Origin of the sequence: Glycomyces lechevalierae (assembly GCF_027622945.1) — a bacterium.
In the GTDB taxonomy this organism is placed as follows: Bacteria; Actinomycetota; Actinomycetes; order Mycobacteriales; family Micromonosporaceae; genus Glycomyces; species Glycomyces rutgersensis.
Genome location: NZ_JAPZVQ010000009.1, coordinates 160,149 through 215,285 on the forward strand (window position 1 = coordinate 160,149; position 55,137 = coordinate 215,285).

Here is a 55,137-nt window from a genome sequence, read left to right on the forward strand (position 1 = left end):
TGAAGCACCTCGCCGAACGGCTCGGCAGCGGCGTCATGTCCCTCTACCGCCACGTGCCCGGGAAGGACGAGCTCGTGGTCCTCATGTACGACTCCCTCATGGCCGGGCCCATGCCCCTCCCCGAGGCCGGCGATTGGCGGGAGATCCTGCGCCGCTGGGGACTCGGCGTGCGCGACCTCTTCAACGCCCACCCGTGGGCGCTGACCGTGGCGACCTCCGAGCGGCCGATGGGTCCGGGCGAGGCCGGGTGGGTCGACGACGTGATCGGGAGGCTCACCGCCGTCGGCATGCCCGCCGAACTGGGCCTCATCGCCGTGCTCACCGTCGACTGCTTCGCGCTCGGCGCCGTGCGGCCCGAGATCAACAGCGGCTCAGGGGAGACCGACTTCTTCCAGTTCCTCGCCGACCCGGTCATCAGCGCCCGCTACCCCAACCTCGCGCGCCTCGCCGAGCCCGGGACCGCCGACGCCGACATGGGCGGCTACTTCGAGTTCGGGCTCGAACGGGTCCTCGACGGGCTCGAACGCCACATCGAGACGCACCGCTGACCGCACTGTGCGCGACGGCACCACCCGCCACAGTGCACCCGGGGCATGCCGCGTGATGAACTTGGGCGGCATGACCGTTCAACGCGCCCTGGTCGTCATCGACGTCCAGAACGAGTACTTCACCGGGAACCTCCCGATCGCCTACCCGCCCCGGGACGCGAGCCTCGCCAACATCAACGCCGCCATCGCCGCGGCCCGCGCCGCCGGGATCCCGGTGATCGCCGTGCAGCACTCCTCGCCCGAGACCTCGCCGCTCTTCGCGCGCGGCACGCACGCCTGGGAGCTCCACCCCGAGCTCGGCGCGCACGACCACCTCGTGGAGAAGGCCAAGGCCTCGTCCTTCCACGGCACCAACCTGAACGACCTGCTCGCCGGCGTCGACACCGTGGCGATCGCCGGGTACATGACCCAGAACTGCGACGAATCCACCGCGCGAGACGCCTTCCACCTCGGCTACGCCGTCGAATTCCTCGCCGACGCCACCGGGACCGTGCCGCTCGCCAACGCCGCCGGAGCCATGAGCGCCGAGGACGTGCACCACGGGGTCCTCACCGTCATGCAGTCGAACTTCGCCCAGGTGGTTTCAACCTCCGACTGGATCGAAGCCGTCGAGAAGGGCGAGCGGTTCGACCGCCCGAGCATCTGGGCCAGCACCGCCGTCGCCCGCGAGTCCCAGGTGTGATGCCCGGGGACGTTGTTCTCGTGGGTTAGGCGCTTGGCCTGACCGGCGAAGGCCTCCGGTTGTGAAGTGGAACTGCGACGGCGAGGTGGGAGACTGCCTGGGCTTGGGTCCGCATGGTCGGGGTCCGTATCGGGTGGGGCTTCAACCGGGCAACGATGGCGCGGTGAGTGCCCCTCCCAGGGTGCGCGGCTGGAGCCGACCCGGAGTCGCGCGAGGTTCGGGCGGGCGGCAAGGGCGCGGCGGGGATGGCCCCCACCGTGCGCGGCTGGAGCCGGGCCCGAGCGGGCTCGGGCCGGGTCCGCGGGGTCGGTGCCGCGATCGAGCGGGCAACGCCAAAGGTTCGCAGGTGCGGCTTGCACAGCCCATGGTCGAGCGTCGTCATGTCCTGCCGCCTCCTTCCTCAGCGTCGCTCTCGATCTCGCATCGGGCGCCTGGCGCCTTGCCCGGGAAGCCTTGCCGCTTCCCGGCCTGCACTCGCACCAGCCCGGGCACACTGCCGTCCCGTGTCTGCCGCTGCGGCAACCGATCCAGTCCTCCTGGCGCGCCGCATCAGCCCCCGGGCACACTCCTGCCCCTGCTGTGCGATTGCCGTCTTGAAGGCCTTCGCCTCCCGAGCGCACGGTGACGCCCAGACGGTGTACTGCTCCCCGCACGCACCAAGTCGATGCGAGTGCGCGGAGGTGCTGCATTGCCTGGCATGGCAGCGATGGGGAGACCAGGTCCTCTATTGCCTGGTCGGCATCACCGTTCATGCTGGCGGTCTTACTCGCTGTGCCTCGTTCCGGACACTGCCTCCGGTCGAGGTGATCCCGACCGGCGATCTCCCACCCAGCACCACCCCGTGAAAGGAGCGGTGGACCGCTGTGGATCCCGATAGCACCGGGGACTGAAACCACTGCTTCGTCAAGGCAGTGGTCTCGGAAACTCGTCCGGTTTGGGTTTCGGCCAGAGGCTTGGCGTAGTCTGCTTGCACCTAATAGCCACCTGTACGTTTTCCGTATCCCTGTGCGTACATCAATCATCCCTCGCACCACCCCGCACCGTCATCACCCACAGGGGTACAAGACCCTCACATTCGCCCCAACCCCGCTGCACCCCAAGCCAACAGACCAGCCCCGGCCGCACCCCACCATCGCCGCCTGACTGAACCCCTATCGCCACCACGCCCGCCACTCGAAATGGGACCCCGATCCCACCCCTCCGTCGCTGCCAGGGTTAGCCGCAACCCACCACAACCACCAACCCGCAATCCGACCCAGCCGCTGCCGCCCAGCCGATGCGTCAACCCCGTATGCCGCTTCCCAGTCCCCTTGGTGCGCACCGCGCCGTCCGACCCGCGCGATGAAACGGGGGCCGGTCCGATACGGACCGGCCCCCGGTATTTCAGGAGAGAGGATAAAGCCTTAAGCGGGCTGCAGCGCGGGCTCGCCCTTGCGCTGCGGCGCTTCCGAACCGTTGAATGCCGACTCGACGTCCAGCGGCACCGGCTTCGCGTCGTACACCTCGCGGTCGAGGATCTTCTCCGACTTCGCCACGATCACCGGCACCACCATCTGCCCGGTCACGTTCGTGGCCGTGCGGATCATGTCCATGATCGGGTCGATCGCCAGCAGCAGACCCACGCCCTCCAGGGGCAGGCCCAGGGTCGAGAGCGTCAGCGTCAGCATCACGGTCGCGCCGGTCAGGCCCGCCGTCGCCGCCGAGCCGATCACCGAGACGAACGCGATGAGCAGGTAGTCCTGGATGCCCAGCGGCACCCCGTACACCTGCGCCACGAAGATCGCGGCGATGGCCGGGTAGATCGCGGCGCAGCCGTCCATCTTCGTCGTCGCCCCGAACGGCGACGCGAACGACGCGTAGTTCCGGTCCACACCCAGCCGCTCGGTCACGATCCGCTGCGCAAGCGGCAGGGTGCCGACCGACGAGCGCGAGACGAACGCGAACTGGATCGCCGGCCACGCCTTGCGGAAGAACTGCACCGGCGAGACCTTCGCGACCAGGCGCAGCAGCACCGGGTAGACCACGAGCATCACGATCAGCGCGCCGACGTAGATGTCGACGCTGAACACCGCGAGCGGCTCGAGCAGGTCCCAGCCGTACGAGAACACGGAGTTCCCGATGAGCGCCGCGGTGCCGATGGGCGCCAAGCGGATCACCCACCACAGGGCCTTCTGGATCAACGCCAGCGCCGACTCGTTGAACTTCAGGAACGGCTCGGCCTTGGCGCCGAGCTTCGTGGCGGCAGCGCCGACGACGATCGCGACGAACACGATCTGCAGCACGTTCACGTTCAGGAAGGCGTCCACGACGTTCGTCGGGATGATGCCGGTGAGGAAGTCCGTCCACGAACCGGTCGTCTCCGGCGCGGCGGCTGGACTCGTCAGCGTCACGCCCTCGCCGGGGTCCGTGGCGAGGCCGATCCCCAGGCCGATCGCGACCGCGATCGCCGAGGTGAGCGCGAACCAGCCGAGGGTCTTGGCGACCAGTCGGCCCGCGTTCGCGAGGTTGCGCAGGTTGGCGATCGAGGCGACGATCGCGGTGAACACCAGGAACGGGACGATCAGGAACAGGAGCTGCACGAACAGCGTCCCGATCGTCTCGAGGGTCGTGCCGAGCCAGGCCACGGACCATTCGCGGGCCACGTAGCCCAGGACGAGGCCGAGCGCGAGGCCGATCAGGAGCTGCCAGGCGAACGGGATCTTGAAGCGCTTGCGCGGCTTCACATCGGTTGCTTCCGCGGTTGCGGACATGGTGAACCTCTTCGATGCAATGGGCGGACAGCACGCGGCAGGGCGGCACGCGGCTGCGGGAGTTTCAGGGAGACGCCGGCGTGGGCTCAAGGCCGGCGGAAGGAAGGGTCATCGGCGAGCCCGCCGGTGAAGAGGTGCGTGCTAACGACAGAGCACGGTCGACACGCGGCAGAAGTCGAGGTGACGCCTGCGTGTCAGGTGCTGGTTCGTGATCGTGTAGCGCATAGCGAGTCAACGTTAGCGGTTCTCGCATAACGGGCGCAAGCCCCAGTGAGGGACCGCATACGGCGCGGCGCGGGGGAATAACCGGCGGGTACTAGATTCGGGACGTGCCCGAATCCCAGCGCCCGCCCCTGCGCCGCATGCTGCGCGCCGTCTCCGTGCCGTCCCTCGTCGCAGTGGCCGCGGGCGGCGCGATCGGCGCCCTCGCCCGGTACGGCCTCACCGTCGCGTTCCCGGCCGCGCCCGGCGAGTTCGACCTGGCCACGTTCATCGCCAACACCGTCGGCGGCCTGCTCATCGGCGTCCTCATGATCACCGTCACCGAGGTCGCGCCGGGCCTCAGCGGCATCCGGCCCTTCGTCGGGGTCGGCATTCTCGGCGGCTTCACCACGTTCTCGACGTACATCGTCGACATCGGCCGGGCCGCGAACGTCGGCGCGACCGCGCTCGCCGTCGTGTACGCGTTCGCGACGATGGCCGCGGCCCTCCTCGCCGCCGCCGTCGGCATGTACGGCACTCGCCGCCTCCTGGTGCGGGGCCGCTCATGACGCTCCTCCTCATCGCCGCCGGAGCCGCGGTCGGCGCGCCCGCCCGCTTCCTCACGGACCTCGTCGTCGCCCATTACGCGGGCCGGTTCCTCCCCTGGGGCACGTTGGTGGTCAACGTCTTCGGCTCCGGCCTGGCCGTGTTCCTCGCGGTCGCCGTCGCCGACCCGGGCTGGTCGGCGCTGCTCGTCACGGGCTTCTGCGGCGCGCTGACCACGTACTCGACGCTCTCGTACGAGACGCTGCGGCTGGTCGAGGACGGGCGCTGGCACCACGCGCTGTGGAACGTGGCCGCGAACCTCGCGGGCGGCCTCGGCGCGGGCCTGGCCGGGTTCGGCCTCGCGCACCTGATCACCGGCTGACCGGCGCCGCGAAGGCCCGATGTCAGACCCACCGGGCACCCTTGAGACTGGGGGCCCAGGGGTGCCCGTTTTGCAGGGCGGCGCCCGACTCGTCCCTCCGATCCCGACACGCGCCACCGTCAAATGCGCGGTTCCGGCACCTCCATACCCGACGATCGAGGTCCTGCCAAAGCTGCCGGTCGGGGGCCCGGACTTCGGTCCCCCGACCGGCACGACTCGAAGGGGACCCCTGATGCCGGGAGGCTTCCGCGCGCTCGCGCGCCAACGATCCGCACCGCACCGCTTCCCGACCCGACCCGCCGCGTTCCTCGCGGCCGCCGTCGCCCTGCCGCTCCTGGCCGCCTCGGCCCCTGCGGCGCAGGCGAACCCGGACGAAGGGCCCGCGCAGGTCTGGCTGGTCGAACTCGCCCCGGGCGCGGGCGAATCGGCGCTCGACGCCGCTGCCCGCGGGCTCGACTACACGGTCCGGCACGACTTCTCGCGTGTGTGGAACGGCGTCTCGGTCGAGACCGACCCAGCCACCGCGCGCCGCCTCGAGCGCCTCGACATGGTCGAGCAGGTCTGGTCCGACGTGCGCTTCCGCGGCCCGTCCCGCGTCGACATGGCGGGCCCCGAGGAATCGGCGCAACCCGAACTGGCGCAGGCGATCCAGACGACCCGCGCGGCGGACGCGCACACGCGGGGCATCACCGGCGAGGGCGTCAAGGTCGGCATCATCGACACCGGCATCGACTACACCCACCCCGACCTGGGCGGCTGCTTCGGCTCGGACTGCCGGGTCGCGTACGGCACCGACTTCGTGGGCGACGAGTTCGACTCCGACGACCCCGAGCACGCCGACCCCGCCCCCGACGACGACCCTGCCGACTGCGCCGGCCACGGCACGCACGTCGCGGGCATCGTGGGCGCGAACGGCCGCGTCACCGGCGTCGCCCCGGACGTCGAGTTCGGGGCCTACAAGGTGTTCGGCTGCAGCGGTTCCACCAGCTCCGAGGTCATCATGCAGGCGCTCGAAGCGGCGCTCGACGACGGCATGGACGTCGTGAACCTCTCGCTCGGCCAGTCGTTCCAGTGGCCGGGCTACCCGACGGCGGTCGCCGCGGACAAGCTCACCGAGGAGGGCGTCACGGTCGTCGCCTCGATGGGCAACGACGGCGACGCCGGCGTTTACTCCGGCTCCGCGCCGGGCGTCGGCTCCGAGGTGATCGGCGTGGCCTCCACTGACAATCCCAAGCAGCGCATGGACGCCGTGTACGTCGAGGCACTGGACCGCAAGGTCGGCTACCGGCTCATCGACGACACCCCCGAGCCCGAACCGGGCGCGCTCACCGACCCGCTGGTGTGGCTCGGCCGCGCGTGCCCCGACGACGCCTCCGAAGGCGACGTCGCGGGCAAGGCCGCGCTGATCGTGCGCGGCTCCTGCACGTTCAAGGTGAAGTACGAACGGGCCGTCGCCGAGGGCGCGACGAGCGTCGTCATCTACAACGACCGCTCAGGTCCCTTCGGCGGCAGCGGCATCGCGGACGGCCCCGTCCCGGCGATCGGCATCACCGACACCGACGGCAAGGACCTGCACGACCTCGCCGCGATCGGCAAGGCTCCCGTTCTCGAGTTCACCGGCAAGACCGTCCTGGTCGACATGCCGCGAGGCGGCCTCGCCTCCTCCTTCACCGCTTATGGTCCCGGCCCGGACCTCTCCTTCAAACCCGACGTGTCCGCCCCCGGCGGCGGCATCTGGTCCACCGTCCCCGTCGCCGACGGCTCCTACAAGTCCCTTTCCGGCACATCGATGTCCTCCCCGCACGTCGCCGGCGCGGCCGCGCTCCTCCTCCAGGACGACCCGCGGCTCGAACCCCGCGACGTGCGCACCCGCCTCGCCAACTCCGCCAAGCCCGTCCCGTGGGGCGACAACCCGGACCTCGGCGAACTCGAAGCGGCCCACCGCCAAGGCACCGGCGTCATCGACGTGATCGACGCCCTCGACGCCGAGGCCTGCCTCTACCCGACGGGCGTCAACACCGGCGACGGCACGGGCCCGCGCACCTTCGAGCTCCAACTGACGTCACGCGACAGCGAAACCCGCACGTACAAGCTCACCCACCAATCCACCATCGCCACAACAGGAGACGAACGAGACCCCGGCTTCAACGCCGCCGAACCCAAAGTGACCTTCGAACCGAAGACCCTGGACCTCCACCCAGGCCAAACCGCGACCATCGAGGTCACCGTCGAACCGAGCCCGGACCTCCCCTTGGGAAGCGTCTTCGGAGGCCGCATCACCGCCCGCCCCGACAACGGCGAGTCCCTGACCGCCGCCTACTCGGGCTACCAAGGCGACTACCTGTCGATCCCCGTCCTCGAACACCCGGACTTCCCGAAGCTCGCGGCCGTCGTCGGCCAAGACCCGGAAACTCACGAGTTCGACTACCGCGACATCGAAGACGGCGAAACCTTCAGCCTCACCGAAGGCCCCGACCTCGCCGCACTCGTCTTCCTCGGCCACCAAGTCGCCGAACTGACGATCACCGCCGAGAACGCCGACACCGGCGAACGCATCGAATGGGAGCCGGAGCAATACCTCCAACGCTCCCCCGGTCCCGACGACGCCATGGGCATCCACCTCCAAGACCTCACCGCCGAACAACCCGACGCCCTCCAACCGGGCCGCTGGACCCTCGAAGTCAAGGTCCTCAAAGCCCTCGGCGACGAATCCAACCCAGCCCACTGGGAAGCCTGGCAATCACCAACCTTCACCCTCACCAAATAACCCAACAACCAACGCGCCCCACCGGCCAACCGGTGGGGCGCGTCGCTGTCCAGCCCCACACCCCCTGGCGCACAGCCCAACCCGTGAGCACCCGCTCACGCGCGTACCCCACGCACGACACGTCTGGGATATAACTGACCGCGACTCCCAAAATCGACATGAGAGACGATCCCCCATGTACGCACCGCCCGCTCCTCTCAGTCCCACCGCAATCGGAGCGCTGCCATGGCAGTAAGCCGCGCGGGAGGGTCCAGCCGCGGCCCCAGTCAGCACTTCAACGAGGTTCTCACCGCGCTCGACGGATTCCACCAGGCCCTGGCCGACCGTTATATGCGCAAGGCTTGCGAGGCCCTGAACAGGTCGACGACCACGTCCCTCCCCGGTCCTGCCAACACCGGCGGCGACGGCGGGCCAGTACTAGAGCTCACCGAAGCCGATCAGGCACACGTCGCGTACTGCGAGATCCAGCGGTGGTTCGCGGAGAACGAAGTCGGAACCCGCTTCGACTCCATCACCTGCTCGGGCTATGTGCCACAGCAATACCTCACCGACGGCTCCAGCACCCAGGGCTTCACCTGCAAAGCCCCGGAGCTGTTGACCTTGGCCGCCGAATGGGCGACACAAGACCGCGAATGGATCCAGGAGCGCATCCCAAAGTTCTCGATGCAGCAGATTCCCGCGCTGCGAGCGGCACGGGACGCCTTCGTCAACGCCGCACAGGCATTCGGGGCGAGTCCGGAAGCAGGGAGCGACGGCTGGGACACCAACGGAACCTTCACCCTCGACGGAGTCGGAAGCAGCTTGCCCGAAACCATCGACGATATCGCCTACTCCGAACTGAGCCCCCCGCCTGCTTGGCTGGCCGGTTGGACGGGCGCGGCCGCTGAAGGCGCCGCTCTGGGGTTCTTTCACACCATCACTGCGACGCTGCACAATCACGCCCTCATAGCGAACGCTCTCGGATACCTGATCAATCTCAGAGCCACGATCATCGACGAGAATCGGCGCAACACCCTCGACCTCATCGGCTCCGCCACTGAAGCACTAGGCGCGACGGCTACGACTGATGTCGACCTCACCAAGCGTTGGGCGGTCGTCGAGGGCATCGGGGCGGCCATCTCCCTGGTTCCAGCAGGGGCCACGGTCGGCGCTCCGATCGTTTTCGTGGGATGGCTTGGTGCACAACTGAAACCAACGAAGAAGGAGACGAACTTCGCCTCCGATCCACTTGAAGTGGCGACGCGGCTTTCCGATGCTATCGACGAAATGAAACGTGACATCGAGTACAGCGAGGCTGACTACCGATCGGAGTCAGGGCAGGTTGAGAGCGCTATCGGATCGGCCAGACTCGAAGTTCTGGAGCTGTACGACATCACGCAGAACAATCCTGAAGGAACCGCGGGCAGCGACGCCGGGTTCAGCGCCGACATCGACGAGATGACCGGCCTTGCTTCGACTTGTTACGGGATCGCCGAAGCCTACGAGCAGATTCGCTCGCAACTCGGGGACGTCTATGACGGTGACGCGCACCTGAAGGACCAAGATGGCGACGCGACTGAGGCCGACACTCGTGTGCTCGCCATGCGGGAAGACTTCTTGAACTTCATCTCTACTGCGATAGGGCGATATTGCCTCGCCGGCGAACAGATCGAAGAGGCCGCTCGCACGTACGCGGAGTCCGACGACCAGGCCGCAACGAGCTTCGAAGCGTGGGAAGACGAGACTGGGGACATTCAAAGCGATCCTCCAGTCGCCCACGATGAATCCGAGGGCCTCGCAGCGGCTACCGATCGCACCAGCGAACCTGGGGCTCAGGACGAGACCCCCGATGACGATGCAGAAATCGCCTACGACCCCGAAGGTTGGGACCATCCAACACCAGAACCGCAGCAAGGACCGGCATGATGAACAGGTCGCGAACCTCATTCGCCCATCTCTCACGGATTGCCACGACCACCGGTGCCGCTGCATCGATGATGCTTCTCGTTTCGCTCTTGACCGCTTGCACCGACCCCGAGCAGGGATCGCTCGAAAGCCCTTCCGAGACTGAAGCAAGCCAGAAATCGCCAGATGACGACCCTAAGTTCGTCATGGAGATTGACCCGGATGCCTGTCCACCCGCAGGTGCACTGCCCGGTGAGTATGCAGCGCCGGAAGATATCGGATACCAGGAAGATTTCTCCACGCCAAACTCCTATGAGACGCTGTCATGTTCATACAGAGGCGGCGTTGAAATTTTGGACGGACTCGACTCCATCGTCCTGGCATCCGGTGGCACGGACGTGATCATCACGGACGGATCGCCCTTGATCCCACTATTTCAAGGAACCGCGGTCGACTTCAACCAGGCGTCCGGAGCAGAATACTTCCAAGAATGGGATCAAGTCGTCCAGGATGTCGAGACTGACAGCAGCTACTTCATGGAAGAAAGCTCAGCGATAGTCTTCAATTTCTTCGCAAACCTCGACAATCTTTACGTGACAGCCAGCTTCGTGTTCGTGGTACCAGATGAGCTCGTCCTGAATAGTGGAAACGAGGTCGCCAAGGCAGAGGTCAAGACTGCTGCCTACGAGATTCTCGGTGCGCTAGTGCCTCCTGTTGTGGATGGGCTGGAGCGAGAGTAAACGGAGAAAGGTGCCGCCAGGTGAAGCCCGGCGGCACCCCGTAACCTTCACGCATTCAGAGACCTGGATCGGACAAGATCGTCGGATTTGCCCCTGGTTACTGCACCTCGGAGATAAACGTGGAGCAGGCGCTACGCGGTCGACAGCAACCTGAGGGTAAGGATCATGGTGACCGGAGGAGGCAGTGACGGCAGGGCGTGGGTGTGATTGCTTCCTGGCGGTTATGTCGTGACCCCCTACCAGGTGCGACCGGTTCTCGATCGCCCAATGTCGGCGGACGCGGTTTGCCTTGGCGCTCATGGGAATTCGACACTCACATGATCGCTTGGGCCGTGTCCGCGTTGCTATTGCGACCCAACCGATCCCACACCAGCCGGGCTACGAAACACCCGATACGCGCACGAGCCCTTGTCATTCATCGGAATCACGACATAGCCGTCAGAGAGCAATCACGCCCAACGGCCAATAGGCAACCTGCGGGAATAGCGGTGCTACAGGCGGCGACAGGTGCAGGCACGCGTCCCCACAGCAATTCCGAGAAGCGCTAACATTTATCCTCAGTCGCTCGAACATGCACACGAGATGCGATTCGAGCCTCCCCTTGACTTCAGAACAATGAGGACATTCTGGTGCTTAAGAAGACGCTTATGGTCGTCGGCCTGGCCGTCGCCACCCTTGTTGCCACCGCGACCCCGGCCTCCGCCACGGAGTACTCGTCGGCCCTCAAAATCCAAGGAGTCCAGTACAACGCGCCCGGCCGCGACGACAACCGCTGCGTGGGAGGGAACACCTCCCAGGAGTACCTGACCATCAAGAACTACTCCAAGACTGCGACGGTCAACCTCCGGGGCTACCTGGTGAAGGACGCTGCCGGCAACAGCTTCAAGTTCACCGCCGACCACTACCTCCAGCCCGGCGACTACGTCCGGCTTCGCGGGGGCAACGGCAACGATTCGGACGGGAACAACGTCGTCTACCGGGACAACTGCAACTTCATCTGGAACAACACCGGCGACTCCATCTATCTCTACAAGCCGACGGGCGCGGGCGCGGACTCCCACTCCTACACCCCGGCGCGCGATGACGCCGACGGCAACGGCTACGTAACCTTCCACTGAGCTCCCCATCGCGCAGCGCTCAGGCGCACTGCATGATCGGGTGGCTGCGGGACTGGCCCGGTGACGCGCGACCTCGGCGATGCGGACGCCGCTACCATGGAATTCATTGATGCGGTTATCGCATCAATGAATTCCATGGATCACTGAGTCACGCGGGGGAACCCTCGACGGGTCCAGGGCGCGGGCGAGTTTACCCAGGTGAGGGGTTTGCCGATCCGGTGGTCTGAGAGGGCCGGCCGAGCCGGGTGTACCGCCCCGACCTCACACCAGCGAAAGGCGATCTGGTCTTGTGGGAGGAGATCTTCGGGCAACGGCACCCCTACCGGGGCCAAATCGAGGGCATTCCGGCGCAGGGCCTGGACTGACCAAGGTGCGGGCGGCGAATGCCGCCCGCACCTTTTGTCGGTTCGGCTAGCGGTCGCAGATCTTGGTATTGGCCCGCCAAACTCCTGCCGCGCATGCTGTGAGGGCCGGTTCGTTGGCCAAGGCCCATTCGGTGTGGAAGGGCTCGGCTATGACGAGTCTTGGGTTGGGTGTTTCAAGGTTGATGATGTGGCCGATGGGGGGTGGGTGGATCTCCTTGAAGGTCAGGCGGAAGCGGGTTTGGCCGAGGACTAGGGAGTACTGGACTTGACGGTCGTCGATGGTTTCGGTGGCGAGGATGGGGAGTCCTGCCAGGTCGATCGGGAGGACTTGGTCCGGTGGGTCGGTGTGGCGGACTGGGAGTGGGATTGCCTGCAGGGCTTTGATGTAGCGGGCTCGGATGCGGCGGGTGGTGTAGCGGTCGGGGATCATGCGGCGGCTCCGGACGCGCTGCCGGTGGTGAGGATGAAGGTGGCGCTGGAGTCGAAGGCGTGTTCCCAGCCGGCCATGTAGGAACCAGTGCGCGGTCTGGGCGAGGGGCGTGGACGGGTCTGGCGGGGCTGGGTCCGCCAGTGGGTGGCCGCGCTGGGCCTGGTCGCGCTGGTTCGGTTCGCACTATCGCGCACGGCAGCAGCGAGGTCGGTGCTGGTGCGGGTACTTCGGTCGGTGATCAGTTTTCGGGCGGCGCGGGCGCCTTCGACGGCAGCGGCGAGCGCGGCACCCGGGAGTTGGGCGGGAGCCGACTCGGCCGGCCGCGTCCGTTCGCTCCCTTGATCGTTGGGACCTGGTTGGGCCGGGATGGGATGCGGCGCAAGCGGTTGGGGTTGGCGGTGGTGTCGGTTGAGCGGCGCGGGCATGGGCGCGAGTCCGATGGCGAGGACCCACAGCAGCCGTCGCAGGACCCACAATGCGCGTTCGCGCAGGTAGGGCTTTTCGGGTTGGAAGTGGGCAGCCCGCAGTTGGGCGGAGTTGGCCATGAAGCGGTCGAAGGCGTCTTCTCGGAGTTTGGAGAACCGGTACTCGCCGGTGGAATCAGAGCCGGACCGGACGTCGTTTTCGCGTTCGCCGTTGTCCTGTTCGTCGCTGTGGTCGCTCTGGTTGCGGCTGTAGCCGCTGATCCAGCCTGCGTCGCCGGGGCCGCCGCGGTCCCAGGAGCGCCGCGCAGGGCGATCGGCGTCCGGGGACGGGCTCGGCCGTTCAGTCCGCGCGCCCCAAGGTCGTTGCGACTCTTCGGGTTCGCCGGGTTCGGAGGGCACGGGTCGGCCGCGCGAACCCCACGGCGGCGGTCGATCTGAGCCGCCGCGGCCCTGGGAGTCGCCTCGTTGGTCGTCGTCGCGGCGAGGCTGACCGAATCGGGTAGGCACTTCGGTCGCCTCATCCTGCGGCGGTTCGGGTTCAGGCCAGTTGGCGGTTCCTGGGAACCAGGCGCCCTTGGGTGGCACCCAGCCTTCGGCGGGGAGCGGGTCGGGGGTTTCGTCTCGGCGGTGGCGACCGGTCCGTTCGTCCTTGTACCAGCCCGGGGAGCCGAACGGGCCCGGGTCGTAGGGGTCGTACGGGCGGTTCGAGTCGATGATCCAGGTGTCGCCTGGCTTGTGGCGCAGGTGCATCGGCTCGTAGCGAGGGCTGCGTGGGTCGGAGTCGGGGGCTTCGAGGTCGCAGCACGCCGGGTTGTGCTGGTAGCGGTACGCGCCGGGGCACATCGGGTCCGGCTCACCGTCGGCCAGGAACAGGCGACGGCCCGCCCAGTCGTAGTAGCCGTCGCCCTCACCCTGACCGGAGATCTTGCGCAGCGGCGCACCAGGGCCGAGGTGATCGTGTTGGTAGAACGGCTCCTGGACCAGGACGCGCATCCGCGCCTGGTTCACCGTCGTCGCGTTTTGATGAGTTGCGCCACGCCTGTTTTCGCGTAGGGTGGACTCTGCCATGGGAGGCTCGCCTTCCTTGGTTGGAAGGTGGGCCGCCGATCTGATTTTGCGGTCGAGAGGCGGCCCACCGGTCATATTCAATTGGTTCTTCGACGTGCGATTCGCACGTGAGTTCAGGCTGACACAGCTTTTCGCGCATCTGCAAGCGCGACACACCCTCGTGTGCAAAAGCGTCTAGAAGCCCCCGCCCACCCCACCCTCACCAGCCGTGTTCGTGTACCCCGCGACAGGTAGTACTCCGCTACCCTGGGTTGCGCCCGTAGAAGATTCCTGGCATTTCCCTCGGAGGACCCCATCCGAACCTCAACACGCCCGCGCCCCCGCGCGCCTCAAAGCACCCCGTCCGTCCGGCCGATTCCTTCTGGATCTCAAGGAGACAGCCGCATGACGCCCCTCCATGTCGACTTCGATGCAGCCGGAGGGTCCCGGTGAAAGAGACCGTGTCGATTGACCCTGACAAGGTCGATCAAGCATCGAACGACCTCCTCGAGCTCATGGAGGAGTTCGGAACTCGCACCACCTCGCACAGCAGCGAGGTTGCGAACGCCATGGCAGGCATCGATATCCAGGAGTTCGCATTCCGCGCTGCTCACTCCGCCGTCTCCGCGTTCTGGGCCACCCGCGCCCAGGGGACCCGTGAGCGCCTGGAGGAGGCCGCCTGCTTCCTGGCCACTCACGCAGCCACCGCAAGAGCAAACGACGAGGACGCGGAAAGCGATCTCGTGACGCTCGAAGCCGACCTCTGCGTCAGCCTCGACGAGTACACGAAGGCTGACTACTACGCGGCCACGGGGACGACTCCGCCCGCCCCGCCAAGTGAGGAAGCCGTTTCCGTGCACGGGGAGAGCGTGGCGGTATGAGCAAGCTGACCTGGCAGACCCTTCGCGATACCGACTTCTCTGGCATGAGTGACACGGTGGCCCTGTGGCAAAGCTACATTGAATACGCGACGACCACGATCGTCGACCTACCCGAGGAGATCAAGCTCCTGTCCGAAGCAGGGGAAGAAGACTTCTCCGGCCCGGTCGCCGAAGCTTCACGCGGATACGTTGCCGAAGTGGTCGATGTCTTCGAGGAGGACTTGGCCGAGCGCGCCACCCGTATCCAGACCCTCCTCGACGAAGCCAAAGGCGCCTTCGAAACCCAACAGTCCGCCTTGAACGACCTCTTCTCCGAGGCCGGTGGCGACCTGCTTCCCGAAGGCGGCATTGGCGAGGAGCGGTTCAAAGTCCTGCGTTCATTCGCCTCGGATCACCACCAGGCCGAGGTCACCGACGAGCAGCAGACGCTCTACGACCGCGCTGAGGCGTTGTCGACCGAGTTCAAGACGATCATGACCGATACACGCCGGATCGACGATGATCTGGCCGCGGAGCTCGACAAGCTCGACGACTCGGCCCCAGCGATGCCACCGGTGGTAGGTGAGCCCGGGTTCGCCGAACGCAACGGCGAATACCTTCGAGAAAAGCATCAGGACTTCCTCGAAAAGATCGACGACGGTGAGGCCGGCCCAGCTGAGGTGACTGAATGGTGGGACTCAATGTCCGAGGAGGAACGAGCGCTCTTCGTCGCCACCGCACCCGATCTCGTCGGCCCGCTCGACGGCATCCCCACCGAGGACCGCGACACCGCCAATCGCGACCTGCTGGATGAGGAGATCACCGACCTCGACGCCCAGATCGCGCGAATGGAGTCCGAACTGGAGAACACCCCGCGAGACGGGCGGTACATCGACCTCGAAGAGGAAATCGAAGCGCTCCGAGAACAACGCGACAGCCTGGACAACCTCAACAACCAGATCGCCGAACCATTCACATCAGAGGACGGGAGCGTGAGCGCTTCCTACTACTTGCTGGGGTATTCCTCAGAAGCCGACGGGCAGGCTATCGTCTCGGTTGGGAATCCCGACACGGCGGACAATGTGAACGTGTATGTCCCCGGTACTGGCGGGAATCTTGCGGACGTCAACGGCCTTCTCAGCCGAACCGAGTCGACCTACGCCGATGCATATCAGTTCGGACCGGCGGGCAGCACCACTGCTTCAGTATTGTGGCTCGGCTATGACGCGCCCGACAATGTCGCGCTCGCAACCGACCCCAGTTATGCGGAGAACGCGGCCTCTTCTTTGAGCTCGTTCACCGAGGGCCTGCGTTCCACCGACCAGGGGGCGGAGTCGAACCTGACCATGACCGGCCACTCGTACGGATCAACTACGGTCGGCGTCGCCGCCCGCGATGAAGGACTGGACGTTGACAACATGATCTTCGTCGGCTCTCCAGGTGTCGGCGTCGACACCGCAGCCGATCTCGGCATCGACCCCGACAATGTCTGGGCGAGCAGAAATGAGGAGGACGTAATCGGTCAGGCCACTGACACCAACACGCACACCTTGGCTGGGGCCGCCGCCGGATCCTGGGCAGGTCCCGGAGGTGCGGTTGTCGGCGGTGCCATCGGGTATCTCACCGCAGACAAGGATGAAATGATCCACGGTACCGATCCCACAGCTGATTCCTTCGGCGGCAATACCTTCGCCAGCGATGCAACCCGAGACAACACCGGCGAATGGTACGAGCCCGGGGCTGATGCGGTCTCCAACCACAGTGCGTACTGGGATGAAGGCAATGCAGCGCGCGAGAATATGGCGTACATCATCACCGGGCAAAGGGACGAGGTGAGCAATGAGTAGTCAAGATCCGAGTCGCACCATGCAACGAAGACTCACCTCCATTCTGATCTTCGCCTCGATGATCGTGACAACAACCGGCTGCACTGGAGGCAATATGGATCGCGAACCACCGGAAACTGTCTATACCGAGGCCGAGGCCTTTGCGCCAATGGAGGCCGAGGCCGCCGAGATCGCTGCGAGTCTCCCCGACTTCCCCGGCTTCTACACCCGTTCTTGGAACGAGATGCCCTGTTCACATGACGGCATCGACGACGAGGATTACGTCAACATCGAGATCAGATACGGCTTCGACGACGCAGACTCCGCAACCAGCAACGTCCGCGATACCTATGTCTCCAAACTCCGTGAACGCTGGACTGACCTCGGGTACGACATCCACCGCGACGAGCCGAGCCCAACCGGAAAGAACTACTCCCTAGAAGCCCGCCGAGACGACGGCATCAACCTCTGGTACTCCGTTGCGACGAAGGTGACTCTATACGTCCAGTCAGGTTGCGTGACAAGAAGCGACCCCAGCGAGATTGCATACATCGCTCCGACGGGCGGCGTTGACGCAGGTAGCCAGCGGGACAACATCCGTATCGACGGATTCGAGGGCATGCCCGAAGCACCATCGGAAACTGCGACCGCGCCTTTCCAGGAATCCGAATCACCATCTCCTACGGGGATGGTCCCCTGGGCCCGCGAGCCTGATCCGAGCGAGACGGGCCCCAGTCCCTATGAAGGCCTGCTCTGAAGTGTTGGAGTCAAGTCCCGGGCGAGTCTCGCCGTGCACGATCAGCCCACCGCCAGTCCAGGTCAGCACCTGATCCTCCCGATCCCCTCACTGAAAGGCCCCTCGTGTATCAGCAGTCGAATACTCGACCGCCCTTCGAGCACCCACCGCAGCAACCTCCCGGGCCTGCGCCCGGGCCGTATCAGGTGCAAGGCGCGCCGCCTCATCAGCCGTATCCGTATGGCGGACAAGGGTTTCCGCCAGTGCCGCCGCCTGCGACTCGGAAACGCCGGGGCGGGGTGGTCGCGCTGGTCGTCGTGCTCTTGTTGCTGGTCGTCGGTGGCGGGGCAGGCGCTTGGTGGTTCATGGCCCGGCCCGGTGGAGACGGGCGATCGCCGCTCTCCGATGAACTCATCATCGAGGACTCCGAATCCGGGATCTCCTACACGATGCCCGAGGCATGGGAGGAGATGGATTCGGACAACCTGATCGAGGCCTTCACCTCCAGTGCGAGCGTCGCCGGAGATGCGGAGGGCACCGGGGCCTCGGTGGTCGCGTTCTCAGGGGAGGCGATGACCGATGAGGAGATGTCGATGTCGACCTCCACGATCGCCGGGGAGAACTCCGAGTACTTCTACCCGTTCCCTGAAGAGAAGCAGATCCTCATCTCCGAAGCCGCCGAGGTCGACGGCCAGGAGGCATACCGGTTCACGTGGGAGGTCTCCACGACCGGGGAGCCGCCGATGTACGGGCACATCATCCACATCATCGACGGCGATCGCTCGGTCTTCCTCATGGGCATGGTTTACGGCGACGACCCCGCGATGAGAAGCGAGGTCGACGCCGTCGTCTCCAGTGTGAGTCTGCTTTAGAGCCGAGCTCCCAAGCAGGTGCCTAAGAGCGGCGGTGGACCTGCTGGGCTCCGGTTTGGTCTCGGGGCATGATCGTGATTTGGTCGACGTTGACGTGGCTGGGGCGGGTGGCGACCCAGGCGATCGTTTCGGCGATGTCGTCGGCGGTCAAGGGGGTCATGCCGGCGTAGACGGCGTCGGCGCGGTCCTGGTCGCCTTCGAAGCGGACGAGGCTGAACTCGGTCTCGACCATGCCGGGGTCGATCTCGCAGACGCGCACGGGCTGGCCGATGAGTTCGAGGCGGAGGACGCGGGTGACGGCCGCTTCGGCGTGCTTGGCGGCGTTGTAGCCGCCGCCGCCCGGGTAGGACTGGCGGGCGGCGATGGAGCCGATGACGACGACCTGGCCGTCGCCGGAGTCGATGAGTTTCGGCAAGAGCGCCTTGGTGACCCGGATGGTGCCGAGGACGTTGACGTCGTACATCTTCTGCCACAGGTCGAGGTCGGCCGTGGCGATCGAGTCGAGGCCGAGGGCGCCGCCCGCGTTGTTGATCAAGAGGTCGCAGCGTTCGACCTGCTCGACGAAGGCGGCCACGGAGGCTTCGTCGGTGACGTCGAGCGCGATGGCGCGGCCGCCGCATTCGGCCGCGACCTCGGCGAGGCGGTCGGCGCGGCGGGCGCCGAGGACGACGTCGAAGCCGGCCTTGGCGAGGGCTTTCGCGGCGGCGGCTCCGATCCCGCTGCTCGCTCCCGTGACTACTGCTACAGGCTTGGTGCTCATGGGGCACGAGCCTACCCATGCCGACGGGGAACTGCGATGTCCTCGGTCCGAGACTCCCACTGGGCGAACCTGTCGGTCCCACCTTCCGTCCCACAGTGCGGCCTCGTCCGGGGCGCGGGGCCGGGTGCGGCCGTACCATCGGTTCCGACGCTGGTTCCGGCGCGGTGCACTTGCCGCCCCGGCTAAGAGGGAATCTGGTGCGAATCCAGGACTGCCCCGCAGCGGTGAGAGGGAACGAAACCCGCCATGAGCACTGGGCCCGGAACCTGGGAAGCGGCGGGGACTAGGAATACCAAGCGCCCTCGAGTCCGAATACCTGCCCGCGTACCGCGCGCGACCGCGCGCGGTCCCGTTGTCGCACGTTCGAGGGAACTGACACATGAACACGACTACCAGCGTGCCCGCGAAACGACCGCAGGCCACCGCACTCGGCTATCCCCGCATCGGCCCGAACCGCGAGCTCAAGCGCGCGCTCGAAGCCCACTGGTCCGGCCGGCTCGACGCCGCCGGCCTGGAGGACGCCGCCGCGGCCGTCCGGTCCGGGATGCTCGACGACCTCTCGATGCTCGACACGGTCCCCACCGGGATCTTTTCGCTCTACGACCACGTGCTCGACACGATCTGCGCCGTCGACGCGCTTGCGCCGCGGCACCGGCGTGACAGCGAGCTCGCCTCATACTTCGCCGCCGCCCGCGGCGACGAGGCGGCCGTGCCGCTCGAGATGACCAAGTGGTTCGACACGAACTACCACTACCTGGTGCCCGAGATCGGGCCCGAGACGGCGTTCGCGGCCAAGCCCGCCAAGGCCGTCGCCGAGTTCCTGGAGGCGAAGGAGCGGGGTCTCGACGCCCGGCCGGTGCTGCTCGGACCCGTCTCGTTCCTCTTGCTGGCCAAGGCGAGCGAGGAAGCCCCGGCCGGATTCGCTCCGCTCGACCGGCTCGACGATCTCGTCGTGGTGTACACCGAGCTGCTTGCGGCCCTGCGGGACGCGGGGGCCGGGCTGGTCCAGCTCGACGAGCCCGCGCTCTGCGCCGACCGCACCGAGGCCGAGCTGGAGGCTGTGGCCGCGGTCTACCGGCGGCTCGCCGCCGACACGCAGATCCTCATCGCCGGCGGCTACGGGCCGTTCGGCGAGGCCCTTCCGGTGCTGCTCGAAGCCGGTGTGGAGGGCGTCGCGCTCGATCTGGTGCGCGGCCGCAGTGACCTCGAAGCACTTGAGGCACTGAATGTTTCACGTGAAACAATTTTCCTCGCGGGCGTGGTCGACGGCCGCAACATCTGGCGCGCGGACCTCGCGAAGGGCGCGGCCGATCTCGAACGGCTGCAGCGCATCAGCGACCGCGTCGGGGTCTCCTCGTCGTCCTCGCTGCTGCACGTCCCGGTCGATCTCGCGCCCGAGCAGGACCTCCCGGAGGCGCTGTTCGAGCGGCTCTCGTTCGCGAGGCAGAAGCTCCAAGAGATCAACCAGATCGCGGACCCGGAGGGCTCGCGCGAGGCGCGTCCGGCGACGCCCGAGGCATGGCGCGACGCTTCCGTGCGCGAGCGGCTCGCGGCGCTCGGCGCGGACGCCGACCGGCGGGTGCCGTACGCGAACCGCCAAGCGGCCCAAGCCGAACGGGTGCCGCTCCCGCCGCTGCCGACCACCACGATCGGCTCGTTCCCGCAGACCGCGGAACTCCGCAACGCCCGGGCGGCGCACCGGCGCGGCCTCATGATCGACACCGATTACAAGGCGCGCATGAAGGCCGAGGTCGCGGCCGTCATCGCGGAGCAGGAGAAGCTGGGCCTGGACGTGCTGGTGCACGGCGAGCCCGAGCGCAACGACATGGTGCAGTACTTCGCCGAGCAGTTGACGGGCTTCGCGACCACGGCCGCGGGCTGGGTGCAGTCCTACGGTTCGCGGTGCGTGCGCCCGCCGATCCTGTTCGCGGACGTCGCGCGGCAGGCGCCGATGACCGTCGAGTGGACCTCGTACGCGCAGTCGCTCACCGAGAAGCCGGTGAAGGGCATGCTCACGGGGCCGGTGACGATCCTGGCGTGGTCGTTCGTGCGCGACGACCAGCCGCTGGCGGACACGGCCGACCAGGTCGCGCTGGCCCTGCGCGACGAGGTCGGCGACCTCGAGGCGGCCGGGACGGCGATCATCCAGGTCGACGAGCCGGCGCTGCGCGAGCTGCTGCCGGTGCGCGCGGCTTCGCGTGCGGCGTACCGGGACTGGGCCACGCGCTCGTTCCGCATCGCGACCGCGGGCGTGCGGCCGGAGACGGCGATCCACACGCACCTCTGTTACTCCGAGTTCGGCGAAGTCATCGACGCGATCGCGGCCCTGGACGCGGACGTGACGTCGATCGAGGCCTCGCGTTCGAAGATGGAGGTCCTGGCCGACCTCGACCGCGCGAACTACCGCAGCGCGGTGGGCCCGGGCGTGTGGGACATCCACTCGCCGCGCGTGCCGGCCGCCGAGGACATGGCGGAGGCGCTGCGCCTCGCCGTCGCGGCGCTCGGCCCGGAGCGGGTGTGGGCGAACCCGGACTGCGGTCTGAAGACCCGCAGGTACGAGGAGGTCCGGCCGTCACTGGAAGGGCTGGTCGCGGCCGCGCGGACCGTGCGCGAGCAGCTCGCCTGACCTCGGTTTCCGGGTCGCGGACCGTGCCGTGCGCGCGGTCCGCGACCCGGGGCGGGGCGGCCGCGTCGGCCTGCCAGGGGCGGGCGCGGCGGGCACGTACCCTTGCATATGTGGCGATCGACAACTACCGCGTCCTGACCGAGCCCGAGTTCGGCACCATGTCAGGCCTGGCCAAGGCCAGCGCCGACTGGCGCCGCCTCGCGCACAACGTGGAGACCCTGGCCGCGGTGGCGGGGGTCCCGTTGCTGGCGATGGTGAAGGCCGACGCGTACGGGCACGGCATGGTCCCGGCCGGGCGGGTCGCGGTCGAGGCCGGCGCGGCGAGCCTCGGGGTCGTGACACTGCGGGAGGCATGGCGGCTCAAGCGGCTGCCGGACCTCGCGGACACGACCGTGATGGCGTTCTTCTTCTCCCCTGACCAGCCGGGCCTGGCCGAGGTCGTGGATGCGGGGGTCGAGCTCGGGGTGTCGTCGCTGGCGCAGCTCGACGCGGTCGCCGCGGCGGCCGACAAGGCCGGGCGTCCGGCGCGGATCCACCTCAAGGGCGACACGGGGATGGCGCGCGGCGGGGTGGCCGCGCACGAATGGGAGTTCGCGGCCGAGGCGGCGGCGAAGCATCAGGCGGCCGGTTCGCTGGTCGTCGTGGGCGCGTGGAGCCACATGGCCTGCGCGGACGAGATCGGGCACCCGGCGAACGCGGAGCAGAAGGCGGCCTTCGGGCGGTTCCTCGAGGCCGTGGCGGCGTCGGGTCTGGAGCCCGAGGTGCGGCACCTGGCGAACTCGGCGGCGCTCATCTCGGACCCGGAGACCCGGTACGACATGGTGCGCCCGGGGATCGCCTTGTACGGGTACAACCCGGTGCCGGAGTTCGCGATCGACCTGCGGCCGGTGATCGAGGTGCGGTCGGTCGTGATGTCGGTGAAGCGGGTCCCGGCGGGGTCGGGGATCTCGTACGGGCACACCGTGCACCTGGAGCGGGACACGAACGTGGCGCTGGTGCCGCTGGGCTACGCGGACGGGGTGCCGCGCGCGGCCTCCGGCAGGGCCGAGGTGTACCTGGCGGGGAAGCGCCGGCGGGTGCTGGGCCGGATCTGCATGGACCAGTTCATGGTCGACTGCGGGGACGACGTGGTGAAGCCGGGCGAGCCGGTCGTGCTCATCGGCGCGGGCGAGCAGCATCCGGACGCGGACGACTGGTCGGCGTGGGCGGGGACGATCCCGAACGACGTGCTGACGGCGATCGGTTCGCGGGTGCCGCGGTTGTGGAACCGGGGCCTGGAGCCGCGCGACAGCTCACATCACGACGGTGCCTGATAACGACGGTGCCTGATAACGACGGCGCCTGAGTACTGAACGACGCGTCTACCGCACTGCGGAGGTTCCGGGCATGATGGCAGGGCTTGGTGTTCGGGGGCTGAGTGTTCGGGGGCTTGGGGTTCGAGAGCATTGCGAGGCCGCATGAGTGAGAAGCAGTCCCGTCGGCGGCGCGGTCTGGCGATCGCTGGCGGGGTCACCGGTGGCGTGGCCGTGGGCGCCGCGATCGCGTGGGGGGTGCCGCGGTACCTGGCGCGGCGCACGAGGGCGGCGTCGGCGGATCCGTACGCGCACGAGCCGTTCGAGCTGCCGCCGCAGCGGTCGGTGTTCACCGTCGAATCGAGCGACGGGGTGCCGATCCACGTGGAGACGGCGGGCCCGGACGACGCGGACCTGACCGTGGTGTTCGTGCACGGCTACATGCAGGACATGGCCACGTTCTACTTCCAGCGCAAGGCGATCGCCGAGGCCGAGCGGTCGGGCGTGTCGATGCGCGCGGTGCTGTACGACCAGCCCGGGCACGGCAAGTCGGGGCCGCTGCCGCGCACCGAGTACGGGATCGAGGACCTGGCCGGGGTGCTGCACGACGTGCTGGCGGCGGTGGCGCCGCGCGGGCCGCTCGTGCTGGTCGGGCATTCCATGGGCGGCATGACGATCCAGGTGTTCGCGCGCCTCTACGAGCCGGAGTTCCGGGAGCGCGTGAAGGGCGTGGCGTTCTTCTCGAGCAGTGCCGCCGGGCTCGACACGGTCGAGACGCGGCCGATGCGGGCGCTGCGGCGGTTGCGGCGCACGGTGCTGCCGATGCTGCAGCAGGTGGCGGGGTGGACGCCGGATCTCATCGACCGGTCGCGGCTGCTCGCGGGCGACCTGGGGTGGCTGCTGACGCGCAAGGCCGCGTTCGGGCACATCGATCCGCCCGCGTCGCTGGTCACGCTGGTGGAGCGGATGAACCGGCGCACGTCGATGCAGAGCATCGTCGGCTACGCGCGCGCTATCCTCGATCACGACGAGACGGCGACGTTGCCGCTGTTCACGGGCTTGCCGGCGCTGGTGGTGGTCGGTGACGAGGATCTGCTGACGCCGCCGGAGCACTCGCGGCGGCTGGCGGCGGCGCTCGGGGGGTCGCGATTCGCGCTCATAGCCGAGGCGGCTCACTCACCGCAACTGGAGTACCCTGGTGAGATCTCACAACTGTTGTTGGAGATGATCGACAAAGTCGTGGCTGAGATCGGCAGGGGCTCCGCCGTGTCCGCCGCCCCGGCGGCGACGCGGGCCGACCCTCGTCCCCACCCTGGTCCGGAACGGACGCGCAGGTGGTCGCCGTTCTCGCGCCACCACGGGCATCGTCTCGAACCGTAGGGCACCGCGCCGCCGGCGCGGCCCATCGAAACGCACTTGGAGGAGTGAAACGTGAAGCTCCAGCTCCAGACGGCCGGAGACACCCACGAGTTCGGGCGGCGGCTGGCCGCCGTCCTTCGCGCGGGTGACCTCGTGATCCTCACCGGCCCGCTGGGGGCCGGCAAGACGGCTCTCACGCAGGGCATCGGCGCCGGGCTCGGCGTCGAGGGGCGGATCACCAGCCCCACGTTCGTGATCGCCCGCTCGCACCGCGCGGGCACGGCCGGGGTGCCGCTCGTGCACGTCGACGCCTACCGCCTGGAGACCCTCGACGAGCTCGACGACCTCGACCTCGACACGGATGTGGACGCGGCCGTCACGGTGGTCGAATGGGGCGCCGGCCTGGCCGAGCGCCTCGCCGAGTCGCACCTGGAGATCGCGATCGAGCGCCGTGCGGACGAGGTCCGCGAGGTCGAGCTGCACGGCCGCGGCGGCGACTGGGCCGCGCGCCTCGCTTCCCTCGAGTCCCCGGTGGGTGCGGCCGCATGAGGGTCCTCGCTCTCGACACGTCCACGGCCGCAGTGCAGGCCGCGCTGGTCGACCTGGACGACGACGAACTGTTCCTGACCGCGTTCCGCCGCGAGGTGGACGCGCGCGGGCACGTGGAGAAGCTGGCGCCGTTCATCGAGGGCTGCCTCGCCGACGCCGGCCGCACGGTCAAGGACGTCGACGCGGTCGTCTCAGGGATAGGCCCGGGCCCGTTCACGGGCCTGCGCGTGGGCATGGTCACGGCCGCGGCGTTCGCCGACGGCGCGGGCATTCCCGTCTACGGCGTCTGCTCGCTCGACGGCATCGGCGGCAACACGCGCGGCCGGGCCCTCGCGGCGACGGACGCGCGCCGCAAGGAGATCTACTGGGCCGTCTACGAAGACGGTGTGCGCGAAGGCGAACCGCAGGTGTGCAAGCCGAGCGAGCTGCCCGACACCCGCGCCGACTACGCGATCGGCGAGGGCGCGAGCAAGTACGCGGACGAGCTGCCGATGGAGGCCGAGGCCACCGCGATCTACCCTGACCTGGTGAAACTCGTCGAACTCGCGGGGCCTCGCCTCCTCGCGGGCGCCCCGACCGAGAAGCTGACCCCGCTGTACCTGCGCCGTCCCGACGCGCAGCCCTCCGGAGCCGCGCCGTCGGCCTGACGGCCGCGTGGTACAGCTTGATGCGATGAACGACTTGCGGATCGACCGGCTGCGCTGGTGGCACCTGCCCGCCGTCGCCGAGATGGAGACCGCGATCTTCGGGCCCGAGGCCTGGAGCGAGGGCCTGCTGTGGACCGAGCTCTCGGCCGGGAACGACTATCGCGCGGTCTTCGACGGCGACCGCATCCTCGGCTACGCGGGCACCGCGCTGAACGGCGATGAGCTGTGGCTCAACAACATCGCCGTCGCCGCGGACGCCCGACGCCGGGGGGTGGCGCGGATGCTCATGGACGACCTGATCGAACGCGCCCGGGCGCACGAGGTGAAGAGCGTGTACCTGGAGGTCGCGGTGGACAACGTCCCGGCCCAGCGGCTGTACGACGGGTACGGTTTCTACGGCATCGGGGTGCGCAAGAACTACTACCAGCACACCGGCACCGATGCGGCAGTGATGAGGATGGACCTGTGAAGAACAACCCTGTGGTGATGGGCATCGAGACCTCGTGCGACGAGACCGGTGTCGGGATCGTGCGCGGCCACGAGCTGCTGGCGGACGCCGTGGCCTCGTCGGTCGACGAGCACGCGCGCTTCGGCGGCGTCGTGCCCGAGGTCGCCAGCCGCGCGCACCTCGAAGCGATGGTGCCCACGGTGCAGCGCGCCCTCGACGACGCGGGACTCACCCTCGCCGACCTCGACGGCATCGCCGTCACCGCCGGCCCGGGCCTCGCCGGGGCCCTCATGGTCGGTGTGGGCGCGGCGAAGGCGTACTCGCTCGCCACGGGCGTGCCGCTGTACGGCGTCAACCACTTGAGCGCCCACATCGCGGTCGACACGCTCGAGAACGGCCCGATCCCGGAGCCCGCGATCGGCCTGCTCGTCTCCGGCGGCCACTCCTCGATCATGATGGTCGAAGACCTGGCCGGGAAGGTGACGCAGCTCGGCGCGAGCATCGACGACGCCGCCGGAGAGGCGTTCGACAAGGTCGCGCGTCTGCTCGGCCTGCCGTTCCCCGGCGGGCCGTACATCGACAAGGCCGCCAAGGAGGGCGACCGGGCGTTCGTGCGGTTCCCGCGCGGCCTCACCGCCGCGAAGGACATGGAGAAGCACCGCTACGACTTCTCGTTCTCCGGCCTCAAGACCGCCGTGGCCCGCTGGATCGAAGCGCAACGCGCCGAAGGGAACAACGTGCCCGTCAACGACGTGGCCGCGGCGTTCCAGGAGGCGGTCTGCGACGTGCTCACCCAGAAGGCGATCCTCGCCGCCAAGGAGCACGGCGTCGACACGATCCTCCTCGGCGGCGGCGTCGCCGCGAACTCGCGCCTGCGGACCCTCGCGGTCGAACGCGCCGAGGACGCCGGGATCACGCTGCGCTACCCGCGCCCGAAGCTGTGCACCGACAACGGCGCCATGGTCGCCGCGCTCGGCTCGCACCTCGTCTCGGCCGGCATCGCGCCGTCCGTGATCGACTTCCCGGCGAACTCGTCGATGGACGTCGAGATCGTGAGCCTCGCGAACCGGCTCTGACGTCAGGACCGGGCGGCCCTCCGAGCGCCGGCGAGGAGGAGCGCGGCGCCGACGGTGACCGCGATCCAGGGGGCGGGCTCGAAGATCAGGCCCGCCGCCACCGACCAGCCGCCGAGGGTCCAGGCGATGAAGGCCGGGGGCGTGATGCCGTTGCGGTGCAGCCAGAGCACGGTCTGGCCGAGCAGGAGCAGCGGGATGCCGAAACTGCCCAGGGTCATCCAGAAGCCGCCCGTTTCGGGGGTCATCTGCGCGATGGTGCCTTCGGGCATCCAGAGTTCGCCGCCGAGCCAGGCGGTCGCGTGCGTTCCGGCGGTGAGGGCGAAGGCGAGGAGCAGGTGTCCGGCTCCGAGGAGGGTGAAGATCCATCCGGCCGACTTGATCATGGGGCGACTCCGCTGCAATTATGGAACCAATAGTTTCGGTACTACTGGTTCTGTATCCTAGGGCCATGCCTGAACCGAAGCAAGCCGTGGGGCGCCCCCGGGACAGTCGCGTGGACCACGCCATCGCCGGCGCGACAAGGGAACTGCTGGCGGAGCGCGGGTACGCCAAGCTCACCGTGGACGCGGTCGCGTCGCGGGCGGGGATCGGGAAGGCGGCGATCTACCGGCGGTTCGCCACGAAGCAGGAGATGATCTTCGCGGCCACGGTGCACGACATGGAGGAGCAGCCGCCGCCGGATTCGGGTTCGCTGCGGGGTGATCTGGAGGCGGTCTGCGAGGTCATCGCCAAGCAGCTCTCGACCGCGCCTCCCGATGTGCTGCACGGACTCCTGGCCGACATCCACGGCGACAAGGCGCTCGGGGCGCGGTTCTCGGGGACGTTCATCGAACGGGAGCGGTTCGTGATCGACACGGTGCTCGAGCGGGCCCTGGAGCGCGGAGAGCTGGCGGCGAAACCCGATGCCGCCATCGTTCACGCACAGCTGCTCGGGCCGATCTTCTATTGGATCCTCATCCTCATCGGCGACCACGGCAGGCTCGCGGACCTGGGCAGGTCCGTCGCCGCCATGGTCGCCGACTCGTTGACCGCTAGCGGGTGAGTGCCGTTGCGGCGCTCGCGAACACGCGGCGTCCCGGCACCGCGAGGAGCAGCGCCGCCGCGACGAGCGCGGCCGCGGCCCAGAGCGGGCCCGCCGGTCCTGCCGCCAGCGTGAACGCGGCGAGGATCGGGCCGGCCGCCGCGCCCACGTTCAATGCGGCGGTGGCGTAGGAGCCGGCCATCGTCGGCGCGTCCGCGGCTTCGTAGAGGACGCGGGCGATGAGGGTGCTGCCGACCGCGAACGCCAACGCGCCCTGGGCGAACGCGAGCGGCAGCAGCACCGCGGGGTGGATGGCCCAGAGGCCGAGGACGCACCAGCCGAGGAGCAGGAGCGGGCCTGCGACGGCGATGACCTGGCCGGGGCGGCGGTCCGAGAGGCGCCCGGCGGCCGTGACCCCGGCGAACGAGCCCGCGCCGAAGAGCACCAGGACGACCGGGATCCAGAGTTCGCCGAGCCCGGCGGTCTCGGTGACGACGGGCGCGATATAGGTGAACGCGCCGAACGTTCCGGCGTTCACCAACGCGCCCAAGCCCATCACCAGGAGCAACCGGGGTCGCCGCAGGACGGCGAGCTCGGTCCGCAGATGCGGGCCGTGCGTTCCCCGCGTGTCGGGGAGGCCGCGGAGGACGCCGAGCGCGGCGGGCACGCACAGCAGCGCGACCGCCCAGAACGTGGCGCGCCAGCCGAGGAGCGCGCCGAGCAGCGCCCCGCCGGGGACACCCGCGATCGTCGCGATCGTGGTGCCGCCCAGCAGGACCGCGAGCGCGCGGCCCTTCTGGTCCGGCGCGACCAGGGCGGCCGCGGCGGTGAGCGCGATCGCGAGGAACCCGGCGTTCGCGAACGCGGCGACGACGCGGGTGGCGAACAGGACCGCGAAGCTCTCGGTGACCGCGCCGACGACGTGCGCGGCGAGGAACAGGGCGAGGAACGCGAGCAGGCTCGAGCGCGGCGGCCAGCGGCGGGCGAGGGCCGCGATGAGCGGGGCGCCGACGACCATGCCGACGGCGAAAGCGGAGGTGAGCAGGCCGGCGGTGGCGACGGGGACGCCGAGGTCGGCGGCGAGGTCCGGCAGGAGGCCGGCGAGCATGAACTCGGACGTGCCCATGGCGAAGACCGCCAGGGCGAGCAGGTAGACGGGCAGTGGCATCGGGTGACTCCGTGGTGTCGAGCGTTCGGATGGGACGTCTCGTCACCGCGGCCAGCGGCCCCGGGTCATGCCTGACGGATCAGGGGGCTGGCGGGTGACCGGCAGCCCCTGCCGTGTCCGATTCCGGATTCACCATGCCCCGGACCCTATGCGGGCGGGCCGCGCGGGCGCAACGCATTTCACGCGGGTTGTCGGTGGCGGCGGTTACGGTGGCGGCATGAGTGAGAACGACTACTGGTGGGAGCCGCCGCTGGCGGGGACCGACGAGGCGCACCTGGTCGGGGCCCTCGACCGGCTGCGGGTGACCTTCCGGTGGAAGGCCGACGACCTCGACTCGAAGGGGTTGAACACGCGGATCGGCGCTTCGGCGCTGACGCTCGGCGGGCTGCTGAAGCACCTTGCGCGCGTTGAGGACGTGACGTTCAACTGGAAGATCCGGGGCCGCGCCCCGGGCCCGGACTGGGACGAGAGCCTGCTCGACGACAGCGACCGCTGGGAGTTCTCGTCGGCCGCCGACGACTCGCCGGAGTTCCTGTACGACCTGTGGGACGCGGCGGTCGCGCGCTCGCGCGAGCGGCTGGCCGCGATCCTGGAGGAGGGCGGGCTCGACCAGCCCGCGCATCTCGAATGGCCGGGCAGAGGGCATCTGAGTGTGCGGCGGATCGTGTTCGACCTGGTGGAGGAGTACGGCCGCCACACCGGGCACGCGGACCTGCTCAGGGAAGCGGTCGACGGCAGGGTCGGGGAGGACCCGCCGGCGGGCTGGCGTCCGGTGAGCGGTTCGGGCGCTTAACCGCTTGCTCCGGAAGTCCCCTCACTGAATGCTGACCAGATGACCGGCAACCCGAACTGGCCGAACGGCGAACTGCGGCTCAACCTGCCCGTGTTCTTGGCGCGCTTCGGACTCGAAGCCCGCGGCGGCGCGGAGCCGCTGCTCGGCGGCGAGGACAACATCAACGCCCGCGTCGGCACCGACCGCGGCGACGTGGTCGTGCGCGAATACGTGCACTCGACGCGTGCCAAGGTCGCGGCCGAACTCGTGTTCGTCGCGCACCTCGCGCGGGAGGGCTTCCCGACACCCATGCCGTACACCGCCGACAACGGCGACCCGTTCGCGCTGGTCGCGGGGAGGCCGATCGCGGTGTTCCCCTTCGCCTCCGGCGAAGTGCCGCCCGCGATGACACTGGACCTCGCCGAGCAGTCCGGGGCACTGTTGGCCCGGATGCACACGGCCGCAATGGATTGGGCCGACGACCGCATCCCCGTGATCGACCGCCTCGACGTCCTCGGGTCCGCGGCCGACAGCGACGTCGAACTCGCCGGGGGAGACGAGTGGCGCGAGGAGAACCGCCGCTTCCTCGACCACCACGCGGAAGCGCTCGCGCTCCTCGCCGAACAGCCGGCGGGCCCGCTCCACCACGACCTCCACCGCCGGAACCTGTTGGCCGAGGACGGCCGGGTGACCGCCGTGCTCGACTTCGACGAACTCAACCACGGCCCGCTGATCCTCGACCTCGCCCGGCTCCTCCAGTACGCGGCCTTGGAGCGGCCGGACCTTCGTCTCCCCGCCGCCGTCGCGGAGGCCGCGCTCGCCGGCTACCAGAAGGTCCGGCTCCTCACCGCGACCGAGCTCGAACTCCTCCCGGTCGCCTTCGACCTCGCGGGGCTCGTGGACGCGGCCGGATTCATCAGGTGGACCGCCCCCTACCTGGGCCTCGACCGCATCGCGGACTGCCGCAGTTGGCGCTGCTACCTCAGCAATAAGGATGAGTAGCGGGCCGGGACCCCTAACTTTCGTCAGGGGTGGTTTCGGAAATTCGACCGAAGGCAGCGGCCCCGAAAATCCATAGCCTTCAAACATGCACCCGAAACGACCACAACACCCCGCACGGACCCGGCTCGCCAAAGGCCTCGCCGCCACCGCGATCGCCCTCACCGCCTTGACGCTCACCGCCCCCGCAGCCTCCGCCGCGCCCGCGACCGAGCCGACCGCCGAGGCGATCGACGACTACATGACCGACTTCTACGAGACCTCCGGCGCCCCCGGCATCTCCGTCGTCGTGACCAAAGGCGACGAGGTCGTCCACGCCGCCGGGTACGGCCACGACTCCAACGGCGACAAGGTCACCGCGGACACCCCGTTCCGCGTCGCCTCGGTCTCCAAGTCGTTCACGGCGATGGCCGTCATGATCCTCGCGGAGGAGGGCGCGATCGCCCTCGACGAACCCGTCGCGGACCAGCTCCCCGGCTTCACGATGGCCGACGAGAGAGCCGACGAGATCACCGTCCGCCAACTCGTCAACCAGACCTCCGGGTTCTCCGACACCACGATCGACACCGTCGAGCTCGAGGAGGCGACCTCCCTCGAGGACTACGTCGCCCGCCTCGCCGACGACTCCCTCGCCTCCGACCCCGGCACCGAGTGGGAGTACTGCAACCCGAACTTCAACGTCGCCGCCCGCCTCGTCGAGGTCGCGAGCGGACAGCCCTTCGAGGAGTTCATGGAGGAGCGCGTGTTCGCGCCGCTCGGCATGGAGCACAGCGCGACCCGCGACGAGCTCGAAGACCCCGCGCTCGGCTACAACTCGCTCTTCGGGCTCTGGATCGCCCGCGAGGAGGAGCCCGGGTTCCTCGACAACGCGGGTTCCGGCGGCATCATCACGAGCGCGGCAGACATGGGGCAGTGGCTCATCAGCCAGAACGGCCTCGGCACGCAACTGCTCTCGCCGGAGGGCCTGAAGGACATGCACACCCCCTCCGAGGTCCACGACTACGCCATGGGCTGGGGCACCGAGTCCGACGGCACGCTCCAGCATTCGGGGAACCTCACCACGTTCAACGCCGTCGAGTGGATCGACCCCGAAACGGGGTACGGCATCGCGGTGCTCACCAACGGCGCCGGGCTCACCGACCCCGCCTGGGGGGCCTTCGAGGGCCTGTCGGCACTGCTCAAGGGCGACACGGTGCCCGAACCCGGCCACGGCCGCCAGCTCTTCGAGCTGGTCCTGGCGGTCCTGTCGCTCGCGGCCATCGCCTTGGGCGCCATGGGTGTCGCACGGTCGCGCCGCTGGGCCGAGAAGCGCGCGGGCCGCCCGGCCTGGCGCATCGGCGTCCGACTCCTCCCGGCGCTGGCCGCGGTGGCGCTGTTCCTCGCCTATCCCTCGCTCGTGTCGCTCATCTCGAACGGACGCACGGTCACCTGGCAGGGCACGCTGTACTTCGCGCTGCCGTTCACGCTGACGCTGTTCATCGGCGCGCTCGCGGGTGCGGCGGTAGTGGTCGCCCGTCTGATCAGGCTGCGGTCGGTAGGCTCGGCCGCGTGAAAGGGATGCTGCTGGCGGCCATCGCACTGGCCGGGTTGATCGACGGATTCGCGACGTTCGCAGTGCCGATGTCGCGGCAGTCGGTCCTCGTCGTGGTGGCCGCCGCGGCATACCTGCACGGATGGCGTCTGACCGTCCGCTACGGCTGGTGGATCCTCGGCGCGATCGGCGCCATGGGCGCACTGCTCGGTGTCGTCTCCAACCGCGACCCGTTCAACACCCTGCTCACCTTCGGCACCTTCGTGGTGCTGCCCTGGCTGATCGGGCGCTTCCGGCGGCAGCAGGCCGACCTGATCGCCGCCACGGCCGACCGCGTCACCCGGCTCGAACGCGAACGCGAACTCGTCGCAGGCCGGGCCCGGGCCCAGGAGCGGGCCCGGATCGCGACGGACATGCACGACTCGCTCGGCCACGAGCTCGCCCTGATCGCACTCCGATCGGGTGCCCTCGAACTCGCCTCGGACCTGCCCGAGCAGCACCGTGAGGCGGCAGCCGCCTTGCGGCGCAATGCTGTTGACGCCACCGACCGGCTCCGCCAGACCATCGGGATCCTCCGCGACGAACCGGCGCCGGCCGCCCCGCTCGACGAGTCCGTCGAAGCGCTCGTCGCCCGCGCGGCCGAGGCCGGCATGCCCGTCACGTTGACGGCCGCCGAAGTCCCGCTCCCGCCGCTGGCGGCGCGGACCGTGCACCGGGTGGTCCAGGAGGGGCTGACGAACGCCGCCAGGTACGCCCCCGGTTCGGAGGTGGCTGTGACCGTGGCGGTCGCCGACGCGATCGCGACGGTCGCCGTTCGCAACAGCGGGAGGCAGGTCGAGATCCTCTCGAACAAGGGCAGCGGCCTGGTGGGTCTGGAGGAACGGGTGCGGCTCCTGGGCGGCTCGTTCAGGGCCGGGCCTGTGGAGGGCGGCTTCGAAGTGCGGGCCGAGGTGCCGTTCGAGGACGCCAAGATCGACGTGACATGGCAGGGGAACCGATGATCCGCGTACTGCTCGCCGACGACGAGACCATGGTCCGGGCCGGAGTCGCGGCCATCCTCGCCACCGACCCCGGCATCGCGATCGTCGCCGAAGCGGGCGACGGCGCCGAGGCCGTGGAACTCGCCCGCGCGCACCGCCCGGACGTGGCGATGCTCGACATCCGCATGCCGAAGATGGACGGCCTCGCGGCCGCCGCCGAGCTCCGCCGCGGAATGCCCGAGGTCGCGGTGGTCATGCTGACCACCTTCGACGAGGACGCGTATGTGGCCCAAGCGCTCTCGCAGGGCGCGAGCGGCTTCATGCTGAAAGCCGCCGACCCGCGGGAGCTGATCATCGGCGTGAAGGCCGTCGCGGACGGCGCCGCCTACCTCTCACCGAGGATCGCCCAGCGGGTCATCGCGAAGCTGCAGCACGGCAAGCTCGAACGCGCCGCGCCGGCGCGCGAGCGCCTCGACTCCCTGACACCGCGGGAACGCGACGTACTGGCCCTCATAGGGAAAGGAGAATCCAACCACGACATCGCCAAGCAACTGCACCTCTCGGAGGGCACCATCAAAGGCCATGTGAGCACGATCCTCACCCGCCTCGACGCCAAGAACCGCGTCCAAGCGGCGATCATCGCCTACGAAGCGGGCCTGGTCAGCGACTAACCGCTTCTCCCAGACCGGCACCGAGGGCAGACCGCGTTCGGCGCGGGCCCGGTCGGTGAGCTCTTGCAGGAGCGCCGTCTTCGCCCGCGAGTACTCGCCGGGACGGGTACCGGCGGCGACGATCTCGCGTTTCAACCGCGCGTAGCGGGCGGCGTCCTCGGGATGGGTCCGGAGGAAGTCGCGCAGGATCCGCTGGTTCCGCGTCGGCCAGCTCGCCAGCGTCACCACATGCAGGAGGTGGCTGCGGGCGCCGTCGTCGGCCCGCACGAACAGGAGCCGGTCGGTCATGCCGTTGTCGTGCGGGTAGAACCCCAGATCGGCGAGGCGGCTCTGGTTCTGTTGGGCCGCTTCGAGGTCGCGCACGGCGGCCATGAGATCGAGGACGGGTTTGGCGGCCAGCCCCGGGACCGCCGTCGAACCGATGTGCTCGATCTCGACGAAGAGACCCGGCGCCGCCGCGCGGAGGGCGTCGATCACGGCTGCGGCTCGCCGCGGCCATTCGGGGTCGTAGTCGACGATGCGGAGGTCGGCAGGCGGCATGACCCCATCCTCCGGCAGGCGCTCCGCACGGCGACGGGCGGCCGCCCACCGGGACCGGTCCCGTCAAGGGCCGCTTACGCTCCGGGCATGACCTCCAGCAACGCGCTCGACCGGCGCTCCCTCGCCGCAACCGCCCTGTTCGCGGCGCTCGCCTTGACCGGCTGCACCGCCGAATCCGACGACCCGGCCTCCCCGACCGAATCGAACACCGGCGAGAGCGCCGGCGCCGAGACCACCGCGGAATCCGAACCGACCGAGGAACCGTCGCCGTCGGCTGCGGACGGCAGCGACTACGCCGCTTGCGATGACGGCTCGTGCGAGGTCCTCGTGTCCGGCGAAGTCGAGTTCGAGTTCGACGATCTCACGCTCACGGTGACGATTGACGAGGACAGCATCGAGACGTACACGGCGAACAGCGACAGCACGCGAGCCGGCAGCAGTAGCATGGGCGGCTCCGGGATGTCGGACTCCTACTGTGTCGCCTACCTGACCGCTGGCAGCAACACCATGCAGTGCTATCCGGACATCGAACCGGAGGAGGCCCCGGAACCCGAAACGGAGCCCGGCGTGCTCGTGCTCGAAATGCTCGACTTCAAGGAAGGCACCGCGGTCATCCGGCTGACCATGGGCGACTGATCCGAGCCTGCTGAGGTCGGCGTCCGAAGCCGGCGACCGAAGGCACGATCGCCTGATGCTGCTGTTGCGGTGCCTTGACCGAACTTCTTGTGACCGTTGCGGATGATGCGAGTCGGACCAAGGCTGCGGAGCCGTAGGTGCCGGGCCGTCAGTTCACGCGCGCCCAGAGGTCGTACGGGTTCGGTCCAGGGCGGAAGCCATGCGCCCGCGCCATTTGCGTCGCCTCGCGGAAACCTCGGGCGATCGCCAAGGGTTCGTGGGCGTCGCTGCCGAACGTCACCGCGTCGCCGCCTTCTTCGTGCCACCACCGGAGGATCGTCGCGTGCAGGGGTATGCGGGTGCTGATCTCCAGCGCCCGGCCTGACTGGGCGGTCACCCGCAGCGCGTGGCGGAACTCGTCTTCGAACGCTGAGGGGTCGAACGGTCCGGCCTCCTGTTGCGGCCAATAGCGGACGGGGTAATCGATGTGGGCGAGCACGGAGAACGCGTCGCTCCCCTCGACCAGTCGCACCACCTCGGCCAGGTACTCCCGCACGACCTCCACCGCCTCTCGGCGCTCGTACTGGCCCGGCGGCTCGGTGAACCCGTCGCCGTCCGGAAGCGGAAGACAGTGCAGGGAACCGAGCACGCGGTCGAACCGGCCCGCGCCGAGCACCTCCGCTGCGGCCGCGGCGTGCCAGTGCGGTTCTCCCATCTCCACGCCGCTGAGGATCCGGAGTCCCGGGAAGCGGTCGCGGCACTCCTCGATCGCTTCGAGATACCCGTAGGCGTCGAACCTCGGGGGTGTCAGCCGCCCCTCTGGCGTGGCCAAGCCGGTGAGATAGTCGCTGGCAAAAGGGCCTTCCACGGCCACGGTCCAGACCGTGTGGTCGAGGTGCTCGGTGAAGGCGATCGCCGGGAGGCCCAGGTCGACCGCCCGCACGCAGGAGCGATGCATCGAGCCCATCGGAGCGTCCCAGGACCACTCACTGTGCACATGACTGTCCGCGGGCAACGTCATAAGTCCTCTTCCCCAGCGCATCAACCAGAACGACCATCATCCGCCGCGACCGCAATTGATGCCACCCTGGACGGGTACCGCAACCGAGGTGCGATCGTCCCGGACGGTGTCACACCAGCGATTCTTGGAGGCCCTTTGTCTTTCGCCCGATCCGACCACGCCGCCCTGCGATCGCACTACGAACGCGAGTGGACCGACGGCCGGGCCGCGTTCGCCGCGGGAACCGTCCGGACCGATCCCGTTCCCCGCGACGGGGACGCGCGCTGGGGGCTCAGTCTCGTCGTGCCGACCGAGGGTTCCTTCGCCGAACGGATCGCCGCCGAGGCCGATGCGATCGCCGCGCGATGCCAAGGCACGCACCTGAACTACGTGCGACGCGACCTGCACATGACCGTGCGGAGCCTGGAGGGCCACCAGGACACGGTGCCGCAGCGGCAGATCGACCACTACCTCGGCCAACTCAAGGACGCCACCGAAGGGCTCGGCCCGATCTCGGCCCGCTTCGAAGGCCTCGGCGGTTCCATCGGCGGCCTCTACGTTCGCGGTTACCCGAACGCGGACCTCCTCGAACTGCGGCGCCGGCTGCGCGACGCCCGCATCCCGTTCGGCAACCTCGGCCCCGCCGGAGGCGACGGCGACCGCTATCGCGACAACGCCCACATCTCGCTCCTCGTCCCGCGCGAAGCCGTCCCCGAACCCGAGGTCGCCGCCTACGTCGACTCCCGCACCACCATCGACTTCGGCACCATCACCACCAACGAGATCTCCCTCGTCGCCTGGCGCCCCGGCCCACGCACCGCCAATATCGAAGTCATCGACCGCCTCACCTGGTGAGCCCGCGACGACACGGGTCGGATGTCGCACTGCATGGTTAGCATCGCCGGGGTCGCGGACCACGCCGGTGCGCGAGACCGCCCGCCCCGCAAGGAGGACTCGTGAGCGACGCCTACTCGCCCGTGCCAGAGCTGAACCTGCTCAAGGCGTTCCAGGACCGGACCGGCCCGGTGTTCTACTCGGAGGGGTTCGAACTCCACGCGTACGGGGAGGACGCGGGACTCGGCACCTGGTCGGAGGACCCCGAGTTCGTGAGCCGGTTCATCCCCTTCGCGAACGCCACCGGCTCCGGCTCCAACTACGCGTTCTGGCGCTGCGACGACCGGCCCGATGTGGCCGACCTGCCGATCGCGTTCATCGGCGACGAGGGGGACCTCTACATCGTCGCGCGGAACCTGCTGGAGTTGCTCCAGCTCCTCACGATCGACAACGAGTGGCTCGAACCCGACTTCGTGGAGCAGCACACAGGCGCCCACGTCGAATACGTCGCGTGGCTGGACGAGACCTTCGGTCTGCGCCCGCCCGAGGACGCCCGCGCACTCCGCGATTTGTCTAAAGAGGACGACGCGAGGTTCCAGGCCTGGCTCGGCCGGTTCGGCATCGAGTGACCGGGCGCTGACCGCGACGCCCGCGTGCTCAGCGGCTCGCCGGGAGGCCTTCCTTGATCGAGGGGAAGGCCGGCGTCCAGGCCAGGTCGCGTTTGGCCTTGGCGGTGGAGAGCCGGATGCCGGTGTCGACGGTCAACGCGTGGAGGTACGGGAAGGCGGCGAGCAGTGCGCCGGGAACGGCGCGCGGCGCCGGTGCGCCGACGATGTCGGCCATGGTGCCGATGTAGTCGTCGAAGCCGACCGGCCGGTCGTCGGCGATGTTGTAGGCCTGACCCGCTCGCCCGCGTTCGAGGGCGGCGACAGCGGCCGACGCCGCGTCGTGGAGGTGGATCGGCGCGATGGTCCCGCGGCCGCGCACGACCGGGAGCCGCCGCCGCTCGACCATCGCGAACAGTTGGCGGGTCATGGGTTCGGGGCCGTAGAACATGCCGTACCGCAGCGCGATGCCGCCGGCGCCGAGGACCTGTGTTTCGTTGGCGCGCATGGACCTCATGTGCCGGTCGATGCCGCGGTGCCCGGTCGGTTCGGCGAAGGGGCGGTCCTCGGTGACCGGTTCGGGGCCGTGGTCGCGGTAGCCGTATCCGAGGAAGAACGACTGGGTGATCACGCGGGTCGCACCGGTCGCGGCGGCCGCTCGCAGGAGGTTCGCGGTGCCCTGTTCGCGCAGGTCGTCGGTGGCGTAGAGGGAGCGGTGGAAGAGCGGCATCCCGGTGATCGCGGTGGCCTGGTGGATGGCGGCATCGGCGTGGACGCCGTCGAGGGCACGGAGGAGCCCGTCGGCGTCCATCAGGTCGGCGTGGACCGGTCGAATGCCATTGGCCGCCAACCGCTCCGCCCCTGCGGTGGAACGGGTCAGGCCGAGCACGTCGTGGCCCGCCGCTTGCAGTTGCGAGGCGAGTTCGGCGCCGATCGCGCCGGTGGCTCCCGCGAGGAGGACCTTCATGCCGCGGCCTCCTCGTCTGCGCTCTCGTCTGCGGTGCGGTGACGGAGGACGCGGAGCCGGAGCGCGAGGCCGACGGCGGCGATCGCCGAGAGCGCCAGCAGCAGCCACGGGTCCGAGGCGTGGCCGCCCATGTCGAGGTCCATGGCGTGGTTGTAGGCGTGGAAGGTGTTGGTGAACACGAAGCCCGCCAAGACGACTGCGACCGCGTCGCGCCACCACAGCGCCCAGATCATCATCATGCCGATGCCCATCTGGAAGGCGCCCGCGTCGTGGAGGAAGTGGACGTGGTTCGGCCAGCCGGCCCACACGGCGAAGCCGTCCGGGTCGAGCCAGGACCACGCGCCGAAGGCGAGCATGGACAGTGCCGCGACGATGACGGCGGTGGTGACGGTCAGTCGGGTGGTCATGGTCTTCCTCCTTGGGGAGACGAACCGGATCGTTCCCTCAAAGTACGCCCGAAATCCCGAGCTGTCAACACGAACCGGTTCGTCTCCCCATCGGGTAGTGTGTGGCCCATGGCAGCACCGCGAACCCCCGATCCCAACCGCCGCAACCCGGAGTCCACCAAAGCGATCCTCGAGGCGGCCCTCGCGCTCGCCCGCGACCAGGGCTGGGCCAAGGTCTCCATCGAAGGCATCGCCGCGCGGGCCGGGGTGGGCAAGCGGACGATCTACCGCTGGTGGCCCTCGAAGGGCGCGGTCGTGCTCGACGCGTACGCCGCCCGGCTCCAGGACCGGCCCTACATGAACGCGGCGGCCGCCGAGGAAGGCGACTTGCGCGGCGACCTGGTGCGGATCCTCGGCGAGACCTGGGACATGGTGAGCGACTCGCTGCCGCTGCTCGCCTCCCTCATCGGCGAGGCCCAGCACGACCCGGACCTGGCCGAGCGGCTCTGGGAGCGGTTGATCGGCCCTTCCAGCGAGCCGGTGCAGGACCGGATCAGGCGGGCGCAGGCGGCGGGCGAGATCACGGCCGACGCGGACCCGTTCCGCGCCGCCGAACTCCTGTACGGCCAGGTCTACCTGCGGCTGCTCGTCACGCCGAAACCGCTCGACGCGGCGTTCCTGGAGGACTGCATCGACCTGGCGCTGCACGGCCTCCTGAAACGCCCCTGACCGGCGGGTCCGGCGCAATCCGGTTGCCAGAGAACGGGGCGCGGCTCTAGCCTGCGGTGATGTGGAAGCCCATGATCGACGGCGATGTCGTGCGCGAGCGGATCACCGAGGCGATCGGCCCGGTCAGCGACTGGACGGCCATCACCGAAGGCGAGAACTCGCAGGCTTACAGCGCCGTGGCCGACGGCCGTGCCGTCGTCGTCCGCGTCAACCTCCGGCGGGAGGGCTTCGAGCTCGACGCGTGGGCGGCGAAAGTGCTTCCAGGCCAGGGCATCGCGGTCCCCGAAGTGCTCGCCGTCGGCGCGGTCGGCGAAGCGTGGTTCTGCGCGAGCACGCGACTGCCCGGGACGAGGCTCTGCGACCTCGACGAGGCGGCCGTCGAGGTCTCGGCGCCGGCCGTCGCCGAGACCTTGCGCCGCATCGGCGACACACCGTTGCCCGGCAGGCAGGGTTTCGGCGGCATCGACCCCGCTACGGGCGACGGCCGCAACCCTTCATGGGCGGACGCCGTCGCGTGGGGCGTCCCGAAGGCGTGGCCCGAGCTGAGCGATCCGGCTGACCGAGCATTCCTGGAGACCCTTTCGGAGGAAACCCTCGCCGAGGTCGAAGCGCTGCCCGATTGCGATCGGCTCGTGCACGGCGACTACAGCGCGGACAACCTGATCGTGGCCGAGGACGGCGCGATCGGGGTGATCGACTGGGAGTGCGCGATGATCGGCGATCCGCTCTGGGACCTTGCCTACCAACTGTTCTGGAGCCGCGCCTGGCCGGTCATGACCCCGCAGGCGCGCGCCTCCGCGACCGCCGACTTCACGCCCACGGAACTGAACCGCCTGCGCTGCTACATGACCGTCGCGGGACTGCGCTCGGCCTCCTTCTACCTCGCGGGGACACGCGGGCCCGCACTCGACCTGATGATCGACCGACTGCGAGCCATGCCGAGCACGCCCGAGTCGATCGCGGACCTGCTCCCCGCGACGGACCCGCACAGCGTGCCGCGTTCAATCGATCAGTAGGACGCGACGACCGGCGCATCGCCTTCAGCCCGGCGCAGACTGATCGACTCGCGCCACAGTGACCGCCATTCCGGGAACTCGCGCTTCACGCTGTCGGCCATGGGATTCCTTTGAGGGCATCGGGATTCCGGGGACGGCGGCCAGGATATGGCACAGGGCCAGTAGGCTCCCGGCGCATGAGTGATGAGGCTGGGGCTGTTGCGGTGGCCGAGCAAGAGACGGCCGCGCCGGCGGAAAAGCCGCGCTGGTATCGGCGGCGGTGGGTGCGGTTCCTCTCGTGGGCCGGGACGGCCGGGGTGGTCGCGTACTCGCTGGAGCGGCTGTTCGGGCTGGAGACCAGGTGGCTGCTGGTCACGACCATCGCGTTCGTGCCCTACTTCATCCTGGCCGCGGTCGCCGGGCTCGGGCTCCAGTTGCTCGTCAGGCATTGGGCGGCCGCGATCGCCACGGGTGCGGCGGTGCTGGCGTTGGCGGCGGTGGTCGCGCCCAGGGTCATCCCGGATTCGCAGGCCGAGGCCTCGGGGCCCGAGCTGACCGTGATGTCCGTGAACCTCTATGTGGGGCAGGCGAACCTGCAGTACGTGATCGACCTGGTCGAGGAGCACGAGCCCGACCTGCTGAGCGTGCAGGAGCTGACCCCCGGCGCGGCGGAGGCGCTGGCCGGGCTCGGGCTCGATGAGCTGCTGCCGTACTCCGTGCAGGAACCGGACGAGCTCGCGGTCGGGACCGGGCTGTACTCCGTGCATCCGTTGGAGCGCATCGAGACCGTGGGCCGGGACGGCATCTTCTACCAGATCGGCGCCGAGATCGACCTCGGCGGCGGCGAGCAGGTGCGGTTCATGGCCGTGCACACCGCCGCGCCCGCCACGCCGGAGCGGGTCCCGTTGTGGGAGGAGGACTTCGAGAACATGCCGCGCCCCGACGGCGGCGCGCCGTGGGTCCTCGCCGGGGACTTCAACGCGACCCTCGACCACGACGACATGCGCGAGCTGCTCGGCGCCGGGTACACCGACGCCGCCGAGGCGACCGGCGGCGGGCTCGACATGACCTGGCGTCCGATCGAGGGCGGCTACCTGAACGGGCTGGTCAAAGTGCCCGCGGTCGCGCTCGACCACGTGATCGCCGAAGAGGGCGTCGAGATCCTGGACTGGGAAGTGCTCGACAAGCAGGGCAGCGACCACGCGCCCGTGCTGGCCCGACTGCGCCTCCCCTGATTCTCGGAGAAACTTTCCCGCTTGCGATGAATACCCGAGTGCCGCCTCGTCATAGTGAGTGGAAGCAACAAACGTTCACTAGCGAAAGGCCGGCCCCATGCGTCAGCTCATCATCACCGCGTTCATGTCCCTCGACGGCGTCATGGAGGCCCCCGGCGGCGAGGCCGGCTACCGCAACTCCGGTTGGACCTTCAAGGACATCGAGTTCGTGCCCGAGGCCTACGAGCTGAAGGAGCGCGAGCAGGCCGAGGCCGGGGCGCTGCTGCTCGGCCGGAAGTCCTACGAGGCGTTCGCGCCGGTGTGGCCGACCATGGTCGAGGAGTTCGCCGGGTACAACGCCATGCCCCGGTACGTGGTGTCGACGACCCTCGAGGAGCAGGACGAGCGCTGGCCCGCCACGATCCTCCGCTCGCTCGACGACGTCGCCGCCCTGAAGGAGACCGAGGGCGGCCCCATCTCGGTCCACGGCAGCGCCACGCTCGGACAGAGCCTCGCCGACGCCGGACTCGTGGACCGCTACCACCTGCTGGTCTTCCCGAAGCTCCTCGGCGCCGGGAAGCGGCTGTTCAGCGAGGCCGACAAGGACGCCCAGCTCCTCGAGCTCGTGGAGCACGAGGTGTACAAGAACGGCATCCAGAAGCAGATCTTCGACGTCGTGAAGTAGGCGGCGCGGCCGAGTGGGCAGCGTCGGGCGTTGGGCCGGAAGCGATTCCGGCCCTTCCTGCTGTCCCCGTCAGTCGTCGGGGCTGTGGTCCTTGGGGAGCGTCAGCCGCGCGCACGGCAGTTCGGCGCCGCTGATCTCCTCGGTGCGGCGTTCGCCGTCCGGGACGAAGCCGTACCGCGTGTAGAAGCGGCGGCTGACCTCGTTGCCCTCGAGCTCCCACACCCGGATCGGCAGGAGTCCCTGCTCGGTGAGCCAGCGTTCGCCTTCGCGCATGAGGGCGCGGCCGGTGCCGCGGCTCCAGTGGTCCGGGTGGACGTAGAGCATGCGCACGTCGCCGGGGACGCCCGGACCGGCGTCCTCCTCGCTCGATTCGGTTCGGTCCCAGGTGAAGACGGCGAATCCGATGACGTACGGGCCTTTCTCGGCCACGAGCGTGAGTTCGAGGTCGGGATGCTCGGCGAGGTGGCGCACGTAGCGTTCGGAGGCCTCTTCGGGGAGCCCTGCGAGCACTTCGGCGTCGACCAGGCCGGCGTAGGCCGCGCGCCATGCGGCAGTGCGGATTTGCACCATCTCGTCGGCGTCGGCTGGGGTTGCCGTTCGGATCCTCATGTCTACCAACCGTGCCCGAAGGTCCACAGGAAAGCAACCATTGGCGCGCGATCAATTGCCGGAGCAACCCGTCTGTGCAAGAAGTGTCTAGTCGACGGGCGATTCCAGGAGCCGCAGGCTGCGTGACGTGGCGTCCACCGCTGCCAGGGTGCCGATGGGCATCGGGAGGTTGGGCCCGGTGTGTCCGAAGTCGACACCCGCTAGGACGGGGAAGTCGTAGTCGCCGAGGACGTCGAGCACGATGTCCTTCACCGTGAACGGGCCGAACGGGGCTTCGGCGGGGATCTCCACGTCGAGGGGGATGCCGACGACCATGGCGCCGACGCGGTCGAAGACGCCGTGCATGCGCAGGACGTGCAGCTGGTTCCAGACGTGGCCGAGGTTGCGGCCCACGTCCTCCCAGAAGAAGATCGCGCCGTCCCAGGTGTCGGGGGCGAGCGGGTACGGGGAGGCCTGGACGTTGATGAGGCGGTCGAGGAGGCCGCCGACGAGCCGGCCGGTGGCCTGGCCCGGTTTCCATGTCTCCCAGGTGTTGTCGGCGGGGAGGTCGACCTCGTCGAGTTTGCCGGTGAGGAGGTCGAGCACGAGCTCGTTCGTGACGGCCTGGCGCTGGGCGGCGGCGTCGGTCCGGCCGCCGAAGGAGGGGGCGAGGTCGGTGTGGAATCCGACGAGGCCCGTCCGAGCGTGGATCGCGAGGTGGAGGGCGGTGATGTCGCTGTAGCCGAGAAGGGGCTTGGGGTCGCGGCGGACGGCGTCGTAGTCGATGCGGTCGAGGTAGGCGGTGGTGGCGTTGCCGCCGGTGAAGGAGACGATCGCGCGGACCTCGGGGTCGTTGAGGAGACCGTTGAGCTCGGCGGCCTGGACCTCGGGCGGGGCGGCGCGCCAGAAATGGGTGTCGGCGTTCTCGACGAGGGGCGTGACCCGCACGTTGAAGCCCGCGGCCTCGAACGCGGCGACGGCGGCGTCGAGCTCGTCGCGCCGGCTGGCGGTGCGCGGGCCGGAGAGGGCGGCGACGGCGATCGTGTCGCCGTGGTGGAGTCGCTTGGGCCGCAAGGGTTCCATGTGTTCTGCCTCCATCGGTGCGGGAGCGGGGCCGCCCACAGCCTACGGCTGGGGCGGCCCCGGTGCAATGCCTGAGTGCAAGCGTTATCGGCGGGCGAGGGCGGGTTCGCGGACGGCCTCGGCGGTGTCCTGCGCGCCGTCCAAGGCCGCGGTGCGCTTGCGGGCCTTACGGACCTGGAGGGCGATCCCGGCGGCCGCGACGAGGATCGAGGCCGCGAAGCCGGCGAGGGAGGCCGCGTCCGGGGCGACGAAGGACTGGCCGCGCACGGCCTGGACCACGGCGGTCGCGAAGACGCCCAGGTAGCCGACCGCGAGCCAGCGGACGACGGCGGCGCGGACGCGCTCGTCGCGCAGCCAGGCGCGGCGGGCGGCGAGAAGGCCGAGGAGCATCGCGACGCCGACCAGGACCTGGATGCCGTGCAGGCCGATGAAGTGGGGGACGCGCATGTCGCCGCCGGTGGTGGACCAGCCGGTGAGGAACATGCCGTTGCCGTCCAGGTCGCCGACGCCGTGCCCGGCGTTCAGCGGGACCTCGGTCCCGTTGGCGTCCACGGCGGTGCGCTTGCCCTGGCCGCCGACGGTGACGATGAAGAACGCGGCGAACATGCCCAGGCTCGACAGCAGCAGGCCCCAGCGGACGACCGCGGTGACGGCCTTGTCGCCGATGCGCTGGAACAGGACGATCACGGCGATGACCAGGTTGGCCAGGAACATGACCGGCACGAACTGGAACGCGAGCTGCACGACCTGGTTGAACGCGCCTTCGGAGGCGTTGAAGTGGCTGTAGGTGCCGGCGGCGGCCGCCGCGACGATCACGCCGACCTCGGCGGCGCTGATGACGGCGAAGAGCGTGCCGAAGGCCCAGCCGGTGCGGCGGAGCTTCGTCATGTGGGAGAGCAGCCAGGCGAGCGACAGGCAGTAGGTGAAGAACGAGAAGCCGAACTTGAACGACTTGATCCAGACGCTCTCGCCTTGGATGGTGCGGTCGTCGAACGGGATCGCGAGGAGCGAGGCGAGGGCGACGACGCCGCACGCGATGCCGAGGATCAGGAGCGGGCGGTGCCAGCGGCGGCCGCCTTCGGTGAGCGCGAGGCCGGAGGCGGCGACCTTCTCGGTGACGATGTCGACGGCTGCGGCGCGGCGGTGGCGGGAGGGGCTGACCTGCGGGGTCACGGGCGTCTTGTTCATGGGTACGACGGTATTGGGGTTCGCGTTGCGGCACATTGACGTTCACCGCCGAATAAAGGGTGGGGCCAGCCTTACCCCCGCCGCTACGCTGCGGCGATGGGAATCGTGTACGTGGTGCAGCACGGCGAGAAGGCGCGCGAGCCGCGCGAGCCGGGCGATCCGGGGCTGACGGCGCGGGGCCGGGAGCAGGCGAGACTCGCCGCGGAGTGGCTGCGGGACAAGGGGTTGCGGGCGGTGTTCGCGAGCCCGCTGCGGCGGGCACGGCAGACCGCGGAGGCGGTCGCGGCGGTGACGGGCCTGCCGGTGCGGGTCGACGCGCGGGTGACGGAGCGGATGAACTGGGACGGCAGTGTGCCGGCGGAGCGGTTCTTCGCGGACTGGGCGCGCGCGAGCGAGGACCGGGATTTCGTTCCGGCCGTGGGGGATTCGTCGCGGGCGGCGGGGGCGCGGTTCCGGGCGTTCTTGGAAGAGCACAGTCTGGTCGAGCGCGGGGAGGAGTTCGGCGCGGACGGGCCGATCGCGGTGGCCTGCCACGGCGGCGTGACGGTGGACCTGCTGCGGACGCTGCTCGGCGATGCGGCGGTGCCGGAGGCGCTGTTGCGGGAGGGCGTGCCGTCGGGGGCGATCACGGTGATCGACGGCCTGCGGCCGATCGCGATCGCCGAGACGGGGCATCTGGCGGGCCTGGAGACGGAGCACCGCGCCGGGTAAGACCGGCGGCAGCTCGGGAAGTCTCCCGCCGCGATTGCCGTCCACAAACCCCCACCCACCACTGGAGGGGAAAGATCGTGGGGCCAGCGTCGCAGCCGGGTCCGACAAAAACCGGCCGCGATCGGCGCCGGCGGCCGAAATGTCACCCGAAGAGAGGACGCACCGCGACGGCGTCTCGCGAAGCGCTCGGGGCTCGGCACGGCTCGGGGCTCGGGGCTCGGCTCGGCTCGACTCGGGGCTCGGCTCGGGGCTCGGCTCGGCTCGGGGCTCGGCTCGGCTCGGCTCGGCTCGGCTCGGGCGGATTGTACCGATCCGGGGCCTCACATTCACCCTGCTCCGATCATGTTTCGGGTTGCGCAGTGGCGAATTTTAGACGAAGTGCGGTCTAACGCTTGCGCGTTCATCCAGCCGTAACGAGGATGTGACCCATGACATCTAACCTCGGTCGCATCTTGGACTCAGTGGACCCCTTCATCGGCACGGAACCGGCCGATCTGCCCGCGGCGCAGGGACTGGCCGCCAGCTGGTGGTGGCCGAAAGCCCAAGTCGGGAACACCCACCCCGGCGCCTGCCACCCGCTCGGCATGGTCTCCGCCTGCGCCTGCTCCGGGGCCTACCCCACCGGCTACGGCCGCTACGGCATGTCCACCGAGGGCGCCCCCGCCCCCATCTACGACGACTACCTGGCCAGCGGCTTCACCCACTTCCAGCAGTCCGGCACCGGCGCGATCCGCAAGTACTACAACTACTTCCGCGTCACCCCGATGATCGAGCCGCTCGACGCGCTGGGCACCCGCTGGAAGCTCGAAGACGAGGCCGCCGAGCCCGGCTACTACGCCGCGACCCTCGAGAACGGCATCCGCTGCGAGCTCACCGTCGGCGAGAAGACCGCCGTGCACCGCTACACGTTCCCCGAGTCGTCCTCGGCGCGCGTCGTCCTCGACTTCTCGTACGGCGGCCTCGCGATCGAGCACGGCACCACGGTCCCCCTCCGCGCCGGCCTCGAAAGCCTCGGCCAGGGCTGCGCGCAGGGCACGGTGGTCATGGAGGGCATCCCGCTTTCCGTGTACATCGACTCGGACACGCCGAAGGCCTGGCGCCAGCTCGTCTGGTACGACCGCCGCCGCGTCGACGGCGGCACCCGCCTCGACTTCGACTACATCCGCCGCACCACCTTGCGCCCCTTCGGCCTCATGTTCATGGGCCCGGCCCGCGCCGGCCAGACCGTCGAGATCCGCATGGGCTTCTCGATGCGCGGCACCGACCAGGCCCGCCGCAACCTCGAGCAGGCCCTACCCGGCGGGTTCGAGAACGGCTTCGAGCGCGTGCGCGCCCAGACCCACGACGTGTGGGCCGGGTACGCCGCCCAGGTCGAGGTCGACGGCGGCACCCCCGAGCGGCGCACCGTGTTCGCCACGAGCCTCTACCACTCGCTCATCAAGCCCTGCTTCGCCGAGGACGAGAGCCCGTTCTGGCCTTCCAAGGGCCCCTTCGTGTTCGACATCGCGACGATGTGGGACATGTACAAGACCCAGTTCCCGCTGCTCACCGCCCTCGACCCGGTCAAGGGCGCGTCGATGCTCGAATCGCTCGTGCGCATCGCCGAGGAGGAAGGCAACCTCCCCATCGGCTACCGCATGGCGCGCGGCTCCGACCGGTTCTTCCGCCAGGCCTCCGCCCTCGCCCACACCGTGCTCGCGGACGGCTACCAGCTCGGCCTCGAAGGCCTCGAATGGGACTGGGCCCTCGTCCACATGCAGGACGACCTGCGGCGCGGCTACGGCGAGGACTTCGCCGAACGCGGCATCGTGCACCCGATCAGCCACACCCTCGACCTCGCGTCCGGCTACTGGTGCACGGCGATCGTCGCGCGCGGCCTCGGCGACCACCGGCTCGCCGACGAGCTCGAGGCGAAGGCCCGCAACTGGGCCAACGCGTTCGGCGGCGACGGCCTCCTGCGCGACTCGAGCTTCTACGAGGGCGGGCGCTGGAACTACTCGTTCCGGCTCCTGCACGACATGGCCGCCCGCATCAAGCTGGCGGGCGGCGACAAGGCCTTCACCGCGATCCTCGACCGCTTCTTCGGGTTCGGGGCCGTGCCGGTCACCCAGCTCGGCGTGCCGCCTTTCGGCCCCGAGTTCGCGATCGGCCAGGACCTCAACCGCTTCGAGGGCCTGAACAACGAGCCCGACATGGAGGCTCCTTGGGCCTACCACTACGCGGGCCGGCCCGACCGCACCGCCGAGGTCGTGCACGCCGCGCTCGCGTACCAGTTCGGGACCGGCCGCGGCGGCCTGCCCGGCAACGACGACTCCGGGGCGCTCTCGTCGTGGTACGTGTGGGCCTCCCTGGGGCTCTTCCCGGTCGCCGGCCAGAACCTGTTCCTGGTCAACGCCCCCGCGTTCGGCGGCGCGAGCCTCCGCTTCGGCGGCAACGACTTCGAGCTGGTGACCACCGGCCACGTCGAGTCCGGCATCGGCGAGGACGCCGCCGGATCGACCGCGCAGTACGTCCAGTCCGCCCGCTTCAACGGGAAACCGCTGGACCACGGGTTCCTCACCGGCAACCAGCTGCACGGCGGCGGGCGGCTGGAGATCGAGCTCGGCCCCGAACCGTCCGACTGGGCGACGAAGATGCGCCCGCCGTCCGCCTCCGACCGGCACCCCGAATGGGGCGGCGGGGCCCGACTCCAGGAGTTCCTACCGTGACCGAGCAGCCCCGCGGCCCGCACGGCCGCATCGACCGGCACCGCTTCGAAGGGGACGCGCGCCCGACGCGCCGCCTCGTCATCGTGGTCCGCGCCGATCCGGTCATCTGCGGCCACGCCACCGAGGCGCGCGGCCTCGCCGAAGTCGCCCTCACCCGCGGCTTCGACGACGTGCGCATCGTGACCTGGCCGATCGAGGCACTGCAGGCGGCGGGGCTGCCGCTCAAACCGCTCGACGAGCTCCTGCCGTACTCGGCGGGCATCACCGTGGAGCGGCCCGGGCCGGTCGGGGACTACCGCGTCCCGACCGGCCGGCACCTGCTCGGCCTCGCCGGGCGGCTGTTCGAGCTGTTCACCGACGGCGTGCCCACGGTGTGCATGTCGATGTACCTGACGCCGCACGCGAACGCGGTCGCCGAGGCGCTGCGGTCGGTGCGCGCCTCGGGGCTGGACGCGGACGTCACCACGATCGCCGAGGCCGTGGGCTCGGACATCACGAACGTGGTCCGCTCGTGCATCGCCGAAGGCGCGATCGGCGCGGCCGCCTCCCTGTTCACCACCTACCTCTCGCACGACCGCTGCGTCGCCGTCTCGGCCTACACGCGCGACCTGATCCTCGAATCGGCCGCGCAGGTCGACCTCGCCTGCGGCACCAGGTTCGCCGACGAGGTCGCCGCCCGCGTGCGGGTCTCCTACCCCGCCATCGACGCGAGCGCGTACCTCGACCTCGATCCGTCCGCAGTGGACACCGCGCTCGCGACGCGGGGCCTGGCCCGGGACGGCTACATCCTCTTCCTCTCCCGCGTCGCCGCCGCGAAGGGCGCGGACGACCTCATCAACGCCTACCGGGCGTCCAACGCGTCCAACACGCACCGGCTCGTGATCGCCGGGAACGGCCCCGCGCACGCCGAGACGAAGGCCCTCGCGGGCGACGACGAGCGGATCCTCTTCCTCACCGACGTCGCCGACGACGAGAAGCCGCTGCTCATGAACGGCTGCGCCGCATACGCACTGCCCTCGAAGCCGCGCCCCGAGTTCGTCGAGACCTTCGGCATCGCACTGGCCGAGAAGATGCTCGCCGGCGGCGGGCCCGTCATCACCACCCGCACCGGCGGCATCCCCGAAGCCGTGGGGGACACCGCGATCGAGGTCCCGCACTCGGACCCGGCGGCGCTCGCGGCCGCGCTCGACCGCGCGCTCGCCATGCCCCCGGCCGAACGGGAGGCCGCCGCCGAGCGGGCCCGCGAGTACGCGATGCGGTTCGACCGCACCGCGGTCTTCGACAACCTCTTCGACGGCCTCCTCGACGACCCGGCCGGGCGGCCCGTCGACGCCCACGTCACGATCAGCTAAAACCTGACCCTCCCTGACCTGCGGTTCCATTGCCGCTCCCGAGATTCCTCAAAAAATCTCCGGAAACGCGGCAACCTTCGGGGTGCCCGCGGCGACCACATGTCGGTGCGGCAACCCGGCTCCGTCGCACCCACCAACAATCAGGGACAGGGCGTCTTGTCCTCACCGAATAGCAGGAAGCGCCAGGCGCGCGCGGCGGCCGCGGCAGCGGTCGCCGCCGCGGCCGGCGGGAAGGGCGACGGGCTCGCCGACGTGCGGGGCTGCCACTGCGCGACATGAACCGCCTGTAGACGACGACAGGCACACGAAAAGGGTTTCCTGCCAAGGGAAACGCAGGGCGCGAGCACCGGGGGTGCTCGCGCCCGCCCTGCTTCAGGGCGGCCTTTCTGAAAGCGAGGGTGTCATGGTTCGACTGCTAGACTCTCCGCCTCCCCGAATTCAGCCCGCTACCGGAGGCCCCCCGTTGGACGTCCCCGCCCAGTTCGATGAAGACGCCTTCCGCGCCTTCTTCGAGCGGCATCACGCCGAGCTGGCGCGCTTCGCGTGGCTGCTCATCGGCGAGAGCGGGACGGCCGAGGACATCGCGGCGGACGCGATGCTCGCCGTGTGGCGGCAGTGGGACCAGGCCCGGCGGGCCCGGTCGCAGATCGCCTACGCGCGCGGCATCGTCGCCAACCTCGCCAAGACCCGCATCCGCGCGGCCGTGCGCGAGCGGCGGCGGAACACGCTGTTCTGGCAGCGCCCCGGCGAGACGCACGACGGCCCGGACTCCGCCGCGGTGGTCGACGTCCGCCAAGCGCTGGAACGGCTCCCGCTGCGGCGGCGCGCGTGCGTCGTCCTCCGGCACTCGCTGGAACTCTCCGAGCGCGAGACCGCCGACGCGCTCGGCGTCTCGATCGGCACGGTCAAGAGCCAGACCTCGAAAGGGCTGGCGGAACTGCGGCGCCTCCTCGGACCCCAGGAGGGATCGGCCTGGGCTTCGATCGGAAAGGGGGAGCAGCGGTGAACGACGACATCAACGACCGGCTCCGGGTGACCGCGGAGGAGTACGAACCGGACCGCGACCGGATGTGGTCGCGCGTGTCCGAAGGCATGCGCGAGCCGCGCGTGAGGGCCGAGCCGGTGCGCACCGGCTGGCGGATCCCGCAGTTGGGGCTGGCGACCGGTGCGGCGCTGGCGCTCATCGGCGCGATCGTGTTCTTCGGGCAGTTCCTGGGTATCGGCCCGGTGGCCGGCCCGACTCTCGAACCTCCCGCGGCCGGTCCCGGTACCCGGTCCGCTGAGGCCACGGACCCTGCGACCAGCGGCGACGCCTCGACGGACGCGGAGGAGACGACCTCGGACGCCGAGAGCGAGGCGACCGAGACCACGGCGGACGAGTCGACCCCGGAGCTCGAGGAGGCGCCGGAATGGCTGTGGACGGACGGGTCGGTGAACGCGAACAGCCAGGAGTTCTGGTCGCAGTCGGACCTGACGCTCAAGAACCAGGAGCCCTTGGCGGCGTTGACGATCGAGCTGCGGATCGCCGAGGGCGAGGGCGTGGCGTCGACCGGCGCGTGGACGACCGCGGACAGCTTCTTCACGGCCGCAGCGGTGACGGAGGAGGACGGTTTCCTGGTCTACCGCTGGACGCTGCAGGAGGGCAAGGTGCTCCCGGCCGGGGAGTACACGCTCGCGGGCCAGTTCAACCATGAGGCGGGCGCGCGCAGCGCGGACGACGACCGGTACTCCTTCGACGCCGTGACCGAAGGCGGCGAGGGCGGCGCGGTGGAAGGCGACTTCGCGTGAGCGGCGACCGGCGCTCGCTGGGGCGGACCGGCGCGGCCGGTCCCGCCAAAGCCCGTTCGACCCGGCCTCGGTTCAGAGACGACCGGCACGACCGGTCCCGCCACGCGACGGATCGCCGCTCGGACTCCGGCCCGCTCGCTCGGCGGGGCCCGCTCCGGCCGCCGCCGAACTGATTGACTCCGCCGCGCCTGACCAACGCGGCGACCCCAGAGCGAGAGCGGGGGCCGCGCCGCCGGGGCGGGGCCCGCGCCGGGGCAGTGCGACCGGGGGGGGGCCGGGAGCGCCGGCGGCTCCCCACCGCGCCCCCCCCCCCGGGCGCGCGGGGCCCGCCCCGCGGGCTCGGGCCCCGCTCCGGGAATGTGAAACGGGTGCGATCCCGTAATATCCGGATAAATCCCCCCTAAGGGACCCCTGGCGTAAAAGTACGCCCGAGGTCCGACAGGAAACGCCCGAACGTCCGATCACCACCACGATCACGTCCGGAAATCCAAGACACGCCGAGGCCGCTGTCAGAAATTGATCAGCTCGAAGGTGGTCGCGTACTTCGTTCCGAAGCGTTCGCCGGCGGCCGAGGCGATGCGGGTGAGGAAGCCTCGCACGTACGTCTCCGGGTCCTCGTCGGTGAGCGCCGTGATGTAGGCGTGGTGCTTGAGAAGCGAAGCGACGCCGGTCTCGATCGTGTCGGTCACGTCGACCGCGTGCGTCGACTCCGGCGAGGCCGCGAGCGCGACCCACCGCACCCCGCCCCAAGGTTCGAGCCCCTCCTCGACGAGTTCGGGGAAGATCCACCGGTTGCCCGCGTCGTTGGCGGCGTCGAGCACCGATTCGGCGACGGCGCGGTGGTCGGCGCTGTTCCAGTTCCCGGGCATGAAGTGGTCGCGCCGGTTGAGGGTGATCACGAGTTCGGGCCGGTGCCTGCGGATCGCGGCGGCGATGTCGCGGCGGAGCGCGACTCCGGATTCGATGACGCCGTCGGGGTGGTCCAGGAACTCGACCGAGGTGACGCCGACGACCGCGGCCGAGGCGCGCTGCTCGGCGTCGCGCACCGGCGCGCACTCCTCGGGCGGCAGGGTGTCGATGCCGGCCTCGCCGCGGCTGACCATGACGTACGCGACCTCGCGTCCGCCGCCGGTCCAGCGGGCGACGGCCGCGGCGGCGCCGTATTCCATGTCGTCGGGGTGGGCCACGATGGCCAGCGCCTTCGTCCAGTCCTCGGGCATGGCAAGGAGTTCACTCATGCGTCGATTATCGCTCGCGGTTCAGCAGGCGCAGGAGACGCCGCTCGACGGGGCGGTGAGCGGGTCGGGCTTGCCGCGTTCGACGCCGGCGTCGGTGGCGACCGGGAGGCCTTCGCGCACCCAGTACTCGTAGCCGCCCATCATGTATTTGACCTGGTAGCCGAGTTTCGCGAACTCGACGGCGGCGCGGTAGGCGCCGTTGCAGCCGGGGCCCCAGCAGTAGACGACGACGGGCCGGGCGGGGTCGACGAGCGCGGCGGCGCGGGCGGCGATCTCGTCGGTGGGGAGGTGGAGGGCGCCGGGGACGCGGCCCTGGAACCAGGCGGCGTCGCCGCGGGTGTCGACGAGGGTGAAGCCGAGGTCGTCGTTCTGGCCGGCGGCGTAGACGTCGGAGACGTCGGTGCTGTAGGCCATGAGGCCGGTGAAGTACGCGAGGGCGTCGGCGGGGGCGGCCGGGGGAACGCGCAGGACGGGGTTCGGGTTCGTTTCCATGACGCGAATCTATGTGTCGGTACAAAGATCCGAGCACTTGACACAAAATTGGCCATGATGTGGGAACGACGGGTAGCCGCAGGTGTCTCGCGCCGTTCTCGAGCGCTGTTTTCCGAGCTCTGGTTCTCGGGTACCCGGGCGGTAGCGTAGACCGCGGCGCCCTCACGTCCGCCTTCGCAGACCCCGATACCGCGCCGCCCCCGGCGGCGCCTCCGATGAGAGAGGCTTCCTCCATGGCACCCACAGCACCCACCGTCGAACTCGGCCACGGCGCGGCCATGCCGCAGCTGGGCCTGGGCACGTGGCCGATGGACGACGCCGAGGCCGAACGCGTGGTCGCCGAGGCGATCGGGCTCGGCTACCGGCTGGTCGACACGGCCGAGAACTACCAGAACGAACGCGGCGTCGGCCTGGGGCTCAAGGCTTCCGGCGTGGCCCGCGAGGACCTGTTCGTGACCACGAAGTTCAACAAGGAGTGGCACGGCGTCGACCTGGCCGCCGAGGCCTGCGAGCGCGGGCTCGACCGGCTCGGGCTCGACTACCTCGACCTGCTGCTCATCCACTGGCCGAACCCGCAGCACGGGAAGTACATCGAGGCCTGGGAGGGCCTGGTCGGGCTGCTGGAGTCGGGGCGGGTGAAGGCGATCGGCACGTCGAACTTCAAGCCGACGCACCTGGACCGGATCATAGAGGCCACGGGCGTGATTCCGGACGTGAACCAGATCCAGTTGAGCCCCTTGACGACTCGCCTCGAGGCGCGGGCGTACCACAAGGAGCGGGGGATCGTGACGCAGTCGTGGTCGCCGATCGGCGGCCAGGGCGGCGAGGTCCGCAACGAGCCGAAGGTGCTGCAGTTGGCCGAGAAGTACGGGAAGACGCCCGTGCAGGTGGTCCTGCGCTGGCACCTCGACTCGGGGCTCACGGTGGTCCCGAAGTCGAGCGACCCGGAGCGCTTGGCGCAGAACCTGGACGTGTTCGACTTCGAGCTGGAGCCGGACGACGTGATGTCCCTTGCCGCCCTCGACCAGGGCGAGGCCGCGGCGGCGGACTCGGACCAGTTCGGCCACTAGGCGATTCGTCCCGCCCGCGGGGTCGGGTGTGTCGGTACGCCGCGCCCCCGATGACAAGGGTGGCCGGTGGGTACGACGGTTTCGGCCGGTCCGCTCCCCGGGGTCGGGTGTGTCGCAACGGAACTCCCCCGATCACAAGGGTGGCTCGGGGGTACGACACTTCCGCGAGGTGGCTTGAGCATGCGGCGTGGGGGGGGGGGGGGGGGGGGGGGGGGGCCCCCCCCCGGGGGGGGGGGGGCCCGCGGCGGGGGGGGGGGGGGGGGGGGCGCGG

General features: G+C 69.5%; 52 protein-coding genes, 1 pseudogene and 1 riboswitch (1 of these 54 cut by a window edge). Of the genes and pseudogenes, 38 read left to right on the forward strand and 15 right to left on the reverse strand.

Annotation, left to right across the window (positions count from 1 at the left end; genetic code table 11):
- Both O2L01_RS15770 and O2L01_RS15775 read left to right on the forward strand, forming a co-directional pair.
- Window positions 1-548, forward strand: the 3' portion of a protein-coding gene (locus O2L01_RS15770; protein WP_270122922.1) for a TetR/AcrR family transcriptional regulator. The gene continues 139 nt to the left of window position 1, outside the view; only the last 548 of its 687 coding nucleotides appear in the window; the start codon falls outside the window, past its left edge; the stop codon is at window positions 546-548.
- Between the two features lie 70 nt (window positions 549-618).
- Window positions 619-1,230, forward strand: coding sequence for a cysteine hydrolase family protein (locus O2L01_RS15775; protein ID WP_270122923.1), 612 nt, complete (start codon window positions 619-621; stop codon window positions 1,228-1,230).
- A 1,403-nt stretch (window positions 1,231-2,633) separates the two neighbouring features.
- Here the strand turns inward: O2L01_RS15775 and O2L01_RS15780 are convergent.
- The gene (locus O2L01_RS15780; RefSeq protein WP_270122924.1) at window positions 2,634-3,980 is read right to left on the reverse strand and encodes a dicarboxylate/amino acid:cation symporter; all 1,347 of its coding nucleotides are present in this window, start codon (window positions 3,978-3,980) and stop codon (window positions 2,634-2,636) included.
- A gap of 329 nt (window positions 3,981-4,309) precedes the next feature.
- On the opposite strand from O2L01_RS15780, the gene O2L01_RS15785 reads away from it, so the two are divergent.
- The 6 genes from O2L01_RS15785 (at window position 4,310) to O2L01_RS15810 (ending at window position 11,618) form a co-directional block, all read left to right on the forward strand.
- The gene (locus O2L01_RS15785; protein ID WP_270122925.1) at window positions 4,310-4,750 is read left to right on the forward strand and encodes a fluoride efflux transporter FluC; all 441 of its coding nucleotides are present in this window, start codon (window positions 4,310-4,312) and stop codon (window positions 4,748-4,750) included.
- Window positions 4,747-5,109 carry a fluoride efflux transporter FluC gene (locus tag O2L01_RS15790; RefSeq protein WP_270122926.1) on the forward strand — a complete coding sequence of 121 codons (363 nt, stop codon included), beginning with the start codon at window positions 4,747-4,749 and terminating at the stop codon, window positions 5,107-5,109. Before O2L01_RS15785 ends, O2L01_RS15790 begins: the two co-directional genes overlap by 4 nt.
- 232 nt (window positions 5,110-5,341) lie before the next feature.
- A complete protein-coding gene (locus O2L01_RS15795; protein ID WP_270122927.1) occupies window positions 5,342-7,876 on the forward strand; it encodes a S8 family serine peptidase in 2,535 nt (844 codons plus the stop codon).
- Between the two features lie 225 nt (window positions 7,877-8,101).
- Window positions 8,102-9,781 (forward strand): hypothetical protein, encoded by a 1,680-nt coding sequence (locus O2L01_RS15800; RefSeq protein WP_270122928.1) that lies wholly within the window; start codon window positions 8,102-8,104, stop codon window positions 9,779-9,781.
- Entirely contained in the window at window positions 9,778-10,500 is a 723-nt protein-coding gene (locus tag O2L01_RS15805) for a hypothetical protein (protein WP_270122929.1), read from the forward strand. Before O2L01_RS15800 ends, O2L01_RS15805 begins: the two co-directional genes overlap by 4 nt.
- A gap of 647 nt (window positions 10,501-11,147) precedes the next feature.
- Window positions 11,148-11,618 (forward strand): lamin tail domain-containing protein, encoded by a 471-nt coding sequence (locus O2L01_RS15810; protein WP_344469296.1) that lies wholly within the window; start codon window positions 11,148-11,150, stop codon window positions 11,616-11,618.
- Window positions 11,619-12,029: 411 nt separating this feature from the next.
- Here the strand turns inward: O2L01_RS15810 and O2L01_RS15815 are convergent, their stop codons facing one another.
- Both O2L01_RS15815 and O2L01_RS15820 read right to left on the reverse strand, forming a co-directional pair.
- Complete coding sequence (locus tag O2L01_RS15815; RefSeq protein ID WP_270122931.1) at window positions 12,030-12,413, reverse strand: hypothetical protein; 384 nt, start codon at window positions 12,411-12,413, stop codon at window positions 12,030-12,032.
- Complete coding sequence (locus O2L01_RS15820) at window positions 12,410-13,846, reverse strand: hypothetical protein (RefSeq protein ID WP_270122932.1); 1,437 nt, start codon at window positions 13,844-13,846, stop codon at window positions 12,410-12,412. The genes O2L01_RS15815 and O2L01_RS15820 overlap by 4 nt, the downstream gene beginning before the upstream one ends.
- Window positions 13,847-14,334: 488 nt before the next feature.
- Between O2L01_RS15820 and O2L01_RS15825 the strand changes: the two genes are divergently transcribed.
- The 4 genes from O2L01_RS15825 (at window position 14,335) to O2L01_RS15840 (ending at window position 18,179) form a co-directional block, all read left to right on the forward strand.
- Window positions 14,335-14,766 (forward strand): hypothetical protein, encoded by a 432-nt coding sequence (locus O2L01_RS15825; protein WP_270122933.1) that lies wholly within the window; start codon window positions 14,335-14,337, stop codon window positions 14,764-14,766.
- Window positions 14,763-16,592, forward strand: a complete 1,830-nt coding sequence (locus O2L01_RS15830) for an alpha/beta hydrolase (RefSeq protein WP_270122934.1) — start codon at window positions 14,763-14,765, stop codon at window positions 16,590-16,592. The genes O2L01_RS15825 and O2L01_RS15830 overlap by 4 nt, the downstream gene beginning before the upstream one ends.
- A gap of 19 nt (window positions 16,593-16,611) precedes the next feature.
- Window positions 16,612-17,328 (forward strand): hypothetical protein, encoded by a 717-nt coding sequence (locus O2L01_RS15835; RefSeq protein WP_270122935.1) that lies wholly within the window; start codon window positions 16,612-16,614, stop codon window positions 17,326-17,328.
- Between the two features lie 296 nt (window positions 17,329-17,624).
- On the forward strand, window positions 17,625-18,179 hold the full coding sequence (locus O2L01_RS15840; RefSeq protein ID WP_270122937.1) for a hypothetical protein: 555 nt from the start codon (window positions 17,625-17,627) through the stop codon (window positions 18,177-18,179).
- 22 nt (window positions 18,180-18,201) lie between these two features.
- Here O2L01_RS15840 and O2L01_RS15845 read toward each other — a convergent pair whose 3' ends face one another.
- Window positions 18,202-18,939 (reverse strand): SDR family NAD(P)-dependent oxidoreductase, encoded by a 738-nt coding sequence (locus O2L01_RS15845; protein ID WP_270122938.1) that lies wholly within the window; start codon window positions 18,937-18,939, stop codon window positions 18,202-18,204.
- Between the two features lie 134 nt (window positions 18,940-19,073).
- A riboswitch (cobalamin riboswitch) is annotated at window positions 19,074-19,277 on the forward strand.
- Window positions 19,278-19,318: 41 nt separating this feature from the next.
- On the opposite strand from O2L01_RS15845, the gene metE reads away from it, so the two are divergent.
- The 7 genes from metE to tsaD all read left to right on the forward strand — a co-directional run bounded on the left by metE (window position 19,319) and on the right by tsaD (window position 26,936).
- Window positions 19,319-21,565, forward strand: a complete 2,247-nt coding sequence (gene metE / locus O2L01_RS15850) for a 5-methyltetrahydropteroyltriglutamate--homocysteine S-methyltransferase (protein ID WP_270122939.1) — start codon at window positions 19,319-19,321, stop codon at window positions 21,563-21,565.
- A 110-nt stretch (window positions 21,566-21,675) separates the two neighbouring features.
- Entirely contained in the window at window positions 21,676-22,878 is a 1,203-nt protein-coding gene (alr, locus tag O2L01_RS15855; protein ID WP_270122940.1) for an alanine racemase, read from the forward strand.
- Between the two features lie 144 nt (window positions 22,879-23,022).
- On the forward strand, window positions 23,023-24,237 hold the full coding sequence (locus tag O2L01_RS15860; RefSeq protein ID WP_270122941.1) for an alpha/beta fold hydrolase: 1,215 nt from the start codon (window positions 23,023-23,025) through the stop codon (window positions 24,235-24,237).
- A gap of 51 nt (window positions 24,238-24,288) precedes the next feature.
- Window positions 24,289-24,765 carry a tRNA (adenosine(37)-N6)-threonylcarbamoyltransferase complex ATPase subunit type 1 TsaE gene (tsaE, locus tag O2L01_RS15865; RefSeq protein ID WP_270122942.1) on the forward strand — a complete coding sequence of 159 codons (477 nt, stop codon included), beginning with the start codon at window positions 24,289-24,291 and terminating at the stop codon, window positions 24,763-24,765.
- A complete protein-coding gene (gene tsaB, locus O2L01_RS15870) occupies window positions 24,762-25,412 on the forward strand; it encodes a tRNA (adenosine(37)-N6)-threonylcarbamoyltransferase complex dimerization subunit type 1 TsaB (protein ID WP_270122943.1) in 651 nt (216 codons plus the stop codon). The genes tsaE and tsaB overlap by 4 nt, the downstream gene beginning before the upstream one ends.
- Window positions 25,413-25,437: 25 nt before the next feature.
- A complete protein-coding gene (rimI, locus tag O2L01_RS15875; protein ID WP_270122944.1) occupies window positions 25,438-25,881 on the forward strand; it encodes a ribosomal protein S18-alanine N-acetyltransferase in 444 nt (147 codons plus the stop codon).
- Window positions 25,878-26,936: a tRNA (adenosine(37)-N6)-threonylcarbamoyltransferase complex transferase subunit TsaD gene (tsaD, locus tag O2L01_RS15880; RefSeq protein WP_270122945.1), complete on the forward strand. Its 1,059-nt coding sequence runs from the start codon at window positions 25,878-25,880 to the stop codon at window positions 26,934-26,936. Before rimI ends, tsaD begins: the two co-directional genes overlap by 4 nt.
- A 2-nt stretch (window positions 26,937-26,938) precedes the next feature.
- On the opposite strand, the gene O2L01_RS15885 is transcribed toward tsaD, so the two are convergent.
- On the reverse strand, window positions 26,939-27,319 hold the full coding sequence (locus tag O2L01_RS15885; protein WP_270122946.1) for a hypothetical protein: 381 nt from the start codon (window positions 27,317-27,319) through the stop codon (window positions 26,939-26,941).
- Between the two features lie 65 nt (window positions 27,320-27,384).
- On the opposite strand from O2L01_RS15885, the gene O2L01_RS15890 reads away from it, so the two are divergent.
- A complete protein-coding gene (locus tag O2L01_RS15890; protein WP_270122947.1) occupies window positions 27,385-27,978 on the forward strand; it encodes a TetR/AcrR family transcriptional regulator in 594 nt (197 codons plus the stop codon).
- On the opposite strand, the gene O2L01_RS15895 is transcribed toward O2L01_RS15890, so the two are convergent.
- Window positions 27,968-29,125, reverse strand: a complete 1,158-nt coding sequence (locus tag O2L01_RS15895) for a Cmx/CmrA family chloramphenicol efflux MFS transporter (protein ID WP_270122948.1) — start codon at window positions 29,123-29,125, stop codon at window positions 27,968-27,970. The two genes, O2L01_RS15890 and O2L01_RS15895, sit on opposite strands and share 11 nt — an antisense overlap.
- Before the next feature lie 217 nt (window positions 29,126-29,342).
- On the opposite strand from O2L01_RS15895, the gene O2L01_RS15900 reads away from it, so the two are divergent.
- From O2L01_RS15900 to O2L01_RS15920, 5 genes are all read left to right on the forward strand, one after another.
- Window positions 29,343-29,918 carry a mycothiol transferase gene (locus O2L01_RS15900; RefSeq protein WP_270122949.1) on the forward strand — a complete coding sequence of 192 codons (576 nt, stop codon included), beginning with the start codon at window positions 29,343-29,345 and terminating at the stop codon, window positions 29,916-29,918.
- Between the two features lie 39 nt (window positions 29,919-29,957).
- Window positions 29,958-30,899, forward strand: a complete 942-nt coding sequence (locus O2L01_RS15905; protein ID WP_270122950.1) for a phosphotransferase enzyme family protein — start codon at window positions 29,958-29,960, stop codon at window positions 30,897-30,899.
- An 85-nt stretch (window positions 30,900-30,984) separates the two neighbouring features.
- Entirely contained in the window at window positions 30,985-32,448 is a 1,464-nt protein-coding gene (locus O2L01_RS15910) for a serine hydrolase domain-containing protein (protein ID WP_270122951.1), read from the forward strand.
- Window positions 32,449-32,453: 5 nt separating this feature from the next.
- Complete coding sequence (locus O2L01_RS15915) at window positions 32,454-33,428, forward strand: sensor histidine kinase (protein ID WP_270122984.1); 975 nt, start codon at window positions 32,454-32,456, stop codon at window positions 33,426-33,428.
- Entirely contained in the window at window positions 33,425-34,078 is a 654-nt protein-coding gene (locus O2L01_RS15920; RefSeq protein ID WP_270122953.1) for a response regulator, read from the forward strand. The genes O2L01_RS15915 and O2L01_RS15920 overlap by 4 nt, the downstream gene beginning before the upstream one ends.
- Before the next feature lie 111 nt (window positions 34,079-34,189).
- Here the strand turns inward: O2L01_RS15920 and O2L01_RS25695 are convergent.
- Window positions 34,190-34,618 (reverse strand): annotated as a pseudogene (locus O2L01_RS25695) (GrpB family protein); the annotation flags it as partial.
- An 87-nt stretch (window positions 34,619-34,705) separates the two neighbouring features.
- Here O2L01_RS25695 and O2L01_RS25700 point away from each other — a divergent pair.
- Window positions 34,706-35,254, forward strand: coding sequence for a hypothetical protein (locus O2L01_RS25700; protein WP_344469234.1), 549 nt, complete (start codon window positions 34,706-34,708; stop codon window positions 35,252-35,254).
- A 148-nt stretch (window positions 35,255-35,402) separates the two neighbouring features.
- Here O2L01_RS25700 and O2L01_RS15930 read toward each other — a convergent pair whose 3' ends face one another.
- Window positions 35,403-36,254, reverse strand: coding sequence for a PHP domain-containing protein (locus tag O2L01_RS15930; RefSeq protein WP_270122956.1), 852 nt, complete (start codon window positions 36,252-36,254; stop codon window positions 35,403-35,405).
- 135 nt (window positions 36,255-36,389) lie between these two features.
- On the opposite strand from O2L01_RS15930, the gene O2L01_RS15935 reads away from it, so the two are divergent.
- Together O2L01_RS15935 and O2L01_RS15940 are read left to right on the forward strand one after the other, a co-directional pair.
- Window positions 36,390-37,088, forward strand: coding sequence for a hypothetical protein (locus tag O2L01_RS15935; RefSeq protein WP_270122957.1), 699 nt, complete (start codon window positions 36,390-36,392; stop codon window positions 37,086-37,088).
- Window positions 37,089-37,189: 101 nt separating this feature from the next.
- A complete protein-coding gene (locus O2L01_RS15940) occupies window positions 37,190-37,696 on the forward strand; it encodes a hypothetical protein (RefSeq protein WP_270122958.1) in 507 nt (168 codons plus the stop codon).
- Between the two features lie 28 nt (window positions 37,697-37,724).
- Here the strand turns inward: O2L01_RS15940 and O2L01_RS15945 are convergent, their stop codons facing one another.
- Both O2L01_RS15945 and O2L01_RS15950 read right to left on the reverse strand, forming a co-directional pair.
- Window positions 37,725-38,639 carry an NAD-dependent epimerase/dehydratase family protein gene (locus O2L01_RS15945; protein ID WP_270122959.1) on the reverse strand — a complete coding sequence of 305 codons (915 nt, stop codon included), beginning with the start codon at window positions 38,637-38,639 and terminating at the stop codon, window positions 37,725-37,727.
- A complete protein-coding gene (locus tag O2L01_RS15950) occupies window positions 38,636-39,046 on the reverse strand; it encodes a hypothetical protein (protein WP_270122960.1) in 411 nt (136 codons plus the stop codon). The genes O2L01_RS15945 and O2L01_RS15950 overlap by 4 nt, the downstream gene beginning before the upstream one ends.
- Before the next feature lie 108 nt (window positions 39,047-39,154).
- Between O2L01_RS15950 and O2L01_RS15955 the strand changes: the two genes are divergently transcribed.
- The 4 genes from O2L01_RS15955 to O2L01_RS15970 all read left to right on the forward strand — a co-directional run bounded on the left by O2L01_RS15955 (window position 39,155) and on the right by O2L01_RS15970 (window position 42,648).
- Entirely contained in the window at window positions 39,155-39,754 is a 600-nt protein-coding gene (locus tag O2L01_RS15955) for a TetR/AcrR family transcriptional regulator (RefSeq protein ID WP_270122961.1), read from the forward strand.
- 59 nt (window positions 39,755-39,813) lie between these two features.
- Window positions 39,814-40,770, forward strand: a complete 957-nt coding sequence (locus O2L01_RS15960; protein ID WP_270122962.1) for a phosphotransferase family protein — start codon at window positions 39,814-39,816, stop codon at window positions 40,768-40,770.
- 176 nt (window positions 40,771-40,946) lie between these two features.
- Window positions 40,947-41,984 (forward strand): endonuclease/exonuclease/phosphatase family protein, encoded by a 1,038-nt coding sequence (locus O2L01_RS15965; protein ID WP_270122963.1) that lies wholly within the window; start codon window positions 40,947-40,949, stop codon window positions 41,982-41,984.
- Between the two features lie 97 nt (window positions 41,985-42,081).
- Window positions 42,082-42,648 (forward strand): dihydrofolate reductase family protein, encoded by a 567-nt coding sequence (locus O2L01_RS15970; RefSeq protein ID WP_270122964.1) that lies wholly within the window; start codon window positions 42,082-42,084, stop codon window positions 42,646-42,648.
- A gap of 69 nt (window positions 42,649-42,717) precedes the next feature.
- Here O2L01_RS15970 and O2L01_RS15975 read toward each other — a convergent pair whose 3' ends face one another.
- From O2L01_RS15975 to O2L01_RS15985, 3 genes are all read right to left on the reverse strand, one after another.
- On the reverse strand, window positions 42,718-43,257 hold the full coding sequence (locus tag O2L01_RS15975) for a GNAT family N-acetyltransferase (protein ID WP_270122965.1): 540 nt from the start codon (window positions 43,255-43,257) through the stop codon (window positions 42,718-42,720).
- Between the two features lie 87 nt (window positions 43,258-43,344).
- Entirely contained in the window at window positions 43,345-44,319 is a 975-nt protein-coding gene (locus tag O2L01_RS15980; protein ID WP_270122966.1) for a S66 peptidase family protein, read from the reverse strand.
- Window positions 44,320-44,403: 84 nt separating this feature from the next.
- Window positions 44,404-45,507 carry a hypothetical protein gene (locus O2L01_RS15985; RefSeq protein WP_270122967.1) on the reverse strand — a complete coding sequence of 368 codons (1,104 nt, stop codon included), beginning with the start codon at window positions 45,505-45,507 and terminating at the stop codon, window positions 44,404-44,406.
- A 96-nt stretch (window positions 45,508-45,603) separates the two neighbouring features.
- Between O2L01_RS15985 and O2L01_RS15990 the strand changes: the two genes are divergently transcribed.
- The 5 genes from O2L01_RS15990 (at window position 45,604) to O2L01_RS16010 (ending at window position 52,066) form a co-directional block, all read left to right on the forward strand.
- On the forward strand, window positions 45,604-46,218 hold the full coding sequence (locus O2L01_RS15990; protein WP_270122969.1) for a histidine phosphatase family protein: 615 nt from the start codon (window positions 45,604-45,606) through the stop codon (window positions 46,216-46,218).
- Window positions 46,219-46,646: 428 nt separating this feature from the next.
- The gene (locus O2L01_RS15995; RefSeq protein ID WP_270122970.1) at window positions 46,647-48,926 is read left to right on the forward strand and encodes a glycoside hydrolase domain-containing protein; all 2,280 of its coding nucleotides are present in this window, start codon (window positions 46,647-46,649) and stop codon (window positions 48,924-48,926) included.
- Window positions 48,923-50,278, forward strand: a complete 1,356-nt coding sequence (locus O2L01_RS16000) for a glycosyltransferase (protein WP_270122971.1) — start codon at window positions 48,923-48,925, stop codon at window positions 50,276-50,278. The genes O2L01_RS15995 and O2L01_RS16000 overlap by 4 nt, the downstream gene beginning before the upstream one ends.
- Before the next feature lie 463 nt (window positions 50,279-50,741).
- Window positions 50,742-51,284, forward strand: a complete 543-nt coding sequence (locus O2L01_RS16005; protein ID WP_270122972.1) for a SigE family RNA polymerase sigma factor — start codon at window positions 50,742-50,744, stop codon at window positions 51,282-51,284.
- Complete coding sequence (locus O2L01_RS16010; protein WP_270122973.1) at window positions 51,281-52,066, forward strand: hypothetical protein; 786 nt, start codon at window positions 51,281-51,283, stop codon at window positions 52,064-52,066. Before O2L01_RS16005 ends, O2L01_RS16010 begins: the two co-directional genes overlap by 4 nt.
- A gap of 509 nt (window positions 52,067-52,575) precedes the next feature.
- Here O2L01_RS16010 and O2L01_RS16015 read toward each other — a convergent pair.
- The gene (locus O2L01_RS16015; RefSeq protein ID WP_270122974.1) at window positions 52,576-53,304 is read right to left on the reverse strand and encodes a PIG-L deacetylase family protein; all 729 of its coding nucleotides are present in this window, start codon (window positions 53,302-53,304) and stop codon (window positions 52,576-52,578) included.
- 21 nt (window positions 53,305-53,325) lie between these two features.
- A complete protein-coding gene (locus O2L01_RS16020; RefSeq protein ID WP_270122975.1) occupies window positions 53,326-53,796 on the reverse strand; it encodes a rhodanese-like domain-containing protein in 471 nt (156 codons plus the stop codon).
- A 233-nt stretch (window positions 53,797-54,029) separates the two neighbouring features.
- Between O2L01_RS16020 and O2L01_RS16025 the strand changes: the two genes are divergently transcribed.
- Entirely contained in the window at window positions 54,030-54,866 is an 837-nt protein-coding gene (locus O2L01_RS16025; RefSeq protein ID WP_270122976.1) for an aldo/keto reductase, read from the forward strand.
- Window positions 54,867-55,137: the final 271 nt, after the last annotated feature.

Bases quoted from the DNA above. Each gene is read 5' to 3' on its own strand.
- O2L01_RS16015 (WP_270122974.1), bottom strand. From the start codon at position 53,304: ATGAGTGAACTCCTTGCCATGCCCGAGGACTGGACGAAGGCGCTGGCC.
- O2L01_RS15775 (WP_270122923.1), top strand. From the start codon at position 619: ATGACCGTTCAACGCGCCCTGGTCGTCATCGACGTCCAGAACGAGTAC.
- O2L01_RS15945 (WP_270122959.1), bottom strand. From the start codon at position 38,639: ATGAAGGTCCTCCTCGCGGGAGCCACCGGCGCGATCGGCGCCGAACTC.
- O2L01_RS15795 (WP_270122927.1), top strand. From the start codon at position 5,342: ATGCCGGGAGGCTTCCGCGCGCTCGCGCGCCAACGATCCGCACCGCAC.
- O2L01_RS15990 (WP_270122969.1), top strand. From the start codon at position 45,604: ATGGGAATCGTGTACGTGGTGCAGCACGGCGAGAAGGCGCGCGAGCCG.
- O2L01_RS15815 (WP_270122931.1), bottom strand. From the start codon at position 12,413: ATGATCCCCGACCGCTACACCACCCGCCGCATCCGAGCCCGCTACATC.
- O2L01_RS15905 (WP_270122950.1), top strand. From the start codon at position 29,958: ATGACCGGCAACCCGAACTGGCCGAACGGCGAACTGCGGCTCAACCTG.
- O2L01_RS15790 (WP_270122926.1), top strand. From the start codon at position 4,747: ATGACGCTCCTCCTCATCGCCGCCGGAGCCGCGGTCGGCGCGCCCGCC.
- O2L01_RS15985 (WP_270122967.1), bottom strand. From the start codon at position 45,507: ATGAACAAGACGCCCGTGACCCCGCAGGTCAGCCCCTCCCGCCACCGC.
- O2L01_RS15860 (WP_270122941.1), top strand. From the start codon at position 23,023: ATGAGTGAGAAGCAGTCCCGTCGGCGGCGCGGTCTGGCGATCGCTGGC.
- O2L01_RS15965 (WP_270122963.1), top strand. From the start codon at position 40,947: ATGAGTGATGAGGCTGGGGCTGTTGCGGTGGCCGAGCAAGAGACGGCC.
- O2L01_RS15995 (WP_270122970.1), top strand. From the start codon at position 46,647: ATGACATCTAACCTCGGTCGCATCTTGGACTCAGTGGACCCCTTCATC.
- O2L01_RS15960 (WP_270122962.1), top strand. From the start codon at position 39,814: ATGTGGAAGCCCATGATCGACGGCGATGTCGTGCGCGAGCGGATCACC.
- O2L01_RS15975 (WP_270122965.1), bottom strand. From the start codon at position 43,257: ATGAGGATCCGAACGGCAACCCCAGCCGACGCCGACGAGATGGTGCAA.
- metE (WP_270122939.1), top strand. From the start codon at position 19,319: ATGAACACGACTACCAGCGTGCCCGCGAAACGACCGCAGGCCACCGCA.
- O2L01_RS16020 (WP_270122975.1), bottom strand. From the start codon at position 53,796: ATGGAAACGAACCCGAACCCCGTCCTGCGCGTTCCCCCGGCCGCCCCC.
- O2L01_RS15890 (WP_270122947.1), top strand. From the start codon at position 27,385: ATGCCTGAACCGAAGCAAGCCGTGGGGCGCCCCCGGGACAGTCGCGTG.
- O2L01_RS15970 (WP_270122964.1), top strand. From the start codon at position 42,082: ATGCGTCAGCTCATCATCACCGCGTTCATGTCCCTCGACGGCGTCATG.
- O2L01_RS16025 (WP_270122976.1), top strand. From the start codon at position 54,030: ATGGCACCCACAGCACCCACCGTCGAACTCGGCCACGGCGCGGCCATG.
- O2L01_RS15910 (WP_270122951.1), top strand. From the start codon at position 30,985: ATGCACCCGAAACGACCACAACACCCCGCACGGACCCGGCTCGCCAAA.
- O2L01_RS15895 (WP_270122948.1), bottom strand. From the start codon at position 29,125: ATGCCACTGCCCGTCTACCTGCTCGCCCTGGCGGTCTTCGCCATGGGC.
- O2L01_RS15980 (WP_270122966.1), bottom strand. From the start codon at position 44,319: ATGGAACCCTTGCGGCCCAAGCGACTCCACCACGGCGACACGATCGCC.
- O2L01_RS15800 (WP_270122928.1), top strand. From the start codon at position 8,102: ATGGCAGTAAGCCGCGCGGGAGGGTCCAGCCGCGGCCCCAGTCAGCAC.
- O2L01_RS15830 (WP_270122934.1), top strand. From the start codon at position 14,763: ATGAGCAAGCTGACCTGGCAGACCCTTCGCGATACCGACTTCTCTGGC.
- O2L01_RS15845 (WP_270122938.1), bottom strand. From the start codon at position 18,939: ATGAGCACCAAGCCTGTAGCAGTAGTCACGGGAGCGAGCAGCGGGATC.
- O2L01_RS25700 (WP_344469234.1), top strand. From the start codon at position 34,706: ATGACCTCCAGCAACGCGCTCGACCGGCGCTCCCTCGCCGCAACCGCC.
- rimI (WP_270122944.1), top strand. From the start codon at position 25,438: ATGAACGACTTGCGGATCGACCGGCTGCGCTGGTGGCACCTGCCCGCC.
- O2L01_RS15835 (WP_270122935.1), top strand. From the start codon at position 16,612: ATGCAACGAAGACTCACCTCCATTCTGATCTTCGCCTCGATGATCGTG.
- O2L01_RS15805 (WP_270122929.1), top strand. From the start codon at position 9,778: ATGATGAACAGGTCGCGAACCTCATTCGCCCATCTCTCACGGATTGCC.
- O2L01_RS15780 (WP_270122924.1), bottom strand. From the start codon at position 3,980: ATGTCCGCAACCGCGGAAGCAACCGATGTGAAGCCGCGCAAGCGCTTC.
- O2L01_RS15930 (WP_270122956.1), bottom strand. From the start codon at position 36,254: ATGACGTTGCCCGCGGACAGTCATGTGCACAGTGAGTGGTCCTGGGAC.
- O2L01_RS15950 (WP_270122960.1), bottom strand. From the start codon at position 39,046: ATGACCACCCGACTGACCGTCACCACCGCCGTCATCGTCGCGGCACTG.
- O2L01_RS15955 (WP_270122961.1), top strand. From the start codon at position 39,155: ATGGCAGCACCGCGAACCCCCGATCCCAACCGCCGCAACCCGGAGTCC.
- O2L01_RS15900 (WP_270122949.1), top strand. From the start codon at position 29,343: ATGAGTGAGAACGACTACTGGTGGGAGCCGCCGCTGGCGGGGACCGAC.
- O2L01_RS15810 (WP_344469296.1), top strand. From the start codon at position 11,148: ATGGTCGTCGGCCTGGCCGTCGCCACCCTTGTTGCCACCGCGACCCCG.
- tsaB (WP_270122943.1), top strand. From the start codon at position 24,762: ATGAGGGTCCTCGCTCTCGACACGTCCACGGCCGCAGTGCAGGCCGCG.
- O2L01_RS15915 (WP_270122984.1), top strand. From the start codon at position 32,454: ATGCTGCTGGCGGCCATCGCACTGGCCGGGTTGATCGACGGATTCGCG.
- O2L01_RS15885 (WP_270122946.1), bottom strand. From the start codon at position 27,319: ATGATCAAGTCGGCCGGATGGATCTTCACCCTCCTCGGAGCCGGACAC.
- O2L01_RS15920 (WP_270122953.1), top strand. From the start codon at position 33,425: ATGATCCGCGTACTGCTCGCCGACGACGAGACCATGGTCCGGGCCGGA.